The sequence below is a fragment of the Luteimonas sp. TWI662 genome (genome assembly GCF_039673825.1).
In the GTDB taxonomy this organism is placed as follows: domain Bacteria; phylum Pseudomonadota; class Gammaproteobacteria; order Xanthomonadales; family Xanthomonadaceae; genus Luteimonas.
The window spans coordinates 1-57,671 of sequence record NZ_JBDJMI010000018.1; the positions used below are offsets into that span (position 1 = coordinate 1).

At 62.9% G+C, this 57,671-nt stretch carries 40 protein-coding genes and 7 pseudogenes (1 of these 47 running past the window's edge); 28 read left to right on the forward strand and 19 right to left on the reverse strand.

Translation table 11 applies throughout. The annotated features are described in order from the left end of the window. Positions 1-142: pseudogene (locus ABE488_RS12715) on the reverse strand (transposase); the annotation flags it as partial. A gap of 610 nt (positions 143-752) precedes the next feature. Between ABE488_RS12715 and ABE488_RS12720 the strand changes: the two are divergent. Next, on the forward strand, positions 753-1,703 hold the full coding sequence (locus ABE488_RS12720) for an IS481 family transposase (RefSeq protein WP_346448703.1): 951 nt from the start codon (positions 753-755) through the stop codon (positions 1,701-1,703). Between the two features lie 2,340 nt (positions 1,704-4,043). Here the strand turns inward: ABE488_RS12720 and ABE488_RS12725 are convergent. Together ABE488_RS12725 and ABE488_RS12730 are read right to left on the reverse strand one after the other, a co-directional pair. Further along, entirely contained in the window at positions 4,044-4,385 is a 342-nt protein-coding gene (locus ABE488_RS12725; RefSeq protein WP_346448705.1) for a hypothetical protein, read from the reverse strand. Positions 4,386-4,470: 85 nt separating this feature from the next. Beyond that, positions 4,471-4,938: a hypothetical protein gene (locus ABE488_RS12730; protein WP_346448706.1), complete on the reverse strand. Its 468-nt coding sequence runs from the start codon at positions 4,936-4,938 to the stop codon at positions 4,471-4,473. 651 nt (positions 4,939-5,589) lie between these two features. On the opposite strand from ABE488_RS12730, the gene ABE488_RS12735 reads away from it, so the two are divergent. From ABE488_RS12735 to ABE488_RS12765, 7 genes and pseudogenes are all read left to right on the forward strand, one after another. Continuing rightward, on the forward strand, positions 5,590-5,991 hold the full coding sequence (locus ABE488_RS12735) for a DUF2946 family protein (protein ID WP_346448708.1): 402 nt from the start codon (positions 5,590-5,592) through the stop codon (positions 5,989-5,991). A 115-nt stretch (positions 5,992-6,106) separates the two neighbouring features. Next, positions 6,107-6,586: pseudogene (locus tag ABE488_RS12740) on the forward strand (TonB-dependent receptor plug domain-containing protein); the annotation flags it as partial. A gap of 491 nt (positions 6,587-7,077) precedes the next feature. Beyond that, positions 7,078-8,337, forward strand: coding sequence for a TonB-dependent receptor (locus ABE488_RS12745; RefSeq protein WP_346448771.1), 1,260 nt, complete (start codon positions 7,078-7,080; stop codon positions 8,335-8,337). A gap of 8 nt (positions 8,338-8,345) precedes the next feature. Next, positions 8,346-9,749, forward strand: a complete 1,404-nt coding sequence (locus ABE488_RS12750; RefSeq protein WP_346448709.1) for a PepSY domain-containing protein — start codon at positions 8,346-8,348, stop codon at positions 9,747-9,749. A 38-nt stretch (positions 9,750-9,787) separates the two neighbouring features. Further along, positions 9,788-10,324, forward strand: coding sequence for a copper chaperone PCu(A)C (locus ABE488_RS12755; RefSeq protein WP_346448710.1), 537 nt, complete (start codon positions 9,788-9,790; stop codon positions 10,322-10,324). Between the two features lie 36 nt (positions 10,325-10,360). Beyond that, entirely contained in the window at positions 10,361-12,502 is a 2,142-nt protein-coding gene (locus ABE488_RS12760) for a TonB-dependent receptor (RefSeq protein WP_346448712.1), read from the forward strand. A gap of 215 nt (positions 12,503-12,717) precedes the next feature. After that, entirely contained in the window at positions 12,718-14,754 is a 2,037-nt protein-coding gene (locus tag ABE488_RS12765) for a TonB-dependent receptor (RefSeq protein WP_346448713.1), read from the forward strand. 36 nt (positions 14,755-14,790) lie between these two features. Here ABE488_RS12765 and ABE488_RS12770 read toward each other — a convergent pair. Further along, a pseudogene (locus tag ABE488_RS12770) lies at positions 14,791-16,268 on the reverse strand (SulP family inorganic anion transporter). A gap of 506 nt (positions 16,269-16,774) precedes the next feature. Between ABE488_RS12770 and ABE488_RS12775 the strand changes: the two are divergent. Then, complete coding sequence (locus ABE488_RS12775) at positions 16,775-17,185, forward strand: hypothetical protein (RefSeq protein ID WP_346448715.1); 411 nt, start codon at positions 16,775-16,777, stop codon at positions 17,183-17,185. 81 nt (positions 17,186-17,266) lie between these two features. Here ABE488_RS12775 and ABE488_RS12780 read toward each other — a convergent pair whose 3' ends face one another. Further along, entirely contained in the window at positions 17,267-17,431 is a 165-nt protein-coding gene (locus ABE488_RS12780) for a hypothetical protein (protein ID WP_346448717.1), read from the reverse strand. 267 nt (positions 17,432-17,698) lie between these two features. On the opposite strand from ABE488_RS12780, the gene ABE488_RS12785 reads away from it, so the two are divergent. The 4 genes from ABE488_RS12785 (at position 17,699) to ABE488_RS12800 (ending at position 22,432) form a co-directional block, all read left to right on the forward strand. Next, complete coding sequence (locus ABE488_RS12785) at positions 17,699-18,166, forward strand: DUF2946 family protein (RefSeq protein ID WP_346448718.1); 468 nt, start codon at positions 17,699-17,701, stop codon at positions 18,164-18,166. 124 nt (positions 18,167-18,290) lie between these two features. Further along, the gene (locus tag ABE488_RS12790; protein ID WP_346448720.1) at positions 18,291-20,330 is read left to right on the forward strand and encodes a TonB-dependent receptor; all 2,040 of its coding nucleotides are present in this window, start codon (positions 18,291-18,293) and stop codon (positions 20,328-20,330) included. A 1-nt stretch (position 20,331) separates the two neighbouring features. After that, positions 20,332-21,756, forward strand: a complete 1,425-nt coding sequence (locus tag ABE488_RS12795) for a PepSY domain-containing protein (protein WP_346448722.1) — start codon at positions 20,332-20,334, stop codon at positions 21,754-21,756. A 43-nt stretch (positions 21,757-21,799) separates the two neighbouring features. Further along, positions 21,800-22,432 (forward strand): TonB-dependent receptor plug domain-containing protein, encoded by a 633-nt coding sequence (locus ABE488_RS12800; protein ID WP_346448723.1) that lies wholly within the window; start codon positions 21,800-21,802, stop codon positions 22,430-22,432. Here the strand turns inward: ABE488_RS12800 and ABE488_RS12805 are convergent. Beyond that, positions 22,406-23,579: pseudogene (locus ABE488_RS12805) on the reverse strand (IS3 family transposase). The gene ABE488_RS12800 and the pseudogene ABE488_RS12805 overlap by 27 nt on opposite strands. 63 nt (positions 23,580-23,642) lie before the next feature. Then, entirely contained in the window at positions 23,643-23,807 is a 165-nt protein-coding gene (locus tag ABE488_RS12810) for a hypothetical protein (RefSeq protein ID WP_346448725.1), read from the reverse strand. Positions 23,808-24,237: 430 nt separating this feature from the next. Here ABE488_RS12810 and ABE488_RS12815 point away from each other — a divergent pair, with 430 nt between their 5' ends. The 6 genes from ABE488_RS12815 (at position 24,238) to ABE488_RS12840 (ending at position 28,761) form a co-directional block, all read left to right on the forward strand. Then, a complete protein-coding gene (locus ABE488_RS12815) occupies positions 24,238-24,855 on the forward strand; it encodes a GntR family transcriptional regulator (RefSeq protein ID WP_346448727.1) in 618 nt (205 codons plus the stop codon). 110 nt (positions 24,856-24,965) lie between these two features. Beyond that, positions 24,966-25,253 (forward strand): helix-turn-helix transcriptional regulator, encoded by a 288-nt coding sequence (locus ABE488_RS12820; RefSeq protein WP_346448728.1) that lies wholly within the window; start codon positions 24,966-24,968, stop codon positions 25,251-25,253. Positions 25,254-25,841: 588 nt separating this feature from the next. Next, complete coding sequence (locus tag ABE488_RS12825) at positions 25,842-26,027, forward strand: hypothetical protein (RefSeq protein WP_346448730.1); 186 nt, start codon at positions 25,842-25,844, stop codon at positions 26,025-26,027. A gap of 163 nt (positions 26,028-26,190) precedes the next feature. Beyond that, on the forward strand, positions 26,191-26,331 hold the full coding sequence (locus ABE488_RS12830) for a benenodin family lasso peptide (RefSeq protein ID WP_346445497.1): 141 nt from the start codon (positions 26,191-26,193) through the stop codon (positions 26,329-26,331). 46 nt (positions 26,332-26,377) lie between these two features. After that, complete coding sequence (locus ABE488_RS12835; protein WP_346448732.1) at positions 26,378-27,055, forward strand: lasso peptide biosynthesis B2 protein; 678 nt, start codon at positions 26,378-26,380, stop codon at positions 27,053-27,055. Further along, positions 27,055-28,761: an asparagine synthase C-terminal domain-containing protein gene (locus ABE488_RS12840; protein WP_346448733.1), complete on the forward strand. Its 1,707-nt coding sequence runs from the start codon at positions 27,055-27,057 to the stop codon at positions 28,759-28,761. The genes ABE488_RS12835 and ABE488_RS12840 overlap by 1 nt, the downstream gene beginning before the upstream one ends. Here the strand turns inward: ABE488_RS12840 and ABE488_RS12845 are convergent. Further along, positions 28,758-30,776: an Atxe2 family lasso peptide isopeptidase gene (locus ABE488_RS12845; protein ID WP_346448735.1), complete on the reverse strand. Its 2,019-nt coding sequence runs from the start codon at positions 30,774-30,776 to the stop codon at positions 28,758-28,760. The two genes, ABE488_RS12840 and ABE488_RS12845, sit on opposite strands and share 4 nt — an antisense overlap. 108 nt (positions 30,777-30,884) lie before the next feature. Further along, positions 30,885-33,389, reverse strand: coding sequence for a TonB-dependent receptor (locus tag ABE488_RS12850; protein ID WP_346448737.1), 2,505 nt, complete (start codon positions 33,387-33,389; stop codon positions 30,885-30,887). A 165-nt stretch (positions 33,390-33,554) separates the two neighbouring features. Between ABE488_RS12850 and ABE488_RS12855 the strand changes: the two genes are divergently transcribed. The 3 genes from ABE488_RS12855 (at position 33,555) to ABE488_RS12865 (ending at position 36,018) form a co-directional block, all read left to right on the forward strand. Then, positions 33,555-33,815, forward strand: coding sequence for a helix-turn-helix transcriptional regulator (locus ABE488_RS12855; protein ID WP_346448738.1), 261 nt, complete (start codon positions 33,555-33,557; stop codon positions 33,813-33,815). Between the two features lie 598 nt (positions 33,816-34,413). Then, positions 34,414-35,358 (forward strand): HNH endonuclease, encoded by a 945-nt coding sequence (locus ABE488_RS12860; RefSeq protein WP_346448739.1) that lies wholly within the window; start codon positions 34,414-34,416, stop codon positions 35,356-35,358. A gap of 39 nt (positions 35,359-35,397) precedes the next feature. Further along, positions 35,398-36,018, forward strand: coding sequence for a hypothetical protein (locus tag ABE488_RS12865; protein ID WP_346448741.1), 621 nt, complete (start codon positions 35,398-35,400; stop codon positions 36,016-36,018). Between the two features lie 156 nt (positions 36,019-36,174). Here the strand turns inward: ABE488_RS12865 and ABE488_RS12870 are convergent, their stop codons facing one another. Beyond that, positions 36,175-37,125 carry an IS481 family transposase gene (locus ABE488_RS12870; RefSeq protein WP_346448743.1) on the reverse strand — a complete coding sequence of 317 codons (951 nt, stop codon included), beginning with the start codon at positions 37,123-37,125 and terminating at the stop codon, positions 36,175-36,177. Positions 37,126-37,266: 141 nt separating this feature from the next. Here ABE488_RS12870 and ABE488_RS12875 point away from each other — a divergent pair, with 141 nt between their 5' ends. From ABE488_RS12875 to ABE488_RS12890, 4 genes are all read left to right on the forward strand, one after another. After that, positions 37,267-38,034, forward strand: coding sequence for a hypothetical protein (locus ABE488_RS12875; RefSeq protein WP_346448745.1), 768 nt, complete (start codon positions 37,267-37,269; stop codon positions 38,032-38,034). A gap of 87 nt (positions 38,035-38,121) precedes the next feature. Beyond that, positions 38,122-39,027, forward strand: a complete 906-nt coding sequence (locus tag ABE488_RS12880; protein WP_346448747.1) for a toll/interleukin-1 receptor domain-containing protein — start codon at positions 38,122-38,124, stop codon at positions 39,025-39,027. A gap of 65 nt (positions 39,028-39,092) precedes the next feature. Beyond that, a complete protein-coding gene (locus ABE488_RS12885; RefSeq protein WP_346448772.1) occupies positions 39,093-39,443 on the forward strand; it encodes a DUF1153 domain-containing protein in 351 nt (116 codons plus the stop codon). Next, positions 39,443-40,261 (forward strand): IS3 family transposase, encoded by an 819-nt coding sequence (locus ABE488_RS12890; RefSeq protein ID WP_313050985.1) that lies wholly within the window; start codon positions 39,443-39,445, stop codon positions 40,259-40,261. Before ABE488_RS12885 ends, ABE488_RS12890 begins: the two co-directional genes overlap by 1 nt. 29 nt (positions 40,262-40,290) lie before the next feature. Here the strand turns inward: ABE488_RS12890 and ABE488_RS12895 are convergent. From ABE488_RS12895 to ABE488_RS12930, 8 genes and pseudogenes are all read right to left on the reverse strand, one after another. Continuing rightward, positions 40,291-40,407, reverse strand: a pseudogene (locus ABE488_RS12895) (transposase); the annotation flags it as partial. Positions 40,408-40,475: 68 nt separating this feature from the next. Beyond that, positions 40,476-40,694: pseudogene (locus ABE488_RS12900) on the reverse strand (transposase); the annotation flags it as partial. A 100-nt stretch (positions 40,695-40,794) separates the two neighbouring features. Further along, positions 40,795-41,223, reverse strand: a complete 429-nt coding sequence (locus tag ABE488_RS12905) for a hypothetical protein (protein ID WP_346448748.1) — start codon at positions 41,221-41,223, stop codon at positions 40,795-40,797. A 701-nt stretch (positions 41,224-41,924) separates the two neighbouring features. Beyond that, positions 41,925-42,389, reverse strand: a complete 465-nt coding sequence (locus ABE488_RS12910) for a hypothetical protein (RefSeq protein ID WP_346448750.1) — start codon at positions 42,387-42,389, stop codon at positions 41,925-41,927. 405 nt (positions 42,390-42,794) lie between these two features. Then, a pseudogene (locus tag ABE488_RS12915) lies at positions 42,795-43,882 on the reverse strand (IS3 family transposase). Positions 43,883-44,268: 386 nt separating this feature from the next. Further along, positions 44,269-44,826: a hypothetical protein gene (locus ABE488_RS12920; RefSeq protein ID WP_346448752.1), complete on the reverse strand. Its 558-nt coding sequence runs from the start codon at positions 44,824-44,826 to the stop codon at positions 44,269-44,271. Positions 44,827-44,852: 26 nt separating this feature from the next. After that, entirely contained in the window at positions 44,853-45,824 is a 972-nt protein-coding gene (locus tag ABE488_RS12925; RefSeq protein WP_346448754.1) for an RHS repeat-associated core domain-containing protein, read from the reverse strand. 310 nt (positions 45,825-46,134) lie between these two features. After that, complete coding sequence (locus tag ABE488_RS12930) at positions 46,135-50,292, reverse strand: hypothetical protein (protein ID WP_346448756.1); 4,158 nt, start codon at positions 50,290-50,292, stop codon at positions 46,135-46,137. 1,935 nt (positions 50,293-52,227) lie between these two features. Here ABE488_RS12930 and ABE488_RS12935 point away from each other — a divergent pair. Next, entirely contained in the window at positions 52,228-52,746 is a 519-nt protein-coding gene (locus ABE488_RS12935) for a hypothetical protein (RefSeq protein WP_346448757.1), read from the forward strand. 338 nt (positions 52,747-53,084) lie between these two features. Here the strand turns inward: ABE488_RS12935 and aceE are convergent, their stop codons facing one another. After that, positions 53,085-55,844 carry a pyruvate dehydrogenase (acetyl-transferring), homodimeric type gene (aceE, locus tag ABE488_RS12940; RefSeq protein WP_346448759.1) on the reverse strand — a complete coding sequence of 920 codons (2,760 nt, stop codon included), beginning with the start codon at positions 55,842-55,844 and terminating at the stop codon, positions 53,085-53,087. A 260-nt stretch (positions 55,845-56,104) separates the two neighbouring features. Here aceE and ABE488_RS12945 point away from each other — a divergent pair, with 260 nt between their 5' ends. Beyond that, positions 56,105-57,671 carry the 5' portion of an ATP-binding protein gene (locus ABE488_RS12945; RefSeq protein ID WP_346448761.1) on the forward strand. 242 nt of this gene lie beyond the right edge of the window, so only the first 1,567 of its 1,809 coding nucleotides appear in the window; it begins with the start codon at positions 56,105-56,107; its stop codon lies off the right edge, out of view.

Genomic DNA, 57,671 nt, shown 5'->3' on the forward strand with positions numbered 1-57,671 from the left:
CATGCCGCCGAACTTGCTGCGCCACAGGTAGTACGACGCCTCGCTGAAGCCATGCCGGCGGCACAGCTCCTTGACCGGTAGACCGGCCTCGGCCTCACGCAGGAAGCCGATCAATCTGCTCTTCGCTGAAACGCTTCTTCACGTCCAATCTCCTTCTCGTTGGGGATTGGACTCCAAAGTAGCCTGCTACTCAATTGCGGGGGGGGGGCGTCACCTTCCTCGACCCCGACAAGCGCAAGGCGGACTTCAAGCGCGAAGCCGATGCCATGGATGAAGTGAAGGCCTACATGAAGGAGCACCCGACCTATCACCCGGGGCATAACGATTGGGTGTTGGAGCCGTAGGGCTACGTGCGTAGCGGAGGCTCCGCCTGTGGCGGGGCTTCTTCTCTCGTCAGAAGATCAACTCACGCGCCAGCAGTTCGTCTCCTCCCGCGAACGGCCTACGTACATCTCTTGCAAATAGCTTGACGGGCAACTCAACCAGCGTCACGAGGCGCACGCCAATAAGAACTCAGAGCAACAGCGATCACGCGCCTCGATCCCGAGCTTGTGTCGACACGTTCTCTTCGGCCGCACCCTCATTTTCACGGACTTCTGCGCTACGCGCCAAGCCTCGCTCCATAACCGGCCTGAGCATAATCCATCGATGCGTGTAATCCCCTCTAGCTGTGATCTTTCAGTAGGTTGTTCATCCGGGGCGTCTCTGGAAGATGGGGGGTTACGAAGCCAACCCAGCCCCAGGAGCCCCGGATGAACCTGCATAAACATGCCCGATTGACGCCCCATGGTCGAGCGCTTCTGGTGCGTCGGGTTCTGCAAGAAGGATTGCGGGTAGCAGAGGCCGCGCAGGCGTGCGGTGTCAGTCCGCGCACCGCCTACAAGTGGCTCGATCGCTTCCGCTGCGAAGGGGTGGCTGGGCTGGTGGATCGCAACTCCCAGCCCGCGCGGTGCCCCCATGCGACGCCCGCATCGGTGACGGTGCAAGTGCTGGCGCGGCGGCGCGAGCGCCAGACCTATCGTCAGATCGGCGATGCGCTCGGGTTGAGTCAGAGCACCGTCGCCCGGATCGTTCGACGGGCCGGTCTCAACCGGCTCTCGGCCCTGGAGCCACCGCGTCCCCAGAACCGCTACGAGCATCCCAACCCCGGCGACATGCTGCACCTGGACATCAAGAAGCTTGGACGTTTCCGGCGTCCCGGACACCGGGTCACGGGGGATCGCACCCAGTCCAGTGACGGCGCCGGCTGGGAGTACGTCCATGTCGCGATCGATGACAACTCTCGGGTCGCTTTCTCCTGCATACAGAGAGATGAGCGGGCCATCAGCGCGGTTCACGCACTGATGGCGGCCCTGCGCTACTACCGGACTCTGGGCGTGTCCTTCGACCGGATCCTTACCGACAACGGTGCCTGCTATCGCTCTGCGCTGTTTGTCCGGGCCGTCCGGCGACTTGGCTTGAAACACCACCGAACGCGCCCCTACACACCGCGAACCAATGGCAAAGCCGAGCGCTTCATCCAGACCAGCCTACGCGAATGGGCCTACGCCCGCAGCTACGACACTTCCGACCAGCGGGCCGCTGAGCTCATTAACTGGTTGCACACCTACAACTGGCATCGACCCCATGCCAGCCTCGGCTACAACCCGCCTATCTCCAGAATCTCCATACCCGTGAACAACGTACTGGCTTTACACATCTAGCGCCACCCGCACGCAGACTGGGGTGTTGGGGCGGCGGCGGCTCAATGAAAAACTGGTACAGAAGTGGCCCAAGGATGGGGACCACAAGCAACAAGCCGCCTATCAACTTCTCGACAGCACTGCGACCGCTCCGCAAGAGCCTGACAACAAGGACCAGGCTTATAAGCCACGCAAGAACAGCAAGCGCGCGCATCATGCAATCCATAAGTACTCCAATCACGACGCGAGATGGCTATGACCAAATCTCCTTCGCACGATGCCGCCCGCCCCCAAAAAAAAGTTAGATGCCCGCATGAGGCGTTCTCCGCGCAAAGTGCCGCAACACTGTTCGAGTCTTCCTTGAACGCTTGGCGGCGCAGAAATTCCGACTTGGACTTAACACACGCTTCCGCCGCAACAGCCGCGCCAACCTCCCGGAACGCGGCTTCGACATCATCTATGTCAACGGAAAACTCGTACAGATATGAGAGCCCACCGTTGTCTATCACGCCCTTAGCCCACCAAGCAATGACAACTGCGCGCTCACATGCTGACAAGCTCGACATGCCGCCATCTGCCCGCGCTGCCATCTGCCCAAGGTACAGCCCCTCGACGAGATCGAAGTCGTCCGACTGATTTTCCATTGCGCTCCACCAACTCATCTGCTCCAGGCAGCCTGATGCCGGAAGGGACGATCACAGCCCCCAAAAGAAGTCCCGGACCGCTTTGCCTAACGACTCATTCCTGCACCCAGAACGAGAAATTATCCCGACCACGAAGCACAGAGCGAAGAGAGCCAGGACAAGCAAGAACATGAAGATCGACACCCAGCTCGGCAAGAACAGATGCAGAACCACAGCCACCGCTATTCCGAATGCGCCGAAGCACCACTTCGCCTGCCTGCCCAAATCACGCCCTCCAATTTCAAGTCCAGCGCTAGTACCACCCTTTCGAATTGAGCCATGCAACTACTTCAGGCTATCTAGCTTATCAACCTGCCGCCTGATCACTCCTTGAACATTGGAGGAATTGGTCGCGGTGCATATCGAGAACGACATACCCATCACACAGCTCCCTTAAAAACCTTGGCCTGCGCTCACCTCTTCCGAGATAATCTGAATCATATTTGAGAATGTAACGCCCACCCGAGGGTGTGCGAAGCGCGGCGACCCATACCTCCGAATCCACACCAGCACGTTCGATCGCAATCCAATAGGGCGCACCCCTCGCCTCCGCGTCCTGAGCACACGCCCAGGATACGTCTGTCGCACCGCCCAGAGGGACGAGGCCACATGCTCGAGCGTTAGGGCCGACCAGCATCTCCATCTCCTCTAGCAGGGGATTGCCAGCAGCACGCGCCCACCCCCATACCACAGGCCCAACGGATGCGACGATCAACAGAATGCGGAGTACGTGCATCATCAGTCACCAGATGAGAGCCACCGTTGAGGACCTATGACGCACCATAATCTCGAGGTTTCGTGAGTCCGCCCCATACACCGCTCTACTTCATCATCATTCCGAGCATCTCTCATGCAAATATAGCCATCGCGATCATAGGTGCGCCCAGCCACGCAATGAGATATTCCTCTACGTCTTGATGACTCGATATATTCGTCGTTCGCCTCCAATCCGAAACGCGACGCCCTGAACTCGGCCTCCCTCTCGATGATTGCTACACATTGTTCATAGCTCGGGCTTTGACCGCACACGGCCATGGCCAACGCCGGAATGGTAGAGGCAGTTCGAAAAGCACATGAAGATGCCGAAAGCGAACTTCGACGCGCCGAATCCGATCGAAGCGCTCGACGCCTGCAGGTTTGCCACAAAGCGCCAGCTATGCAAACAACGTGCTTGATCATTCCGATACACCCCGCATTCCACTGAGTGCGCGAACGCCCCCCCTTGAGCCCAGAGGATCATCAGCGCCTAGGGCGAATGCCAATGGGCCTTGTGGACCACCCTCCCATCCTCACCAAGCTCGACCGACCAAGCTTCAATTCCAAGACTGAGCCTGTTCTCGAACCATAGACGCTCTTTGCAACTGCCGCTGCAAGGCCTTGACGCATAGCGAGTGAACAGCTTTCTCGGCGGCTCGGCCACATCAGGGGCGCCTAGCGCTTGGACAACCGCATGACGATCATCCCCCAAGCTTACTAATCCAAATGCACGCGATTTGTGCTTGGACACCGAAGAACACGAGAACAGATAGGCAGCCATGAGCCCGACCAGGAACAAGATGACGACTCTCTCCATAACGCTACCCGCAAGATTGAGGTCTGGTACACACATCGGCAGGGCTCTCGGGATAGCGCCACCGCACGGGTAACGCCAGCGCACTATCCCTACTCCTAGCTAGGTTCACTTGTAGCCAATTGACCTGACTACAGACAGATCACTCTTTCTGACCCAATACTCCCCGCCGCCGCCAGTGACATTCTCGAAGGGCGGGACACGCCTCGACAAGAAGACGACGACATACAGCTCATCCGTCTGACTGACGCCCAGGTCATAGTTGCCTGGATTGCGGGAGAACGCCAGAAGCTTGATCGTGTCTTCGGAGATCGGATGCTCTGAATACTCCCTTTCGAAATCAGCCTCAAATCGCGCATAAGCAACAGCAGCTGCCTTAGCGACGGAAACACCATCAGCACTACGAGCGGTACTGGCGCACGACATCACTGCCCATAGCAGCACGATCAATACTAGGCCTCGATGTCCAGAAACCACTCGCCCTCCTTGACTCGCTATCACATGCCAACTTCGGTATCGAAGAAATCAACGAGACCTAGATCTGACGCAGCAGAGCCACTGCCCTGCTTTCGAGAAGCTCGGATAGGTCGCCGCGCTTTAGCGCGATCCCCAGCGCCGCCTCAAGCTCCGATCTCTGAATAGACTCTACCTTCAGAAATTGGAAGAGCTCCAGCAAGTAGACCATAGCGTCCGGCTCACCAGCGCAATACGACCTGGTCATCAGCTCGGCTGCCTCGGTCTTATCTCCGGAATCGAGCCTGTTCAGCCCGAGATTGAACAGCGCATACGCATTGTTCTGCTCAGCTGCCATTGTGTAGAACTCATCGGCCTTGGATTCCTCCAACCAAGAAAAATCTCCAGACTCAATGAGATATCCAATCGCCAAGTTCGCGTCAGAATCCCCGGCATGAGCCGCTTGCAAGAAGTGCTCATACGCCCGCTCGACATGGCCTTCCTCCATCAACTGCCAAGCCCGCGCAAAGGCATCGCTGTCCTTCGACATCCGCCCCCCCCTGTTCCCCTTGAACTCCGCGATCCTGCCCCGGATCAATGATCCATCTTCCTACCGCGGAGCGATAGCCGCTGCATGACAGCAACGAAACCGAACATCAATCCAAATCCCTCACCATGATGTCGGAGCCCATGAATTCGGATTGATCCAGCACCTTTTTGATGAATTACAGAGCAACCCGAATGAAGAGAAACGAGAACAACAAGAGGCTTACGAAGCCAAAGACCCTTTGCATCATGCGCTACTTGTCACCCCATAGATGCCCGAGGTGCGTCCAATGAACTTTAGATCGAGCCCCTCAATTCCCCGATCAACCAACCTGCCCGACCAGGATTCTCCTGCCCCTCACGTACAACACCCGATCACACCGCGAAGCCCCCGGGACGCGATAATGCATTATGAGACAGCATCGCCTCGTCGCCCGGCGCCGTCGTGAACCGACATACCGCAGTGCGTTTCGTCGACGATACGACAACCAGACGCGCGACACCATATGGTGGGGCAGCCGATACCTCTAAGGATCATTGGTCATGTGCACCGCGCGTTGATGCGCTCACACGCGCCCAGCACTGCGACAAACAGTCGCACCTGCTTCTCGCACACCCCCCTCTCAACCCCAAACGCACCCGGTAGACTTCCACCATGTCCGGGGGCCGCCGCTTCAAACGCGCATTCGCATGGCTGTCGCTGACGGCCACGCTGCTGCTCGCGTTGCTGCCGTCGGTCGGTCGACTCGCCGCCGCGCACCATGAGGCGCCGCGCACGGTCCTGATGGAGCTGTGCACGACGGGCAGCGACAAGCTCGTCAGCATGGTCGACCCATTCGCGCTGCTCGAGACGCCACCGCCCGCGCCGATGGACCACGGCGACATGCCGGACTGCGCCTATTGCCCGCTGCTTGCGACCACGCTGATCGCGGTGCTGTGGCTGGCGTGGTCGCTGGCACCGCCTATCGCCTCGCCCCTGCCCATTCTGCGCACGCGACGCGTTCTGGCACGGCATCCCTGCGGCCTGGGCTCGCGCGGACCACCGCTGGCGGCCTGATCCAAGCCGCCGCGACCTGACGGGTCGCCTCCTTCGTTGCGACGACCGCGCATTGCGCGGCGTCGTGCGTGCGCGCGTGGTCATGCCGCGCCGCACGCAACACCGGATCCTGCCCATGCTTCGTTCCACCCCGTTCGGGCCACTGTCGGCCCCCGACGCGCCGTGCGCCTTTCGATCGTATGCGCCGCTCGCCGTACTGACGGCGCTGGCGCTGTCGCCGCCCGCGCTCGCTCAAGCCCGTGCCCAGTCCGATCGCTCGCCCACCACACTCGACACCTTGCAGGTACGCGGCGAACGCCTGCGCACGCTCGATGCGCCGCAAGACACCGGTAGCCGCCTGGGCCTGACCCAGCGCGAGACGCCGGCCTCGCTGCAGGTGATCGACCGCGAAGAGATCGCCCGCAGGGGCGCGCGCACCACCCGCGAGGCCTTCGCGCTGGCGCAGGGCGCGATGGTCGGCAATGTGCCCGGCAATCCCGCGGTCGTGACTCTCCGCGGCTTCAGCGGCAACACCGTCTCGGTGCTGCACGATGGCGTGCGCCTGGGCGCGTCGACCTTCGTCACCCGCGACGTCGACACCTGGTCGCTGGACCGCGTGGAGATCCTGCGCGGCCCGGCCTCGGTGCTGTACGGCGAAGGCGCGATGGGCGGCGCAATCAACCTGGTCACGCGCCGGCCCAGCACCGATGGCACCGCGATCGACGGCATGCTCGGCCTCGGCAGCTTCGGCACGCGCCGTGCCGGCCTGGGCCTCAACCAGCCGGTCTCCGACACGCTCGCGGTTCGGCTCGACGCCAGTGGCCTGCGCGCCGACAGTCTCTACGACATCGAGCGCAACGCGATCGAGACGTCGACGCTGTCGGCGAGCGCGGCCTGGGCGCCACGCGAGACGCTGTCGATGCTGCTGTCCTGGCAACACGCGCAGGACAAGAGCACCGGTACGTATCAGGGCGCGCCGATGATTGCCATCGAGGACGCGATCGCGCCATCGCGCGTCGTGCGCAGCGCCGATGGCCTGGTGATCGACCGCGCACCCGCCACACCAACTACAACCCGATCGGCGCCTACAGCGGCGCCCGCAGCGACCTGCTGCGCTGGAACACCACACTCGCGCTGTCGCCGACCTGGCAATTGCGCAACGACCTGGCGCATTACCGCGCCGATCGCGACTTCGTCTACTCCGACGACTGGCGTTACGACCGCAGCACCGGCCTCTACGCCCGCGGCGTGCAGCGTGTCTTCCACGATCACCGCTTCTGGAATGAGCGGCTGGCCATGGCCTACGACGGCCCGCTTGCGGGGCGGCGCAACCGCTTCACCATCGGCTTGGAGATCAACGACACCGACTTCGTCAATCCACGCCAGAGTGGCGCCACCACACCGGTCACGCCGAACGCCCCCGCACTGGGCACATTTCCCAGTGCCGACTCGGGCGCCTATACCAGCGACCAGGTCTTCCGGACCGGGCTGCGCACGCGTGCACTGTTCGTGGAAGACGCCGTCAACCTCACGCCGCGCTGGCTGCTGATCGGCGGGGTGCGCTACGAGCGGATCGACCTCGACCGCAGCATCGACGACCGCATCAAAGGCACCCGGACGACGTTCGCGCCGCGCTACACACCGCTGTCGTGGCGCCTGGGCAGCGTGTTCGACCTGGGCGACCACCTGCAGTTGTACGGCCAGGTCTCCACTGCGGCCAGCCCGGTCTCGAGCATGCTCACGTTGCAGACCGCGTCGGGCCGCTTCGACCTGACCGACGCACGCGCAGCCGAAGTCGGGCTGAAGGCCGAGGCCTGGGAGAGCCGCCTGTCGCTGACTGCGGCCGCGTACCGCATCGAGCGCGACGGCATCCTGACCCGCGATCCGGCCAACCCGATGATCAGCGTGCAGGGCGGTCGCCAATCCTCGCAGGGCCTGGAGCTGGCAGCCGACCTGCAGGCCACGCGCGGCCTGCGGCTGGAGGCCTCGGCCACGTGGGGCCGCGCGCGCTTCGACGAACTGATCGAGGCCGGCGGCGCCGATCGCCGTGGCAAGCGCCCCAGCAACGTGCCCAATGGCACCGCCTCGCTCGCAGCCACGTATCGCTTCCCAGCCGTGCCAGTTTCGCTCGGCGCCAGCGGCCACCACGTCGGCGGCTTCTACACCGACAACGCGAACACCTACTACGTGCGAGGCCGCACGACCTTCGATGCCTGGGCCGGCTACGACTGGCCCCGCGTGTCGCTTGCGCTGCGGATGCGCAACGTCGGCGACGCCCTGTACGGCGAGTACTCCGGCTACCCGGCCACCCATGTCTACCTCGGCGCACCGCGCAGCGTCGAGATGACCCTGCGCACGCGGTTCTGAGCACGTCCATGGACAACTCCACCCTCACCCCGCACGCCGCTAACGACCGCTATCGCCTGTTTTGGCGCTGGCACCTCTATGCCGGCCTGTTCGTGGCGCCGTTCCTGCTGGTGCTCGCGGTCACCGGCGCGATCTACCTGTTCAACGACGAACTCAACGACGCGTTCTACCCGCAACTACGCTTCACCTCTGCGCCCTGGACCGCGCGCGTGCCGCTGGGCGAGATGATCGACGCCGCCCAGGCCAACACGCCCGACGCCACACCCACACGCATCGATCTGCCGGCCGACCACCTCCGCGCTGCGCAGGTGCATCTGCAGCTGGCCGACGGCGCAAGCCGCATCGCCTATGTCGACCCCGGCGATGGCACCGTGCTCGGCGTCCTCGCACCCGCGCGCACGCTGGTCGGCATCGCCGAGCGGCTGCACGGGTCGCTGATGCTCGGCACCTTTGGCCGCTACGTAATGGAGCTCGCCGCCTGCTGGACGGTGTTGCTGATCGTCAGTGGCCTGTACCTGGGCTGGCCGCGTGCGCAGGACGAGCGCTGGTGGCGTGCCGTGCTGCCGAAGCTTGGCAGCCGCGGCCGCATGCTCTGGAAATCCATCCATCGCGCGACGGGGCTCTGGGTCGCGCTGCTGGTGCTGTTCCTGGTCGCGACCGGCCTGCCCTGGGCGGTGTTCTGGGGCGGCTGGATTCGCGGCGGCGCCGAGCTCGTTGGGGAAGGCTACCCGGCGGTCTACCGACGCTATGCCGCGCCGCAGGCGCCGCAGGTCAGCGACGCCTTCAACGACGTGCCGTGGACACTGCAGCACGCACCGATGCCGGCCGCCGACACGACATCGGCCCACCACGGCCATGCCCCTCCTGCACCGCAACCCGGCGCGAGGCACTGGACGACAGTCGGCCTGGAACGCGCGATCGCCCACATCCGCGCCGCCCGCACCGACGACGAGTTGCGCGTGTTCCTGCCCAGCGAGGCGCGCGGCGCGTTGACGGCCTACACCTATCCCGCACGGCCGCAAGGGCAGGTCACTTACCACTTCGACCGCGAAGGCACGCTCCTGGTCAGTACCGGCTTCGACGACTACGGCGTCGTCGCCCAGGCCATCGAACTGGGCGTGCAGCTGCACATGGGCAACTACTTTGGGCGCCTCAACCAACTGGTGATGCTCGCAACCTGCATCGGCGTCGTCGTGCTGGTCGTGACCGGCACCACGATGTGGTGGCGCCGGCGCCCGCCCGGCCGCATCGGCGCACCGGGCGCAAGCGCACGCATCCCGACCCGCGTCCTGCTCGCACTGCTGCTGATCTCGGCCATCGCGCTGCCGCTGCTCGCCGCCTCACTGCTCGTGGTGCTCGCCTTCGACCGCTGGCTGCGCCCACGCGTCACGGCCTTGCGCTGGCTGCGATGAACCGCCCCTCACCTACCCCGCCACCCAGGAGACCCGTTATGACGTCCTTTCGCGCCACCGCACTGGCCACCGCCTTGGGATCGCTCGTCCTCGCCGCATGCGCGGATCGCACGCCTGTCCCGCCGCCGGGCGCCAATCACCTGACGATCCACGACGCATGGGTCAGGCAACCTCCGCCCGGCGCGCCCGTCGCCGCGGGTTACATGACCATCCACAACGACAGTGACGCGGCCGACCATCTGGTCTCGGCGCACACGCGCTTTGCCGAAGACATCGAGATCCACACCATGCGGATGGCGAACGGGATGATGCAGATGCGCCATCTTCCCGACGGCATCGCGCTACCGCCAAACTCGGACGTCGCGCTTGCGCCCGGCGGCCTGCATCTCATGCTCATGTCGCCCAAGCCGGAGCTTGCGCAGGCGAGCGAGATCCCGATCACGCTCGTCTTCGAACATGGCGGCGCCAAGACCATTCCCTACGTCGTGCGCAATCTGCGTGGTGATTCGACAAGCGGCCACCCTCATGACGACGTCTCGACGCCCCACACACCCGACGCGCACGCCAGCCACTGACGCCGATCAACGCCTGCGTCCCACCTTGGAGCCGACATGTTCAACCCGACACACCGACCGCGGCAGATCCCGCTCACCCTCGCAATCGCGGCATCGCTGCTCGGCATCTGCGATGCCACTGCACAATCCGCCACTGCGACATCCGGCGATCCCCCGCAGCCGGCCACGACACTGGACGCGCTCGAGGTCCGTGGCGTTCGTAACAGCCTGGAGACCGAACGGTCGCTTACGCCCGGAGGCGTCACCGTACTCGACGGCGACGAATTCCACGACCGAACCGTCAATCACATGGCCGATGCGTTGCGCTTCGTCCCTGGCATCTGGACCGAAAGCACCACAGGCGGCGATGCCGTCTACTTCTCCAGCCGGGGATCGAACCTGGACGCGACCCACTACGACGGCAACGGCATCAAGTTGTTCCAGGACGGCTTGCCTGTGACCACCGCCGACGGTAACAACCACAACCGGGCGCTCGACCCGATGTCGGCGCGACAGGTGGTGGTCGCACGTGGCGCCAACGCCCTGACCTACGGCGCAAGCAATCTGGGCGGCGCCATCGACTTCACCTCGCCCACTGCCCGCAACAGCCCCGGTCACCAACTGATGCTGACCACGGGCAGCCATGGGCTGCGCTACGGCAGGCTGACCCTGGGGGGCGTCTCCGGCGACTTCGATGCACAGCTGACCCTCGACGACAAGACCCGCCGCGGCTATCGCGCGCACAGCCGCCAGGACCGCACGGGCGTCTATGCCAACGCCGGGTGGCAACCGCGCGACGACTTCGAACTGCGCGCGTTCGCAACCTACATCGACAGCGATGAAGAACTCGCCGGCCCACTGACCCGAGCGCAGTTCGCCGACGATCCCTACCAGGCAGAAGCTGCCGCCATCACCGGACACTATCAACTCAACGTGCGCACCGCCCGGCTGGCCGTGAAAGGCGATTGGCGAATCGACGACCGGCAGCATCTGACATTCGGCCTCTCCTACGACGACCAGCACCTCTACCACCCGATCGTGGACAAGGTCATGGTCGACTTCGACGGCCCTGGCCCACTGCCGCCAGTCGAGGTCTTCAGCCTGCTCAAGAACAACGACCAGCGCACCGTCGCCGGCATGGCACGCTACAACATCCACTTGGGCAATCACGACCTGCTCGCCGGCATGAACCTGGCGACGACCAATGAAACCGGCGGCCTCTACCGCAACGACGGCGGACGCCGCAATGGCATGTCGACAGCCGTGGACAACCGCTCCGACAGCGTCGAGGTCTTTCTGGTCGACCGCTGGAGGCTTGCCGACGACTGGACGCTGGTCTACGGCGGCCAGGGCGTGTTCACCCGGCGGGACGTGCGCAACACCGACCTGGCAAACGGGATCGTGCGCAACCCACGCGCCGACTACACCGCCTTCAATCCCAGGCTCGGCCTCATTCGCCACCTCGATGGGCTCGGCGAGGCCTATGCCAGCCTGGGCCGCCTCTACGAAGCACCCACCACCTTCGAACTGGAGGACGATGTCCGCGGCGATGGCAGCACGCTCGACGCCATGCACGGCACCGTCGCCGAGTTGGGCCTGCGTGGCCAAACGACGTCGTCGAGCGGCGCAGCGCAGTGGCGCTGGGACGTCTCGATGTACTACGCGCGCATCCGCGATGCGATCCTCTCGATCGACGACCCCCACGCCCCCGGCACCAGCCTGTCGTCCAACATCGATCGCACCGCGCACGCCGGCCTCGAGGCGCTGATCGCCGCGCGCTTTGCCGCTGGCGACCACCACCACATCGAGCCACGCATCAGCGCCGCCTACAACGCGTTCTCGTTCGATGACGACCCACGCTACGGCGACAACACGCTGCCGGCCGCGCCCCGCTATGTCGTCCGCGGCGAACTGATGTACCGCCATGACAGTGGCTTCCACGCCGGCCCGACGTTCGACCTCATCGGCGCGCGCTACGCCGACTTCAGCAACCACTATCGGGTGGGCGCCTACCACTTGCTCGGCCTGCGTGCGGGCATCGAACGCGAGCGCTGGTCGGCATTCGCCGAACTGCGCAACCTCACCGACGAAGCCTACGTCGGGCAATTGACCGTTCGCGATCGCGCAGATCCGGGCGACGCCTTGTTACAGGCGGGCGAGCCGCGATCGGCCTACATGGGGGTTCGCTGGCGGTTCTGAATCGGCCCGCTCGCAAGGGCTCGCAACACGGATCGGGCGCTGTGGCCCCGATCCGTTCGTTGCCGCCATCGGCAGATCAACGCCTCGGCCCAGCGCAACGCCGGGGCGGTCACCGCACACCGCGGCGCGTCTATTTTGTAATGTTATTACATGATAAATTGGCGACCCCGCTCCGGCCCCGCACCGGCGCTGCCTCCCCGCCTGCAACGAGTCCCATGCCCGTCACCCTCCCACGCCTCACCCTGATCGCCGCCCTGTCGAGCGGCGCCGCCCACGCCCAATCGGTCGACACCACGATGGGCACCCTGCACGTCCACCAGACCCGCGGGCAGCTGACCGCACACGAAGTGCTGACGTCGGTCGACGTGCTCGGTGCCGAACGCATCGAAGAGCAGACCGTGGCGCAGAGCTGGGAACTGCTCGGCCAGATGCCGGGCATCCAGCTCACCGAGACCCGCCAGGGCGCCGAGTCGGGCAAGGTCAGCTTCCGCGCCTTCAACGGCGAGGGCTATCTCAATGCCATCAAGACCCTGATCGACGGCATCCCGAGCAACGTCAACAGCGGCAACCAGCGCTTCATCGACATGCTGTTCCCGCTGGAGATCGACTACATCGAAGTCGTGCGCGGCAGCAACGACCCGCGCTACGGCCTGCACAACATCGGCGGCAACATCAACTTCGGCACGCGCCAGGGCGGCACCTACACCGATGCCCGGCTGACCTACGGCAGCTTCGCCACTCGCCAGGCACAACTGGCCGTGGGCCGCGAACACGGCGACGTCTCGCAGAACTACTTCGTCGGCGCCCAGGCCTCGGACGGCTATCGCGACCACGACCGCTCGGACAAGTACACGCTGGGCGGCAAATGGTTCTACGGCAGCCTCGAGGACGGCATGCGCATCGGCCTGACCGCACGCGCCTACCGCCACCAGGCCGACGAACCCGGCTTCATGACCGCCGAAGAACTGCAGGCCGGCCGCCGGCGCTCGGCACGACGCAATGCCCACGACGGCGACGACCGCACCATGCGTCAGTTCGGCCTGCACATGGACCTGGCCCTGACCGACCAGCTGGTGCTGGGCACCAAGCTTTACCACAACCGTTACCACGACGACCGCCGCGTCACCTTCAGCGACCTGGCCACCGGCAACGCCCCGCGCCAGCGCCGCGTCTGGGACGAGGCGCAATCTGGCCTGCTCGCCACGCTTACCTGGGCCGCCCACCCGGCGCTCACCCTCGAAGCCGGCGCGAACTACGAGCAGCAGCACAACGGCTACGTGCGCGAACGCTTCGCCTACAGCCTGCCGACCGACTTCGACGCCACGCCCGCACGCGTCCAGAACGACGACCGCCACAGCTTCGACAACGCAGGCGCGTACGTGCAGGTGATCTGGCAGCCGGCTACGTCGCTGAAGATCGTGCCGGCTTATCGCGTCGACCGCTTCGACGGCGCCACCCAACTGCCCGGCGGCGTACGGGCGCCGTTGCAGGACTACGGCACGATCGGCCAGCCCAAGCTCAGCGTGGTCTACGGGTCCGATGCCGACACCAACCTCTACGCCAACTGGGGGCGCACCTTCCAGGTGCTCACCGGCAGCACGCCACCGGCCTACCTCACGCCCGGACAGGCGGCGATACGCCCCTCCACCAACACCGGCATGGAGGCCGGGCTGCGCTTCAGCCCGTTCGCCGGCACCCGCGGGCGCGTGGCGGTGTGGCAGCAGGATGCCGAGAACGAGGTCTCCAACATGCCCGCCACCGGCACGACCGTGGTGCTGGGCAAGACCCGCCGGCGCGGCGTGGACCTGCAGCTCGATGCGCAGATCGGCGAGCGCTGGACACTATGGGCCTCGCACGCCTACCAGGAGGCGAAGATCGAGCGCGACGGCCGCGCGCCCGGCGTGTCGATCGAAGGCAACGAAGTCGCCGCGACGCCCCGCACCATCAGCAACCTCGGCCTCGACTATCGTGCCACCGATGCCCTGCAGTTCGGACTGCAAGGCCGGGCGCAGGGTGACTACTACCTCGAGGAGCGGAACCTCACCGACAAGTTCGGCGGCTTCGCAGTGCTCGACCTGAGCGCCAAGCTCCGGCTCACCCCACGCACCAGCGTGGACATGCAGCTCCGCAACGTCACCGGTCGCGAGTACGTCTACGCCTGGTACGACAGCTTCTTCTGGGAAGAGGCCCGGCCCATGTTCTCGCCATCGGCGGGGCGGAGCGCGTTCGTGTCGGTGACGGTGAAGTTGTAGGGAAAACTGCGCGCCTCGCGACGCGCGCTCCCTGCGCTAGTGGCCGGCATCCAGCGTGGGTGCCGGCTTGCGATGATTGCCCAGCCTGTCGACCAGAAATGCGCTGGCTTCGTTGAGACCGACCACCTCGACGACGGCGCCATGCCTTCTGAGCTTGACGATGACCCTGTCGAGGGCGGCCACCGCACTTGGATCCCAGAAATGGCTGTGCGTCAGGTCGATCGTCACCGGGCCCTCGGCATGGAGGTAGTCGAAGCTGTTGACGAACTGGACGGCCGAGGCGAAGAACACCTGGCCATGAACGCGGTAGATACGATCACCTGCTGCGCCTGCCTCATCTTCGACGCGCAGCATCGCGCTGACACGGCGCGAGAAATTGAGCGCGGTCAAGAGCACACCGGTCAGGACGCCCTTTGCCAGATCGTGCGTCGCAACGGTGACGACGACCGTTCCGATCATCACAAGATTGGCGCCCCTGGGGTGCGTCCTGAGCTCGGCAAAGCTCTTCCAATGGAACGTGCCGATGCTGACCATGATCATGACGGCGACCAAAGCCGCCATCGGGATCAATGACACCCAGGGCGCCGCGTAGACGACCAGCAGAAGCAGGACCACGCCAGCCACGAGGCAAGACAGGCGGCCACGGCCGCCCGAGCTGACGTTGATGACCGACTGACCGATCATCGCGCATCCCGCCATGCCACCGAAGAAACCCGTCGCAACGTTTGCCATCCCCTGACCGGCACACTCACGACGCCGATCGGTCGGGGTATCCGTCATGTCCTCGACAATCTGCGCCGTCATCAGCGACTCCAGCAAGCCAACGACTGCCAACGTTGCGGAGACCGGCAGCAAGATCCTCAGTGTCTCCAGCGACCACGGGATGTCCGGAATGAAAAACGTGGGCAGACTGTCGGGCAACTGCCCCATGTCGCCGACAGTGCGGATATCGACACCCAGCCAGACGCACACAAGCGTCAGCACCACGATAGCGACCAACGGCGGTGGCACAGCGCGCGTGACCCTCGGGAGTAGATAGTGATGCACAGGCCCGCAGCGCAGACCGCAAACACGGCCCATGGCATGCCGATGAGCTCCGGCAACTGCGCCAGAAAAATCAGGATCGCCAGTGCATTCACGAAGCCGATCACCACCGATCGCGAGACGAAGCGCATCAGCGTGTTGAGCCGAAGGGCCGCTGCAATCAGTTGCAGCAAGCCCGCCAGGATCGTGGCCGCAAACAGATACTGCAGGCCGTGGTCCTTGACCAGGTCCACCATGACCAAGGCCATGGCCCCGGTGGCGGCCGAGATCATGCCGGGCCGTCCCCCGGCGATCGCCGTGACGACGGCGATGCAGAACGAGGCATACAGGCCGACCTTCGGATCGACGCCGGCAATGATGGAGAACGCGATCGCCTCAGGGATCAACGCAAGGGCAACCAGAAGACCCGACAGCACGTCCCCGCGGACATTGCCGAACCACTGCGCGCGCAGCGGATAGGAAACAGACATGAATGACTCCGCGCGCACCCGCTCGATGGCGGCACGCAAACAATAGAGAGATTGGCGCAAGACCCATCAGCCGACTGGCGGCTGCAATGCAAAGCTCGTCGAAGGGTCAGGGCGGCGTCATTCGGTGCATGAAAGCGCAAGGGCGCGCGCATTCTATGGCCGGGACGTTCACAAGCACAACCTGGCGGTTGTGCGCAGCAAGCGTCAGCACTGAATTCGGCGCTGCCACCCCTCCCCAGCCCCGCGCCGCCAACCGCGTGCTCGACATCTCGTTACACTGAGGCCCTAGCGAAAATAAGATGCGGCGCGCAGCCGCACGTTTCACCCCTCAACCCAAGGCCGAATTTTCTACTTCTGGCTGGTCCAAATTACAAGGAGGAGGTCAGTGGGAGACAGGTCGGCAATGAGTACCAAGTGATCTACATGGCCGCCGACCGGGTGTACCCGGCAACCGGGCATTACATTCTGGTCACACCATGAGCCGCAAAACGCCCTGCAGCGGATCCATGACGATCGCGCTATGCGCGGTCGTCATGATGTCCGGCTGTCACGTCGAGTCTTCGATTGCCCCAGCAGACGTGCGGCTCGCGCGTACGCCCGCTCCGATAGAAACCCATTACTTCGCGCCCCTTCGCGGCACGGTCACCGTGGAGCGAGAATGCCTGAGCCTGGAATCCACAGATCGGGGCACTGTCGTGCTCGTCTATCCGCACGACCACCGTATGGGTACGGTTGACGGACGACTGAGCGTGCTCAATGCGAACGGCGAATCGGTTCTGACCGACGGACGCCCGGTCGAGATCGGGGGCGCACTGCTTGATGCTGAGCCGGCAGCACGAACCGTGTCCGCCGAGGACAGGGCGCTGTGCGAAGGCCCATTCTTTCTCGTGCTGCCGCAGCCGGCCCGATACCTGTGATCTAAGCCGAACGCATCAGGCCAATCGCCATCTCAGATGCGGCCGCGATCGCCGCCGCGCCCAAGCGGCGCACAGCAACCCCTACCCCTCACCCGCCTCCCGCCGCCGCTGCCGCTCCAGCGCGTCCTGCTTCTCTTGCTCGTCCTTCTTCGCCTGGTCGTGGTGCCACTTGATGGCGTAGAACATGCCGACGCCGAGCACGCCGACCTTGAAGATGATGAAGACGATGGGGAACCAGTCGTACATGGGAGGATGTCCAGCCTCGATGCCACCTGAGGTGAGGTACGGATTCGCACCTTGTCATGCCGCGTCAGCGGCGCAAGGGCATCGCAAGGTCGTATTTTAGGCGGCCCGTCTCGCGCCTCTGCGCGACAGTTTGCCGCACCTCTCGTGCGATGAGGCGCGCGTTCATGAGTAGCCAGTGCGACACAAGGTCGCACTGGGGCCGCCAGGCCGCCTTGCCCTACAATGCCGCCCGTGCGCCCTGTGCCCTTTCACCGCAGCTTCACCATAATGGCGATCATCGCCATGCTGCTCATTGTCGTCGCTCCATTTGTAAGTCGATGGATCGCGCACTGCGGGGGCGCGACGCATGGCCAACAGGCGCACCTCGTCGAGCACAACGCTGTAATGCAGGCCGGCCGAAGCAGCAGTCATCATCTTCACGACAGTGACAACGCGCTTGCGTTGAGGACAACGGGCGACCGCCCTCATCATGCGACGGTCGAAACTCCCGCCGCTCATGGCCCACACGACGACATCAGTCCGACCGGCAAGGACGGCCATGCCGACCATGACATGGGCGTGGACTGCTGCGAGTACTGTCTGATCGCAGCGCGGTTGGTCGTTCTGCTGGTGGCGGTGCTGATCGCATTGATCGGCTGGCGCCCACCACGCTACGCGCGCGTCTGGTCGTTGCATGGGGTCGCCGGCCCCACAGTCGGGCACCTTGGAGCCCGGGGGCCGCCACTGCGCGCCTGATGCTCCGCGCCACAGCGCGGATTGCCTCCTGATATCGCCCCATGCCCACGCGTGACTGCGCGGGCGTGCCGACGTTCTTCAAATTCCCCCCCCGACGTATGCCGGGGGGCTGCTTGCCGTGACCATGACCCAGAAACCGACCCACACCTCGCTGTTCCTCAGCCTGGCCACTGCGCTTGGCTTCCTTTCCTGCCTGCCAACCGGCGCGTACGCGCAAGAAGGCACCGCACTCACCCTCGGCACCATCCAAGTGACGACCGAGGGCTCTCGAGAGCGCACTGCCCACTCGATATTCAGTTCGGTCGACGTCATCGGCGGAGACCTGCTGCAGTCCCAGCGTGTTGAGCACAGCTGGGAACTGTTGATGAACGCGCCCGGCGTGCAGGTGACCCAGTTCAAGATGGGTACCGATGCTGGACGGTTCTCGTTCCGCGGGTTCAACGGCGAGGGCCGCATCAATGCCGTCAAACTTCTGATCGATGGCATCCCCAGCAACGACAACGCTGGCGGCATGCCATACCTGGATGCGGTGTGGCCCCTGGACATCACCGCCGTGGAGATCGTGCGGGGCACCAACGATGCGCGTTATGGCTTGCATGCCATTGCCGGCGACGTCAACGTCTTCACCCGCGAAGGTGGGAATGACGGCCAGCTCAGCCTGACCGCGGGCAGCTTCGGCACGCAGGATGTGCAACTGGCCAAGGGCTTCGAGCATGGCCCCTGGGCGCAGAACTACTTCGTTGGTTGGCGCCAGTCGGACGGAGAGCGCGATCATGCCGATTCGACCCAGCGCAGCTTCGCGGGCAAATGGTTGTATACGGCCACCGACGATGCCTGGCGCGGCGGTTTGACGACTCGCTATTACAAGAACGCGGCGCTGGAGGCTGGTTACCTGAGCTATCCGGAAATCAGGTCAGATCCGAAACAGTCCCCCGACTACGCCAAGGATGACCGCAGCGAACGCGAAACCCTGCAGACCGCCCTGCACTTCGACGGTCGCATCGGTGCGGAGTGGACCTGGGCCGCCAAGGCCTACCAGAACGATTACCGCAACCAGCGCTGGGTCACCTTCACCGAGGGAGGCGCGCAGCAAGAACGACTCAACGACGAAACCCATCGCGGCCTGATCTTCAATGCCATCTGGCGCCCAAACACCCGCCTTGCCGAGTTGGTGATGGACGTCGGCGTAGACGGGCAGTGGCAGCACAACATCGCCCAGCGCTTTCGCACCGTGCGGCGGCAACGGCAAGCCTCGCTGCGCGACTGGAACTTCGACCTCGAAACCCGCGGGGCATACGTGCAGGCCGTGATCCGTCCGATCGACCGTCTGAAACTGGTGCCGGCCTACCGCGTGGACCGCATCTACGGTGATTTCACCAATGTGGTGGCTGACACCACGGCGCCGGTCTACGACTACGGGCTGATCAAGCAACCCAAGTTCAGTGCCTCGTATGCCATCAGCGCGGCGGTGGTGGGCTATGCCAACTGGGGGCGCACGTTCCAGATCGGCAGCGGCAATGCCGCCTATCGCACACAGACAGGCAACCTGGCGCCTTCCATCAATGAAGGCTGGGAGGCCGGACTGAAGTGGGCCCCGGCTGCGCATCTGCAGACTCGCATCGCGATCTGGGAACAGACCGCATCGGACGAAGTGGCGACCATCCTGGGTGTGAACGGGTCGGTCGGCAGCGATGAAGTCAGCAACGTCGGCCAGACGCGGCGCCGTGGCTGGGATCTACAGGCCAACTGGCAACCTACCGTGCACTGGCGCACCTGGGCTTCGTACTCACGGCAAAAGGCCACCATCGAAGTGCCCGATCCGAGCGCGCCAGCCACGGCGGGGCGGCAGATCGAGAATGTGCCGAACTGGCTGGTCAGCGCAGGCATGGAGTTCAGTCCAACCGACGACTGGACCTTCAGCGCCTGGGGCAACGGCCAAAGTGACTACTACGTGGAACGTACCAACACGTTGGGGCGCTATGGCGGTTATGCACTGCTCAACCTGAGCGCCGCTTACCGCTTCGACACGCGCAGCCAACTGACGTTGCAACTGAAGAACGCCACCGATCGCGCCTATCTCTACGCCTGGTACGACAGCGGCTCATCGGGCTACTCGCCCGGCGATGGCCGCGCGCTCTACCTGACCTGGACACGGGAGCTCTGAGATGACGGCCACTGCCACACCGGCCAATGCGGATCGCCTGCGCTTCTATCGCGCGGTGTGGCGGTGGCATTTCTACGCTGGGCTGCTCGTCTTGCCCTTCATCGCATGGCTGGCACTGACCGGCGCGGTCTACCTCTATCAGAAGCCGATCGACCGCTGGATTCACCATGGATTGAAAGTAGTGGAGGTGGACAGCGTGAGCAGGGCGCTGCCCAGTGCCCACATCACCGCCGTGCGCGCGGTGACCCAAGGCGAGGTCTTTCGCTACAGCACACCGGAGCGTGCCGACAGCAGTGTGGAAGTCGGCGTCATCGAAGCAGATGGACACCGACACGTGTACTACGTGGATCCAGCGAGATCGCATGTGCTGGGCCATCTACCTGAGAAGGGGACGTTCTCCGGTGTGGTCCGGCGGCTGCACAGCTTGGATCTGCTGGGCAGCTACGCCAGCGCACTGATCGAAATCGCGGCCGGCTGGGCCATCCTGCTCGTGCTGACCGGCGTCTACCTGTGGTGGCCGCGCGGGCAGAAGGGAGGCGTGACCACCGTCCGCGGGCAACCCGGCCAACGCCTCTTTTGGCGGGATCTGCACGCGGTGACGGGCGTATGGGTGGGCCTGGTGCTGCTGTTCCTTGCGCTGACCGGCATGCCGTGGTCACTGGTATGGGGCAAGCAGGTCAACGCCTGGGCAAACGGCCACAACGATGGCTACCCCGCTGGCGTGCGCGTGGAAGTGCCGATGTCGCGCCAGCGACTGACCGACACCACCGTCCCCACGTGGTCGCTGCAGCAGGCCCACCTTCCGGCCTCGGGTGCGTCGCATGCCCGGCATACGGCGCAGCCCGAGCATGATGGCCACGAGGGACACGGCGGAAGCGGGCCGGGGGAGTTGGCGCTGCAGCCGGGCGCCATCGGCATCGATGCCGCCATCCGGACATTTGAACGTCTGGGCCTGGCGCCCGGCTACAGCGTCAGCCTGCCGCGCGGCGCCCTGGGGGTCTACAGCGCTTCGGTCTATCCCGAAGTACTCGACCAGCAGCGCGTCGTGCATCTGGATCAGTACAGCGGAGAGGTTCTCCTTGACATGCGCTACGCCGACTACGGGCCGCTGGGGCGGGCGCTGGAATGGGGCATCAACGTGCACCTCGGGCAGGAGTACGGCACGGCCAACCGTCTGCTCCTCTTGATTGCCTGCATGGCGATCGTATTGCTGTGCGTCAGCGGTGCAGCCATGTGGTGGAAGCGTCGTCCATTGGGCGGCCTGGGTGTACCTCCACTGCCACGACAGGGCCACAGCGTTGCCGGCGTGTTCGCATTGCTGTGCGTCGGCGGCCTGCTCTTTCCACTGGTGGGGGCATCCCTGCTGCTGGTGGGACTTCTCGATGCCCTCGCCACTCGGGGCTGGCGTTCACCGCCAGCCGCCTGATGCGCACGGCCCTCCTCACTCTCATCGAATCTGGAAACTTGCCATGACCCACAAGACCCTGAGCAGCAGCACCATCGCACTGGCGCTGGCCTGCATGACACCCGCGGCCTACGCCCAAAGCGACGCCGCGCATCAGGCACCGCGTACGCCGGATGAGGTGCCCAGTTGGACGCTGGCTCCCGTGAAGGTCACCGCCAAGCGCGGCGGCTACGCCGCATCTGCCACCTCTGCGGCCACCCGCACCGAAACGCCACTCACCGAAGTACCGCAATCGGTGCAGATCATCACCAGCACCCTGCTGCGCGAACAGGACCGGCGGACGCTCGGCGATGCGCTGGTCAACGTCTCCGGTGTCACACCCACTCGCTCGGACGAAACCCTGTTCATTCCGCCGATCGTTCGCGGCTTTCCGGCCGAGGTCTACCTCGATGGCCTACCGCTGTTTGCAGGCAACCAGCAAGCCTATGACCCGCCCGGCCTAGTGGGGATTTCCACGATCAGTGTGCTCAAGGGGCCAAGCGCAACGCTCTACGGCGGCGGCCTGGGCACGCCGCTGGGCGGCGTCATCAACATCGAGAGCAAGCGCCCCGATCCAACAGCGTCAAGCGGCACCATCGCCGTGCGGGGGGCAGCTTCTCCACCTGGGGTTTTACCCCGAAACCACGGACAGTTGTGAAAGGGTGGAAAACTTCGAATCCTGCCTGACAGTCCTCCGCCGCATCCTTGGGTTGTGGCGCCGCTCGATGTATTCGAACACATCGGCCCTTGCTGCATCGAGTGTCGGGTACGTTGTGCGGTAGATCCGTTCGCGCTTGAGCACGCCGAAGAAGCCTTCGCAGGCGGCGTTGTCGCCGCAGTGGCCGACGGCGCTCATCGAGCAGATCAACCGGTTGTCCCTCAGATAGTTCTGGTAGTCGCGGCTTCGAAATTGACTGCCCCTGTCCGAATGCAGGATCGCCGGGGCGCTACCCTGGCGCTGCCAAACCGCCATCTGCACCGCCCGAATGACCATCTGCCGACCCTGCCGGTGGTGCATCGACCAGCCCACGACCCGCTGGTCGAACAGGTCCAGCACGATGCACAGGTAGAGCTTGCCTTCGCCGGTCCTGAGCTCGGTGATGTTCGTTACCCACTTGGTCTCCGGCTCCAGTGCGGTGAAGTCGCGTTCCAGCAGGTTGCGTACGCCTGGCGGCGTCAGTGTCTGCTGAGCGCGTTGACCGCGACGCTTCGGCCGTGGCCAAAACCCTGCAGACCATCGACCCATCGACCGCCATCAACCGGGCCACCCGGTTCAGGCTGGCCGACTCGCCTTCATCGGCCAAGTCTTCATGCATGCGACCGGCCCCTAGGGTGCCCCGGCTGTCCTCGTGCAGTTCACGGATCCGCCCGAGCAGGCGCTGGTTGTCGAGCTCACGGCTGCTGGGCAAGCGCTTGCTCCAATCGTAGTAGCCGCTGGCCGATACCTTCAGGCAGCGGCACATCAGCCGAATCGGAAATTCGTCGCGGCAACGTTCGATCACCTGATACCTCAGGATGATCCCTTGGCAAAGAACGTCGCCGCTTCTCGCAAAAAATCCCGTTCCTTCTTCACCCGGGTCAGTTCGCGCTTGAGCTGCGCCAGTTCCTCGTCACGCGGCGTTCCGGTGCCGCCAAAGGCCACCTTGCCCTGGCTCTGGGCTTCCCGCTTCCCGCTTCCAGCGGGTCAGCAGGTTGTCACCGATCCCCAGTTCCCGCGCCACCTGCGCGCAACTGACGCCCGGCTGGCTGGCTTGCTCAACCGCACCACGCTTGAACTCCGCACTGAACTTCCTTCGCTTCGACATGAACACTCCTCACGGCCTCGATCGGCCTTCTCGTAAGTGTCCGGGATAACGGGGGTGAACCCCCTACCCCTCACCCAACTCCCGAAGACGCTGCCGCTCCAGCGCGTCCTTCTTCTCTTGCTCGTCCTTCTTCGCCTGGTCGTGGTGCCACTTGATGGCGTAGAACATGCCGACGCCGAGCACGCCGACCTTGAAGATGATGAAGACGATGGGGAACCAGTCGTACATGGGAGGATGTCCAGGTCTCGATGCCACCTGAGGTGAGGTACGGATTCGCACCTCGTCATGCCGCGTGGGCGGGGGAATGGCATCGCAAGGTCGTATTTTAGGCCACCCGTCTCGCGCCTCTGCGCGACAGTTTGTCGCACCTGCCAAGCGGTGAAGCGCGCGTTCATGGCGCGGCGCGCATGCCTGCACTGCGTGCGCGGCAGCTGCATGCACTTCGGAAGGCGCTTCTCCGTGACGAGCCCGTGCCCCGCCCGGCGCACTGGGTGCGCCGACCGTCCCGCACCTGCGGGAGCGGTGATCGCCCAGCGATCAGCCGCTCCAAATGAGACCGCGTCGTCAATGCGTGCGTGCCCGCCTTTTCCCAAAAACAGCCTCGCCCGCCAGATCGTTGTAGGATCCCTAAACGCCTCACGCCGAAGGGATTTCTGCGATGAACGCGGATTCGAAGAGAATCTACACGTATCGGACGCTCAAGCGCGCACTGCGCGCTGGCCGATTCGCACCGGGCGAACACCTGGACGTGGCGGCACTCGCGGCCAAGTACGGCGTCAGCGGCGTTCCGATCCGTGCGGCGCTACAGCGGTTGCTGGGCGAAGGCCTGATCGAGGACCACCAACGGGAAGGCATGCACGTACCGCTGCTCGATGAGTCGGAGCTACGGCAGCGCTATGAGTGGATGCAACGGCTGACGATGATGGCCTGCGACATGCACATTCGCCCCACCGCGCCGGCCCCATCGGCGCCCGCGCCGGACAGCACGAACATCGCCACCCAGACCTGGGCGCTGTTCGACAGCATCGCCGAGGCCATCGACCTGAAGGACATGCGCGCGGCGATCCGGCTGACGAACGATCGGCTGGCGCCCATCCGGCATGCCAAGATCGACCTGCTGCCCAACGCCGAGGCCGACCTCGCCGAACTGTGTCGCCTCTGGCAGCAGCGCGACCTGGCAAGCCTCAAGGCCGAGATGCACATCTACTTCGAACGCCGCAAGTTACTGGCCTCACGGATCGTGAAGACCCTGCGGGCGCGGCGTGCACTGCGGTAGCAGCGCCGTCGGCGTCATCCAAGCATGACCAGGACGAGCCGCCGTCATACCGTGTCGCGATCAACCTGTTTTTCAGATACCGTGTGCATCTGTACCACCGGAACATCGAAATGTCAGGCACGTCGATCCACAAGCCCGAGTACCAGCGCCTGCTGGCGCTGCTGATCGAGATGCGCAACACCGCCGGCCTCACGCAGACCCAACTGGCCGGCCTGCTGGCACGGCCGCAGTCCTACGTCAGCGACGTCGAGCGCGGCACGCGCCGGCTCGACCTGCTGCAACTGCATGCCTACTGCCAGGCCTGCGACCAGACGCTGACGCACGTCGTCCGGCGCTTTGAGAACGCGATGACCGCGCCGCCGCCATCCGGCCCAGGGCAGAGCCGCAGGCTGTCGTAAGGCGAGGCCGGGCGGCCGCGCATGCGGCCGTAGCGCGGCGCACCGAACGCAACGGAATGGGTGTTGCGCGACCGCGGTCACAGATCGCCCCGGCGCGTCGCGGTAGTTGTTCCACGCAGGAGGCAGTTTTCAAGTCGAAACGGAGGTTTGCGATGAACACACCGCCCAAGTACGTGCTTGTTTGCGACGGCATCCAAGGCAGCCTGCGGGAAGGCCGCTTCCTGCCTGGCGAGCACCTCAACATGCTCGCGCTGGCGCGCGCATTCCAGACCAGCACCATGCCTGTTCAATACGCGTTACACGGGCTGTCGGGGGCTGGCCTGGTCGATTGGACTCCCGGCCGCGGCTTCCATGTGCCGATGCTTGACCAGCCCCTGCTGGGCGCACGCTACGGCTGGATGGGCAGCCTTCTGCGCGATGCCATCGACCGAGGCAACGCGACGCATGCCGTCACGGCACTGCCCGCCGTGCCAGACCCCCCAGGACACACCGAACGCGACCTGACGGCTGTTCGATGCGATCACCAACCTCACCGGCAACGACGAGCGGCGCGCACCGCTCAAGCAGGCAAACGACCAGCTCGCGCCGGTGCGGCACGCCAAGCAAGCGCTGCTGAACGACGCACACGACGAACTGGCCGCGCTGTACGCCTGCTGGGCGGCGCGCGATCTCACGTCGCTCAAGGCCGGCCTGCGCGATTACCACCGTCGCCGCGTGGTAATGGCGCCGAAGATCGTCTCGCATCTGCGCCAGAAGCTGGCGGCCTTGCACTGACTGACTGCGGCATCGCACCGGTCCAACACGCCGGCATTCGCGACCGCGGTCACAGACCCGAAATGATCACCACGTGATCAACAGAAATCATTTGAGAATCAACGCATTCGGCTCCTAGCTTGGTGCTGCCATGGATGTCCATGGCATGGCAAAGGAGCAAATCATGAACAGCAACGACAACACCCGCACCCAGGTGCAGGACGACGTGATCGAGCTCGGCGTTGCGAGCGTCGAGACGCAGGGCATGGCAGGCATCACCGAGAACTTCGGTGTCCTGCCGCAGGAAGGCATCTCCGACGCGTGACCGGACGGAGGCGCGCCGAAAGGCGCGCCTCTTCTGGTGCAGAGCCATGACCCGCCTCGTTCTCCATCGCGATGTTTCCTATTGCAGTGTCGATGGGCAATTGATCTTTCTCGACACCTGCACCGATCGCTACTTCCGTCTCTCGGACGAGCTGGAAGCTGCATTCCGCCGACACATCGACGGGCGTCCCGCTACGCACGATCACCTGGCCCGGTTGGTCGAACGCGGCGTGCTGACGCCGGAATCGCCAGCACAAAGTCAGCCGCGATCTCTCTCTATCCCCGTCCCAACCTGCAGTGCGCTCGAACGCATCGCGGAGCACCGGCACAGGCTGCCCCTGCCACTCGCGAAGACTGCAGCGCTCGTCGGCCTGACCCAACTCCAGCTCAAGACCATGTCGCTCCAACGAGTCCTCACGCGGCTCGCCGCTGCGCGAGCGCGTCTGGGGCAAAGTGCGCCGGTCGATGCGGACGAGCGCAGCCGCACGCTTGAAGCCGTCTCGGGGTTCGCGAGCGCACGTCGCTTCGTGCCCATTGCCACATGTTGCCTGCTCGATTCGGTCGCCCTGCTGAAGTTCCTGACCATGCGGCGCATTCACGCCCATCTGGTGTTCGGCGTGATGGCCGAACCATTTGCGGCGCATTGCTGGATCCAGCGCGGCGAAGAAGTCCTCAACGACACGCTCGGGCACGCCACCGCCCACACGCCGATCCGGGTGATCTGATGCAGGGCGCCTACCTCGCCGTTTACGGAGACGCCGCTACGCAGGCCGTCGCGCTGCCCCATCTGCGGGAGTACTTCGCCGCCCCCGGCTTCGCTCTCTACGGCACGCCCGACCTCAAGCTCTGCCGCATCGGCGGCGACGCCTGCCTCATCGGCGAGGTGTTCGATCGCGACGGAAAGCCCGTGGACCCCACCTCGCTGGCGATTCACCACAAGCCCGAGCAACTCCGGAACTACCTGCTGCAACAGCTTTGGGGGTGTTATCTGCTCTTGCAGGTGGACGGCGCGCAGATGATCGCCACCCTCTCGCCCGCCGCCGCTGGAAACGTGCCATGTGTCTACAGTGGCAACAACCGCCGGGGCTTCCTCACCTCGGATATCAGCTTGGCGATCGAGGCCGGGTGCTACGAACGTCGCGTCGATTGGGAGGCGCTCGGCCATCGCCTGCTCTACCCGGGCATCAAGCCGCAGAACACCGCATTGGCAGGCTTGAAGGAGCTGCTTCCTGGGACATCCCTACACGTCGAGCCCTCAGGTATCTCAGTACGCCAAGCCTGGTCGCCGTGGAACTTCGTGGGGCCGAGTGCGCGGCACGCCACGGCGGATGAGGCAGCGCAATCGGTGCGCCAAGCGGTCGAGTACGCGGTCCGGGCATTGGCCACGACCGATGGATCGACACTTCTGGAGCTGTCCGGCGGGCTGGACTCATCGATCGTCGGCGCCTGCCTCGTGGGCGCGCCATGCGAGGTCGTGTGCGTCAACCTGCTCACACCGGTGCCGGGCGTGGACGAGCGGCATTACGCCGAACAAGTCGCGCGGGCCCTGGGTACGCCGCTTCATGTCGAACCCCTACCCTTCGAGCGTGCGCGCCTGGCGTTCCAGCCGTCGCCTGCGTCCGTTTTGCCTGGGATGGGACCGCTCCAGCATGCCATCGACGGCATCATGAGCGAAGCGGCCGACCGGCACGGCGTGCGGAGCTATGTCTCCGGCGGTGGCGGCGACTCGGTGTTCTGCTATCTGCGTACGGCTGCGCCGGCTGTCGATGCCTTCAAGGTTTCGGGGCTCGGGGCGGCGCTCGCGACGGTTGGTGATCTCTCTCGCATGCACCAATGTACGTTCTGGAAGGCAGCCCGGCTGACGCTGTCCAAGTTGCGGCGCACGCCTGGCCCGCCGCACCGGGCGAACACGACCTTTCTCGATTCCAGGCTCGGCGACATCCCGCCGTTCGCGCATCCATGGTTCTCGGCACCCGACGGCGCCCTACCCGGCGACCGGGAACGCATCATCGACCTGGCAGGCAACCAGCTGTTTCAGGGGCAGGCCGCCCGTGCCCAGACGCGCCCTTTCCGATTTCCGCTGCTGTCCCAACCTGTCATGGAGGCGTGCCTGCGTGCACCAACATGGATGTGGATCGCCGGCGGACAGAACCGCGCTGTCGCCAGAGCGGCGTTCTCCCACAAGCTGCCGGCGGAGGTGCTGCATCGCCAGAGCAAGGCGACCTACATCGGCTACCTCGGCGCGGTATACCAGCAGCGCAAGCACGAGATCGGCACCTTCCTGCTCGAAGGGCAGCTTGCGGAACGCGGCTTGCTCGACGCAGCGTCGATCCGGACCTTCCTTCGCAGCCCCCTGCCCGCGCGCGACCAGACCTTCCTCCGCCTGTTCGAGCTGTGCATGATCGAAAACTGGGCACGGCACCAACCCTAGCGGGACGCGGTCGGCGTGGGCAGGCGCTCGCGCATGCGGCGCCAATGCGCGTACTGGGCCGCCTTGTCCGGCGCCGTGTCCTCGCGGCCCAGCAGCCAGAAGCGGAACCAATCCAGATTGCGCGTGTACACGGCCAGCTTGTGCCGGGGCTGGACCTTGTTGTGCGCCGCGTGGGGAAAGACATACACGTCCGCCCGGTCGGCCCGCATCAGCGGAATCGCATAGTCCAGGCCATGCATGTATTCCTGTTCCGGCAGTTGCATGAGGATGGGCGCAGCGATCTTGTCCAGGTTCGAGGCCGGGGAAATGCGTTGCCACTGCTCCGGCGTCGCATCGGGCGCACCCAACTGCCAGTTGCTCTGCAGCAGCGACAGGAAGTCCTCCCCCAGATTGCTGCCCAGCAGGTAGTACATCTGCGAGGTGGTCGGCGAGGCCAACGAGGCGGCCGAAATCAACGACGAGTGCATCAGCGTCCACATCGTGACCTCGCTGCCGAAGCTCAGCCCGCCCATCCCGACGCGAGCCGGGTCGATGCGACCATCGGCCGCTAGCAGCGCGATGGCGCTTTCCACTGCCGACAGCCCCACCCCGTAGCGCTCCGCGGCATCGCTGGAGAACGACGGGGCGTTGATGCACAGCGTCGAGATGCCATGCGCCGCCAAGCTTGCCAGCGGCCACTCGTCGCCGGACCCGCCCCGCACGAAGCCCATGCACCGGTAGTAGGTGATGAACAGCGGTGGCGGGACGCCATCCACCCGCGGCGCCGCGTACAGCTGTCCGGTGAACGTGCGCCCGTCGGCGTCGGTCCAACGCAGCAGTTGTGTATCGAGCGTGGCCAAAGCCTGCGCCAGCGCGGCATTCGGATCGAACAGGACCACTCGCGCGCCCGTCCGCAGATCGACCCGTTCCAGCCGCGGCGGCCGGTTGGCCTCCGCCGTCACGCAGGCCAGCGCATCGCGCGCCACGCCACATGCCCCAGGCGCCCACCGCCCCTCACCCGCCAACATGCCGGTGCTGGCGATGACCGGCTGCACCTCGCCCGTCGCGATGTTCCAACGATAGATCGATTGCGCAAAGCCAGCTTCGTACCGAGTCACGGTGAACAGCAGCTCGTCGCTGTCCGGCCGCCATTGCACACCGCTGATCTCTTGCCCCATGCATGCAGGCGCGGTGCACCGCTCCAGATGGCCGGCACCCCCGCCATGGGCGACATACAGTGCGATCTCCCGATGCGCGCTGCGCTCGCCGGTCCGCGTCAGCACGGCGACGCGGTGCCCGCCGGGCTCGCGCTCGACCTGCCACACATGCGGCAACGACGCGACCACATCGGGCAGCGCCGGCGATGGTGCGCGCTCGGGCCCGGCAACCTCCCTGCTCGCTCCCGTTTCCAGATCCAACGACCGCCACCGCACCGCCGTACCGGCCAGCGGCACGCGGTTGAAGATCTGCCCCAGGCGCTGCGTGGCGAGCCGTCCTTCTGTCAGGCCGGAGCGGAACAACGGCTGTCCCAGCGGTGCACTGCGGTCGAGCCGAATGCCTTGTTCGTATTCCCGTTGCTCGGCAAGCAGCACGGCCTCGCGCGAGGGGCCGACGCTGTAACGCAACGAGCGGCCATCCGGATGCAGCACGAACGCCTGCACGTCTGCCAGACCGTCCGTCATCGCGCGGGCGCCGGTGCCGTCGGCAGCGGCCCGCCAGACATCCACCCGACTCTCGAGGTGGGCCCGGTAGTAGAGCCACCTGCTGTCCGGCGACCACGCGGCCTGCGCAGGCACCGGAATGCCGGCCGAATCGAGCAAGGGCACGCCGCCATCGGCGACCCGACACGGCGGCGAAGCGCCATCCATGGCCTGGACGTACCAGACCGTGTCGTAGGTGTTGCGCTCGATGGAGGCACGCGACACCCGGAACGCGACCGACCGCCCATCCGGCGACACCACCGGACTGCTGAAGTCCGCGATCTCCACCAACTGCCGCGGCGACGTGGCCCATGCCGTCAGCGGCAGCACCAGCACGCCGAGTGCCAGACCCAGCCCCCAAGTATCCAACCTCCACCCAAGGCCTTGCTTTGCGGCCATGCATTGCGCTCCTTTGGTTCGCGACACCGCTGCGTGCTTGCGGCACTACCAGCGCTTGGAGACCGAGAAGGCGGCGAATCGACCGATCGCCGAATAGTTCGTCGAGTCGTACGGCGCGAACGACGGCGAGCCCGCTGCGTACAGCGGCGGCGCGCGATCCAGCGCATTCTGCAGCGACAGCTCCAGCGCAACATCCGAGAACAGCCCGCGCCCGGGGCCGGTGTCGTAGCGCACCGTGGCATCGAACGTGGTGAACGAAGCGCCGTGCTCACCATCCGCCGGGTTGCGCACGCCGCTGCGGTAGTTGCCGAACAGCGAGGCGGAGAGGCCGCCGTCATGCCACACCGCGCCCGCCCGCACATTGCGCTTGGCCGGGTAGAACAACTGCCCGGCCAGATCCGTCGCCGGCTGCCCCGCCGCCACCTGCCGCGTACTGTCCAACCACGTCGCAGCGCCGCGGACCGTGAGCTGGCCACGCTCCAAGTCGAAGCGGTAACTGCCCGAGAGATCCGCCCCGCGCACGCGTTCGCGGGCACTGTTGATGTAGAGATTGGGCACCACCACCGCCAACCGCCCTGCATCGAGCGGTGCACCGGTCGCATTGGTGAAACGGAACGTGCGCAACAGCTCTTCCAGCGCGGCAGACGTGGGCGGCGCCTGCAGAAAGGCCGCGTACGCCGGGTTGGAGAGTGCTTGTGCAGGCACGAGCGGCTGCACCACGCGGTCGGTGTAGTCGATGTCGAACCAAGTGACCTCGGCTTCCAAGCTTGGTAGCGCCACCGGATGGAACGCGACTGAGGTGCTCCACGTCCGTGCCCGCTCCGGGCTGAGGTCCGGGTTCCCGCCGACGAGATACAGCGCAGTGGCGCCCGGCGCGAACTGCGTGCCGCCCATCGCGATGGCGGGGAACAGAATCGCATCGCGACCCATGAACTGCTGCGACAACGTCGGCACCTTGAACGACTTGCCCCACGACGCCTTGAACGTGATGTCAGGCGTGGGCCCGTAGACCAGCCCCAGCTTCGGCGTGGTCACGCTGCCGTAGCGGTCGTAATCCTCGCCGCGCACGGCGCCGGTCAGCGAGAGACGGTGCACACCGCGCACGGCCTGCTCAGGCCCCACCAACGGCACGTCGGCTTCTGCATAGGCGTAGCGGCTGCGCACTTCGCCATCCACCTGGACGTACCCGCTCACCAGGTTGCGGCTCTCGAACCCGTTGCGCCGCTCGCCCACACCCACCGCAAGCCGGGCCTCGCCTCCGGGCAACGGCAGTACGGGCCCTTCCGCGCCCACCTCGTAGCTGCGGCTGGTGTTTCGGTAGGCCGTGCGGGTTGCCGAGACTACCCCGGCGCCGGGCATGACGACGGAATTCGCCGCATCGGTCCGTTCCCGCCCGTGGGTGGCGCCAAGCGTTAGCGTCCAGCCACCGGGCAGGAACACATCGGCACTGGGCGAGACCAACGATGCCCGGGTCTCCGGCGTGCTGCGCTCGTAGTTGCTCGCATAGCCGGACTCAGTGGTGATGGCCCGCTCCGAGGCCAAGGCGTCCAGGCGCAATTCGCCGATGGCGCCCAGCGCCTGATGCGCACTGAGGACCCCACTGCGCAGTTCGCCCGCCTGGTACAGCGTGGACGGCGCATACATAGCGCGCGCATACGGCCGCTGGCTCGCATGGATGGGATCGTTGTCGCTGCGCTTCCAGGTGGCGACCAGGCCGCCGGTCTCCCAGGTGGTTCCGGCGGTGGCCGTGTACTCGCGGGTCGCAAGGCCACCCCGCGTAGCGGCCCCGTAGCGCGCACCAACGGCCGCACCATCGAAATCGCGGCGCAACACCACGTTCGCCACCCCGCCCACGGCATCGGAGCCGTAGATCGCGGAAGCACCATCGGCCACGATGTCGAGCCGCTCCACGGCCTCCACCGGGATCGCGCCGATATCGACCATTTGCACGAAGCCGCCGTAGGACAGCCGCCGGCCATTGAGCAGTGTGAGCGACGCATCCTGCCCCAGGCCACGCAGGTTCAGCCCGGAGCCGCCGGTGATGTTCTGGTTGCCCTGCCCGCCCCCGGTGGCGCCGGGCGCCACAGCAGGCCCCTGCCCGCCCCCAAAGTTCTGCGGCACGCTGCGGATCACCTCGCCCAGGTCGCGGAAGCCCTCTTCCTGGATCCGTTCCGCACCGAAGGCGATCACCGGCGACGGCGTGGTGCCGCCGCGGATGCGAGTGCCGGTAACTTGGATGGTGTCGAGCTGAGTGGCGGCGGCGTCGGTCTCACGGGCGTCCCCGGGGGGATCGGGTTCGCGCACCGGATCGGTCTCCTGGGCCGCGGCGACCAGTGAGAGCAACGCGATGACGGCGGCCGCGAGTGTGTTCGCGGCCAGCCGGCGCGAGGTCGGCCGTGCGGATGGCCATGCCAGGGCCCCAGGTGCCTGCACCGCCGCCTGGCCGATTGCTGGACTGACGAAGCGGACTACGCGCGTCGCAGCCGCCGAGACGGCGGAGCGACACCTTTCCAGCGGCAAACCACGCACAACAGCCGACGCGTTCGACATGCGATCTCTCCATTGGGTGAGGCGGCCGGCCGGGGCGAGAAGAGACGCAACAGCGTCGTCGCGCGGGCGGCACAGGGCTCATGGCCTGGCCCAAGCATATCTAGTTTTCGGATATATGGAAAGCAGATTTAGGGTAGGCCTTGCCTTCAACCCAAGGAGCCTGCAATGACAAGCAAGTCGATCTACAAGCCCGAGTACCAGATCCTGGTGGGCCTGCTGAAGGAGAGCCGGAAGAAGATCAGCGGCATGACCCAAGCCAGGCTGGCCGAGGAACTGAACCGGCCGCAGTCGTACGTCAGCAACGTCGAGCGTGGCCGCCGACGGCTGGATGTGCTTGAGCTACGCGCGCACTGCAAGGCCTGCGGCCAGAGCCTGTCCACCTTCATCAAGAAGTTCGAAGCCGCAGTGGCCAAGACCCTCCACTGATCCGAGCCATCGAGGCCGGCGCCGCACACGGTGCCGGCCTTCTTTTCTGCCGGCCCATCGCTTCGGGGCCGGCAGGTCGCGCAAGTGGATGCGTTGGCGGCGGCGATCGGGAGCACACCCATACGTCAGCGACCCGCGCGTGGTGCATGACGGCGCGGCTTCATCAGACCGCGCTATGCGGAAGCGGCAACCACTTGGGTGATTGGACGGTATGCTGGCATGCGATCAACAGCGCTAGATCTTCATGGGTCGATTCCGCGGCCGGCGCCAAGCGCGAGACCGTTGGGGCGGCAAGGGCCTGCAGTCGCAGAAATCCCTGGCGCCATAACCAGAAAAATCTGACAAGCCCCTGCGGCGCCCACCGACGCCCATCCTGAGCCGGAACTTGCATCCTAACCTCCGTCAGCAACGCGCGATCCTTGCCTACGGGCCAGTCGCCAGACGCGCGGGCCGGGGCAAGGAGCACCCCGGCTGCTGGCGCCTTTAGCGGAGGTGGCCGTGCCATGGACGACAACCACAATGCCTGGGCGGTCCTCTGTTTCGTACGACACTGCCGCGGCCGAAGGAACGCGCTATCCTCGTTTGAGGGGAGGCGCTGATGGCGTTCTGGTGGGTCAATCACAAGCAGACACGTGATCTTGAGGTTCGCGGGGGCTACCTATGGTCGCCCTTCCGAAACGCGAACGGCGCGTTCAACCAAACGTACGAGAACATGACACTCGTTCGACCGGGTGACCTCGTGTTCTCGTTCGCAAACGGAAAGATCGGCGCCATTGGTCAAGTGACCGAAGCCGCGTCCGCCAGCCCGAAGCCGACCGAGTTCGGCAAGGCGGGCGACGCTTGGGCCAACGAAGGTTGGCTCGTCAGCGCGTACTTCACGCCAGTTCCCAAGCCGCTCCGCCCGACAGAGCATGCGGCGACCATCGCGCCGCTGCTGCCGGATCGATATTCGCCGATTCGTCCCAACGGCCAGGGCAACCAGTCCTGCTACCTGGCCAGCGTCTCAGATGCCTTGGGCCACTTGCGGCTGGAACTTCTGGGGATCGAAACGACGCCCGTCTTCGCGTCACGCTACAGAGTCCAGGACCCAGAGCACGATGCCTCTTTGCTCGATGACCTTGACCAGATCGAACACGATCGCAGCATCTCAGACACCCAGCGCCTGCAACTCGCCAAGGCCCGCATTGGCCAAGGCCTGTTCCGCAAGCGCGTTCTGCTGGAAGACCCCCGGTGCAAAGTGACCGGCATCGAGGACGAGCGTCTACTGGTTGCCAGCCACATTAAGCCCTGGCGCGACTCCACCAATCCGGAGCGCCTCAATGGCGCAAACGGGATCATGCTTTCCCCGCATGTTGATGCCCTCTTCGACAAGCACCTCCTGACTTTCGAGGACGATGGGCAGATTCGGGTGCATACAGCGCTCCCAAGGGACGTGCTAGATCGCTGGTGTATCCAGCCTGATCGCAGCGTCGAGCGCTTTAGGCCTGAGCAACGCCGCTTCCTGGCGCACCATCGCAAGTGCTTCGCCCAACGACTAGGCTAGACGTTCGGGCTATCCCCTCTCAAAAAGCGAAATGTCGAAGTGATCAAGGACCTGATTGCCGCCGGCGGGCCTGGCCTGCTTATCCCGGTCGTGCTATTCGCCCTCTTGTTTTACGCCGTGCGAGGACTCTTTGGACTCCACGGACGCCGCAGTCAGCATCGTCGCGAATTCCTGGAACACTGGGATCCAAAACGCGTGGACGATGACCTTTGGCTGGAAGTGACGATCCGGCATCTCTACGGCACGCCCCTGCCTGCTCATGTCATCCGGACCGCGCTCTCGCATCCACATGCGAGCCAGGCGCTGCTTGATCTATCAGAACTCTGGGCATTTCTGGACTACAACCCGGAGACCCGCAATGTCAGCTGGCAGCACAAATGGCACCGGAGTCGCACCGCACGCGGTGCGCTGCGTCATTGGCCGGTCATCCGCTACTTCTTGTTCGCCCTCTCGAGCATGGCAGCTGCGTACTACGCCACGCGCATCGAGGGTCTAAGCCAATGGGTCTTCGCTGCCCTGGCTCTTATCCTCGGCGCCGTTGCCTTCCTGAGCCTATGGCACAGCGATGCTGAGAAGGTCGCTGCAAGAGTTGGCGAGGCATGGATCGAGCGGATCAATGCAACTTCGACCATCGGCCCGCCGCCCGACAAGGCATTATAAATGGACCTCACACGATCGTTCCCATAACTGTAACTTGGGATCGTCTGCCTTACTTCGAGTCCCAAGGGGAGTGGCCGCTTCCACGTAGTAGCTGGACAGCACCTGCCGCGGCTCCGGAGCAGGTCCTGCCACTTCGTACGGCACTGGGCAATGTTTCTAGATGTGTAAAGCCAGCACGTTGTTCACAGTTATCGGAATTCTGGAGATAGGCGGGTTGTAGCCGAGGCTGGCATGGGGTCGATGCCAGTTGTAGGTGTGCAGCCAGTGGGGCAGTTCAGCAGCTCGCTGGTCGGAAGTGTCGTAGCTGCGGGCGTAGGCCCACTCTCGAAGGCTGGTCTGGATGAACCGTTCGGCCTTGCCGTTGGTTCGCGGCGTGTAGGGGCGCGTGCGGCGATGCTTCAAGCCCAGTCGCCGGACTGCGCGGGCAAACAGTGCAGAGCAATAGCAGGCGCCGTTGTCGGTGAGGACCTGGCGGAAGGACACACCCAGCGTCCGGTAGTAGCGCAGGGCCGCGATCAGCGCATGCACCGCGCTGATGGCCCGCTCATCTTTCTGGATGCAGGAGAACGCGACCCGAGAGTTGTCATCGATCGCGACATGGACGTACTCCCAGCCGGCGCCGTCACTGGACTGGGTGCGATCGCCCGTGACCCGGTGTCCGGGACGCCGGAAGCGTCCAAGCTTCTTGATGTCCAGGTGCAGCATGTCGCCGGGGTTGGGATGCTCGTAGCGGTTCTGGGGACGCGGTGGCTCCAGGGCCGAGAGCCGGTTGAGACCGGCCCGTCGAACGATCCGGGCGACGGTGCTCTGACTCAACCCCAGCGCATCGCCGATCTGTCGATAGGTCTGGCGCTCGCGCCGCCGCGCCAGCACTTGCGCCGTCACCGATGCTGGCGTCGCATGGGGGCACCGCGCGGGCTGGGAGTTGCGATCCACCAGCCCAGCCACCCCTTCGCAGCGGAAGCGATCGAGCCACTTGTAGGCGGTACGCGGACTGACACCGCACGCCTGCGCAGCTTCTACCACCCGCAATCCTTCTTGCAGGACCCGGCGCACCAGCAGCGCTCGACCATGGGGCGTCAATCGGGCATGTTTATGCAGGTTCATCCGGGGCTCCTGGGGCTGGGTTGGCTTCGTAACCCCCCATCTTCCAGAGACGCCCCGGATGAACAACCTACTGAAAGATCACAGCTAGAGTGCCCGACCTGCGGGCAGCTTCACGAGAACTCGTTTGGTGAAAGGTTCTCGTTGGCGCAGGATGAGAGTCGCACAGACGATGTCTTAGTAGAGGTGATGAATGCTCAGGCGATTGTCTCTGGTGAGATCGCCATCAGTCGTCAGCGCCTCAAAGACGCCACCGAGGACGAGCAACGGTTCAATAAGCTTCTCACTCGCAGACGGGGGCAGGTCACGTTCGCGCGTCTACTTGAGCGAGCAGGGCAAAAGCGATTCTCCTCACAGCTGGACGATCAGGTTGCTGATCTTGTTCAGGAGATCGCCACTTTGGACTATCGGATCAAGCAGGCGGCTGAGCGGCTAAGAAATGCGCGCTCAACCGAGCGAAGAAAGGGGATTCTTGAGACCTATGCTGGATTGTTGACCGGCTTCTCCAGGAAGCTCAGCGTCATGTTCCAAGACGAATTCTTTAAGTCGCTAATGCTGAAAATTCAAGAGACGGGAAGTGACCGGCCACGTGCCATCCTCGCTTACGTCTATGCAATCCTTCATCTCATCTGGGATGCAGAGGATGCAGTGAGATGCCCGATTGTGCTCGATTCGCCCAAGCAGCAAGATCAGGATGACATCAATCACCTAAGTCTTCTTCACTTCATTAGGGACGAAAGGCCGTCTGGATCTCAACTTATCCTGCTGCTGGTCGACGACGCAGAGGTTGATTTCGGCTGCGACCCATTGGTGTTGAACACGAAGTATTCGCTGCTCTCCACCGACGAATATGAGCAGACATCTGAGGTAATTCGTGGTTTCCAAGCCATTCGAGAGATGTCGGCACATTGATCCTCATTGCGGCAACTCGTTGTAGGGCTTCTCCAGTCGGAAAGTCCTGGTCATCTGTCGCGGCTAACTCAGTCAGTATGGGGGCGTATGTACAACTTGTTGATGGTGTATCGGGAGGGGACTTGGGATGAGGACGAGTTCATCCTTGAGCTGCCACGTTACCTTGAGCACACTGTTCCGCCGCTAGCAGAGCGTTTTGGTACCTTGAATGCGGATACTATCACTGCCCTTAAGGGGCTTCCCACGCTGTTTGCCTATGAAGATCGAGGACGCAACGTTGGACTGTCTTCGCAGGTCGGTCGGATCGAGGACATCCAAGTTCGTTACGGGGGTGTGCGGATCACTTGGTCCATTGACGCGAGAATAGGCCCTATCCCCGCTACACGCCTAAAGGAGATGTTTGGCCAGTTGGATATCTCGGAGCGAAACTGGGAACATACGCGCACCCACTGGGCGGTGAAGGACGTTGATCTGCTAGATGTCCTGGTTCGAAACGGCATCTTGCAGGATGACCCATCTCCGCCCCCCAAGGTCTTCGTTTCCTATTCTTGGGATTCCCCTGAGCATCTGGAGTGGGTCCGTAGGCTAGTGATTGATTTGCGGGCGAACGGTGTCGACGCAATCTCGGACCGAACACACCTTCGGTTCGGACAGGACCTGCCCCATTTCATGGAACAGGCTGCTGCCTGTGATCGGGTGATCGTGGTCTGCACCGAAAACTACATGAACCGCGCAAACCAGCGCTTGGGCGGGGTTGGGTATGAGCATCTGGTGACCGCCGCACAGCTTGCCGATGACCCCTTGTCTATGAGATTCATTCCCGTCATCAAGGATCAGAGAGATGCCGGAAACACCCCTGTAAATCTTAGGGGAAGGATGTTCGTAGATCTCAGTGATGGGCCGGGATACAACACCAACTTCCAAGCGCTGGTCCGGGATATTTATAATGCCGTCCCTCCCGTCCCGCCCCTCGGTCGACGACCGCAGTTTTAGGTGGTTGGATTTTACCAAAGATAGAACTTGCGAGGGTCGGACGACGCCCCCGTAATGACCCAGTGATTTCCTGCTCAGGTGCTACCTTTGAGGAGAGCACGATGAGCCAAGTGATGGACGAAGAGATCAAACGTTGGACGGCGCGGCGCAAGTCGGCGCTGGTGCTGGAGATCATCCAGGGCAAAACGACGGTGGCGCAGGCCAGCCGGCAGTTTGACCTGACGCCCTCGGAGATCGAGAGCTGGGTGGAGGACGCCAAGCGCGGCATGGAGAACGCGCTTCGTGCCAAGCCCGAGGACGTGCGCGAGCAGTACGAACGGCAGCTCAAGGACCTGCAGGAAGCCTATGGCGAGGCGATGCTGGAGCTGCGCGCACGAAAAAAATTGGCGTCCCTGTTGGGCAAGGACGAGACCTGATGGTCACGATCCAGCAGGGACTGCGGGCGGACGGGTTCGAAGTTTCGATGGTGAGACTGTGCCGCTGGTTCGGGGTGGCTCGACGCAGCGTGTACTACCGGCCCACCAAGGCGCCGCCATCGGTGAGGCCGGAGTTGGCCGGACCGATCAAGGCCTTGATCGAGGAGGAGCCATCGTTCGGTTACCGGACGGTGGCCGGGTTGCTGGGGATGAACAAGAACACGGTGCAGCGGGTGTTCCAGCTGATGGGCTGGCAGGTCCGCAAGCGGGCCGTGGGTATGCGACCGCGGATCCAAGCGCTGCCGTCGGTGGCACAGGCGCCTGACGAGCGCTGGGCGACCGACCTGTGCCGGATCTGGGGTGGCCGCGATGGCTGGCTGACCTTGGCTGTGGTGATCGACTGCTACACCCGGCAACTGCTCGGCTGGCAGCTCTCACGCAGCGGCAAGGCCAGTACCGCAGCCGCCGCGCTGGAGCAGGCACTGATCACCCGCTTCGGGACCTTGGGACGGGTGCAAAGCCCCTTCCTGCTGCGCTCGGACAACGGTTTGGTCTTCACCAGTCGCGACTACACGCGGCTGGTCCGCAGCTATGGCCTGCGCCAGGAGTTCATCACCCCGCACTGCCCACAGCAGAACGGAATGGTGGAGCGGGTCATCCGCACGCTCAAAGAGCAGTGCGCACATCGCCACCGGTTCGAAAGCCAGCAGCATGCCAGCCGTGTGCTCGGCGACTGGATCCAGTTCTACAACCACCGGCGTCCGCACCAGGCGCTGGGCATGAAGACACCCGCCGAGGCATACGCTTTAGCGGCCTGACCTGTGCAGGAACCGCTGGGTCATTACAACAGGTAGTACGACGCCTCGCTGAAGCCATGCCGGCGGCACAGCTCCTTGACCGGTAGACCGGCCTCGGCCTCACGCAGGAAGCCGATGATCTGCTCTTCGCTGAAACGCTTCTTCACGTCCAATCTCCTTCTCGTTGGGGATTGGACTCCAAAGCAGCCTGCTACTCAATTGCGGGGGGACGTCGCAACTCGGCATACATCCGCTTGAGCTTGGCGTTCTCGGACTCGAGCTCCTTGACCCGTCGCAACTCGGACGCCTCCAGGCCTCCGTACTTGCTCTTCCACTGGTGGCACGTCGCTGTGCTAATGCCGACCTGACGGCAAAGATCTTTGACGGGCACGCCTGCATCGCCCTGTTTGAGTGTCGCGGTGATCTGCGTCTCGATGAACTTCGATGTGCGCATGGAACCTCCTGGCTGGGAAACGATGCCAGAAAGATCTACTTATGCGGCGCCTGCCGATCGGGAGAGCTTACGGTCTCTGCGGTTCCATTTCGCTTAGCTACTAGGATGCGAGAACTAAGATTCGGTCTGGCTCGCTTACATCGTTAGCGAAAACCTTAACTCTCACTGTAGTATGGAGGAGTGGTAATGTTAGCAGCCGCTGGTTCAAGACGTTGCAGACTGCCAATTCTTTATTCGGCGTACAAAGCTCGCCATTGAAGACCAGCTCTCCAACCACAGTGCAATTCGGATCGTCGGTCAGCGTGATCGTGGTTTCTCCGTCAGGAGCAGCCAATGTACCGATTGCAATGCATGAATCGGTAGCGGTGACAAGATCTGACGTGATTTGGTCAGGAACCACACCGATCTCGTAATCCATAACAAGAATCAGAGAATTTGGCGGCGGAAGAGTAATGACTTGCTTCATGGATCCTTCTTTCTCAATCCCCTGATAACTTGAAGCCCCTGCTGCCTGCTGCAATTCAAACATTATGGATGAAGCTGTTGCGGAGCGCCTGTGCTGTTGAGCCTCGACACAGGCTGGTGATCGGGGACAAAATTGCCACTTTTGGTTCCTGGATTAGTGGTACCGCAAGAATGACAATGCGTCGCCTGTCCAATAATTTCTACAGCACAGCTTTTCTCTGGTTAAAAGGCATGCGCAGCGGACCCCTCCGGCACTGAAGCTCCAGCAAACGGACCCAGCTCAAGCAACCTTCAAGCTAATTTTTCAATGTCGTTATCGAATCAACTCAACTTCGCTGAGCGATCCTAATCTCTTGGGCTGAGATGCATCATGAGGCCGCATGTGAAAAACACCTCCAAGCATGACTCTCGCCGCCCCATGCGCCTTCGAATCCAAGTAACTCTCTAACTTATCAAATCCATCGCCCCCACTCAACTGCATGGAGGCGTGGGTTTCCACCACCAACATTGAGTCCTCATTCGGAAAAATTACAATCACACCTTCACTAGAAACACCCCAAGCAGTTATCATTATCCTACGACCGTCATAGAATTCTGGGTTCGAGAGAACCTGGATGTAAGTTGTCGCACAGTATGTTCGTGTTGGATCGTTTCCAACCAATGAGCATCTAACTCCATCCAGATCATCAGCCCCCTTCGATTTGCCAGAAACACCTGAACATGAAGATAAGAAAAATAGAACCATAGCGGAGACGGTTATCCTAATCATGGCAACCTTGTTATGTAATCTTTCGCGTTCAGCACATTGTCATCAGTGCGATCCGATGACATACCGATGAAGTCGAACTTTAAAATCCCCCTATCAGGGAGCGAAACGTAGGCATTAGCTTCGGCTGAGAGTGCCCGCTCCATATCACCACTAGTAGCGAAGCTACCGCGCCAGCCACGATTCCAGACTGCATTTCCTGATCCAGAGAAATTTCTGTTGGCGGGGTGTGTATGCACAATTGCAGTTCTAACGCCCGGCCCACGATATACCTGACCAGCCTCAACGCTATTGCTATCTCCAAGCCGGAAGCTAAAGACAGCGAACGGCTTATTGCCAGAGCCTAAATTCACAATGTCAGCACCCACCTCTCGCCCAGTAACCGCTGTCACCGGACGAGCGACTCCTGCAAAGGAGCGCGCGGAACCGGCTTCGCTTGATTGGTTGTTTGGCATATTGTTCAAGCGTCTAATGTACGCCTCCGGGCTCCGCTGCACGTCCTTCAACCGAGTTGAGCTTAGCCCAATAACGGTACTACCATTCACACAGGTACCGATTCTCGTTCCAATACAGGGCGCTCGGCCGTCAGGATCAGTGAACCTATAAGGATTACTATATGCGTATCGGTAGCGACTGAACATCATGACCGGACTGCCCAACGAATTCACAGGATCGATACTAAGAAAAAGCTCCTAGCTGTGGATCATAGTACCGCTGCTGCATGTAAGTCAGTCCAGTGGCTGCATCCTGCACATGCGCACTATATCCAGGCCCATCCGCTAATGCAGGGGTCAATTGCGCACAGCAGGTCTCCTACTCCTGTAAGCTCCCGGTAATCCCCCCGTTTTTAGCGAACAGCAGAAGTGGAGCTAAGCGGCGAGTGCCAGTTTCTGCATCGGTGTGATCCCTCCGAGCGCCATGTTCGGGCGCTCGTGGTTGTAGGTCCAGAGCCAGCGCGTGGCTTTGTCCTGCACTTGCTCGAGTGTCTCGAACAGGGTTCGGGCAAGCCAGGCGTAGCGGACGGTCCGGTTGTAGCGCTCAATGTAGGCTTTCTGCTGCGGCTTGCCCGGCCGGATGTGTTGGATCTGGATGCCCTGTCGCTCTGCCCAGGCGAGCAACGCGCCGCTGATGTACTCGGGACCGTTATCGCAGCGAATGATGCTCGGTTTTCCGCGCCACTCGATGATCTGCTCCAGGGAGCGGATCACGCGTGCCGACGGAGCGACAGGTCGACTTCGATCCCCAGCCCTTCGCGGTTGAAATCGTCCAGAACATTGAACAGCGGGAAGCTCCGACCGTCGCTGAGCTGGTCGTGCATGAAGTCCATCGACCAGACTTCGTTGATCACATCGGGCACCGCCAGCGGCTCGGGTTTCTCGCGCAACAGCCGCTTCTTCGGCTTGATCCACAGGTTCAACTCCAGCTCCCGATAGATCCGGTAGACCCGCTTGTGGTTCCAGCCGAAGCCCTTGACGTTCCGCAGATGCGGGAAGCACAGGCCGAAGCCCCAATCGCGATACGCCGTCGTCAGCCGCACCAGCCAGTCAGCGATGCGAGCGTTCTCCTCGCTCGCCTTCGCCTGATAGCGAAAGCACGTCTCACTGACCTCGAACGTCCGGCACGCATGCCGGATGCTCGTGCGGCCACCCTCGAGTGCCGATCGGGCCATCTCACGTGGAAGAGATGGCCTCACCACTTTTTTTTAAAGTGCTTCCTTGAGCAGATCAGCGCTGAGCTGAGCGTCGGCGTACATCTCCTTCAGCCGCCGGCTCTCCTCCTGGAGCTCCTTGAGCTGGAACATCATCGACGCGTCCATGCCGCCGAGCTTGCTGCGCCATTTGTAGAACGTGGCCGAGCTGATGCTGTGCTCGCGTCACAGCTCGGGTACCGGCGTGCCGGCCTCGGCCTGCTTGAGCACGGCGATGATCTGACTGTCGGTGAAGCGAGCCTTCTTCATGGAACCTCCTCAGGAAAGCGCACGAGAAAATTCCACTTCTGATGTCAGCTAATCTGCGGGGGATTACCGTCGCAGCGCGCCTTTGGTCAGATACCGACAGTGTCGCCGATCGGAGGAGGCTTATTCTGAGATTTCCTAAGGCCGCATAGGCCAAGGCTTGCTCCTTCATAACGTTACACCTGAGCGGGAAATCACTGGCTCATTACATATCATCATAATCCGCAGGCATGATCACTTTTCGTCACCCCTTCATGAGAGGCGTCACTCTTGTGCCTGCATGCCGCTGAAATCTCTGCTTCTGCCGCCGGGCGGGGAGGGAGGACACACCCTGCTAATGAGTCACACACCCACGAGTTGGTTCTCTGGCGTCCCGGACACATCATTGACTACCGCTGCTGATCTCGCACATCGACTCTGATGTCTTGAATTCCTTCCATACCACTGCGAGGTGAGACGACCCTCCCCGTCACCGGCGACAATAGGTCACCCAACCTGTCATTCTTTATACTGTCAAACGAATTCGCACGAAACCTTCCCCTCAGCCTGACTTTCTTATATCCAAACTCAGATAAAATCCCCTCCAACTGCTCGCGCGTACCCAATACCCGGATTGATCTTCCGTACTGCATATCAAGGTAGTCTTCTTCACTTGCAAACAGCGCCACCTGCCCACCATCCACCGCCAAGTATCCAATAATCCAAATCTCCTTACCGTCTGCCGCCAAAGGATAGGATGCCAAGCGGATGAAATCGGTAGGACAGAATTCCGCCCGCTCACGAGATAAACCACACACATGGCCACCCCAATCTCGTTGATTTCGCTCCTTAGCGGAGATTCCAGGGTCTAATTTTACTGAAGAACCCTCCTTAGATTCCTGACTGCAAGCAGCAATCCCTAATAAAATCATAGAAACAAAAATTGATTTTATCACCTTACTTTTCATTAGATAATATCTAATTGATGAGAATATCATTCTTCCAGCCTCGGCACGCTACTAATAATAACACCGCGCCCATTAAATCGGTATAATCCACCAGGATCAGACACGTAGCGCATTGGAGCAGAGCTAGAACCAAACCAATGAAGATCATTGCTACTAAATGGCGAATAACCTTTCGCCCCATTACTTAGTATCGGGTGAGTGTGAATTGTTGGCATTTCACTACCGAAGCCTCCTCGCACAGTATAGCCAAGCCCATCCCCTCCGAACTCGTGCCCAACGGCTATATCGACAAGATAGAACCCACTGCCGACCCTTCCACCATCGATCCCAGCTTCAATCTCGACGCCAAAACGAGAAGCTATGGGTTGGAAAACGTGCTCAAAAGTCCTGGAAGCAGCATCCTCGGAACTATGCTTTATCTCCCCAACGGTTCCTCTGACCGACCTTACCGCTCTATCAGCTGCATTAAAACGACTCTGCGCATTATTGGCATTGAAATTTCCGTTAGGCCAACCACTACCACCATCAGCCGGATTGACTTGAATGATGGAAGTATTGTTTCCTGCGCCTCCGCCACATATACGCGAACCCGTAGTCCTTTCACACATCCCGTCAGGATCAGAAAACTTGTAAGGATTGTTAGCCGCATATCGATATCGACTGAACCCAGCAAGCGGCCGCTCATACGCCGTAACAGGATCAACGCTGAGAAAGACGCTAATGCTGGGGTCGTAGTAACGCTGCTGCATATAAATCAGTCCTGTAGCGGCATCCTGCACGTGACCTGTGTATCCAGGCCCATCTGCCAATGCAGGGGTCAATTGCGCACCGTAGGGCTCGTACTCCCGTCGTTCCACCACGTTACCCGCCTCATCCGTTAGCGCGACGACACTGCCGAGTGAATCGGTATGCACATATCTGACAACGGTCTGTGCTGCCACTGGCGATGCGCAGATAGTGGCCAGAAGCAACATCGTGAAGATACGCATCTGGGACATGGTCACGTCTCATCATCCTTTGAGCTTCGTTTAAGACCCGACCCGGGAGTGTCGTCAACGGCAAGCGAACCTCCGTTGGAACCTCGGCGAGCCGCACAGTCATCGTTTACATTGCTCTGAGGCCGAGATGCCGGAACGTACGCTGTTGGCACCCAAAGGTGTAAGGCGCCCGAGCCTTGCATTGCCGGCCTCCGATTCACTCGGCGAATTACCAAGAACTGTGCATGGTCATCCCGGCCGAGCAACTGCATTAGGTGCGCTTGGCCTTGTAGCTTTCCCGCACCGGCGCTCACGGCCCTTGATCCGCACATCAGTAACCCCACTCGGAACAGCCCTGGGCGTGACACGCGGCCACTTGAAGCACCCCGGGACACAAGGCGTCCCAATTGAATCTCGTCCCTCCCGCCGTCTCGATAGTCCCGTCCAGATAGATCCTGTAGTAACTGGCGCCCGAGACCGGTCTCCACGTGATTCTGCACCAGTCTGGCCCTACCTGTTCCATTGAGATGCCCGTCGGGACACTTGGAACCGGAACAGGCCGTTTCACGACTATTGTTCTCTGCGTGGAGTAGGGACCACAGCCAGCGAAGTTGCACCCGCGAACACGATGTTCGTAAGTCCCGTCGGCACGGCCCGCAAAGGGCCAACTCAAGTCAGAGGGATTGCCCACACCAGTCCAGTTGCCGCCATTTACTCTCTGCTGGAGTTCGTACTTGGTTGCAGTGGCTACAGTCGTCCAACTCGCGGTGTAGTTACCGTCCTGACTGAGTGCCGGGAGCGACAGCGAAGGTGCACCTGTCGGAGCGAACGCGACCTGCGTGCTACCCACTGGCGAGTATCCGGTACAGCCGCCTGCGTTGCAGGCACGCACGCGATACTGGTAGGTACCAGCAGCCTTGTCGGCGAAGGCCTTGCTTGTCCCGGCGGCATTGTGCGCAAGCGTCCAGCTCCCTCCGTTAAGACGCTCTTGAAGTTCGTAGCGCGCCGCCGAAGCCACACTCCCCCAACTAACAGCAAAGCTTCCCGTGCTGTTGGTCGCCGGTGTAGAAATCGTCGGCGGGGTCGTCGGCGGGAGCGTAACCACAACGGTCTTCTCAGCAGAGAACGCGCTACAGCCGGCTTCGTTGCACGCTCTGACGCGATACCCCCAACTTCCACTACTCCTACCAGTGACCGCAGCGCCCAAACCAGACGCCGGGAGTGCACTCCACGCGCCACTTCCCAAGCGTTCATGCAGCTCATACGTCGCAGCAGTGGAGACGCTCACCCAGCTCACCGAATAAGTCCCGGTACTGTTGGCCGCAGGCGCCGTCAAAGTGGTAGACACGGGAGGGTAGAGCACAAGGACTGTGACACCTTGCGACCAGGCGCCGCAGCCGGCGTCATTGCACGCCCTGACTCGATAGTTCCAGTTGCCCGCCGCTCTCCCCGCTGCAGAATATGTACGCTCCGATGCAGTGGACAACGTACTCCATTCAGCCGCGCCACCTTTCTGCTCCTGCAACTCATATCGCGTCGCCGCTGCTTGCGCAGTCCAACTGACGATGAAAGCACCATTCAAGCCTGTTGCAGGCGCGGTGAGTACCGGCGAGCCATTCGGCGGCAGGAGTACCGTCACAGACCGCTCAACACTCCAGCTACCGCACGCCGTGGCGCTGCACGCGCGCACCTGATAGCTCCAGATGCCGGCGCTCTTGCCGGATAGCGACTTGCTTACGCCACCTGCATTGTGAATGACGCTCCAGCCGCCACTGTTCACCCGCTCTCGAAGCTGGTAGCTGGTCGCGACGGCCGCCACCGTCCAACTGACCACGTACGCACCTGTCGCGCTGGATCCAGGCGCCGTCAGTACCGGAGTAGAGAGCGCGATGGCGTTTTCCACTTGTGCAAGAAGACTTCCATTGAGATAGACGTAATCGATTGTCTTACCGCTTCTCTCGTCGCGCTGAAAGCGTAGGGCACCATCAAGGCCATAAATCGAATAGATCTTCTGCCCATCCCTTGAAGAGAGCACCCGGCGATTATGGGCATCGTAACGATACTGCTCCGCACCAGAGACCTCTCGCAATCTATTCCCGTGATCGAAATCGTAGATCACACCATTCCGATTAGCGAGATTCCCTCGCGGGTCGTACCCCATGCCGATGACGGTCCCACCACTCGTGGCGTTAGTGACGTTGGTCAGGCGATTCCTGCCGTCGTAGACATAAGCATGGTTCCTCAGCTTAGTCCCGCTAGTCACGCGCCCACTCTTGATGTTGTCCAGGACATCGTATGAGTACATCGCGACGCCGAACATCGGCGAATCCACTCTTGTCAGGCGATCCAATGCGTCATACGCCATGGAGCGATCTCCACGACTTCCTGCACGACCGTCGCTGATCGCCACGACGTTCCCATGGCCATCGTAGTCGTATCCATCATTCAGAGCGGAATTCGCGGAGCACGCGCCTCCAGAGAAATCGCAACTGGTGTCAGGCAAACCCCGCGCATTCTGGCTCAGGCTATGCGTAATGCCATTTCCGTAGACGAACTGCCTCATCCCTCCGTTTGGAAAGTAACTGACACCCGTGGCGTATATGCCAGATCGAGTGGCCTGCCCCAATGCATTCGGGGCGTAGTCGGTCGCAACCCCACCCGGCGTCACATGCCCCGCAAGATGACCTTGTGCATCGTACTGGTAGGTTACGACCCACAGATGAGCATCAATACCGAAGGCCTCCGATTCCAGAAGCCGTCGCTTGTTGTAGGTGTAAGCGTTGGTCACGACTGCGCCGACGCCGCCGTTATCGGTGGACACCGTGGCCGGAAGACCATCCTTCGTATAAGTCCACGCCTGGTTGCCTCTTCCGTCCGGGAAGCTCAGAGTGCGAAGCCGATTTCGGCTGTCGTATGTCCGCGTGATTCTTTGCGCTGCCGGAATGCTCTCGAGACCGCAACTCGAAGGATCTACATCCTCGACCCCTGACTTACTCCACAGCACGTTACCCACCCCGTCGTAATCAGTGACAGTGACTCCAGACTCCGGATCAATTGACTTGCACAATAGCTGACCGGAATTGTAAACATAACGTCTCGTCAGCGCCGTCGCACCCGTTCCATTTCGCCGCGTAATCGAAATGGGCTTTCCAAACACATCACGTGAAATATCGGTAAAGGCGCCGGCAGGATGAGAGATAGCAATCGGGAAATCAGTTGACGGCCTGTCCCACGCGAGATAGTTTGTCGTCACTCTGGCTGTCGTGCCTTTCGGAGGAGTAACCCGAGTCTTGAAGCCCGCGACGTATTCTGTCGCTGTGTTGAGCGGACCCAGCTCGGAATCTGCGGTCTCCTGAACAACGCGCCCCAACCCGTCGTAGAACGTCCAGGCTCCCGAGCTCAGTGTATCAACCGCCCCGGGATATGATGCAAAGGTGACTCGACCCTCATGGTCGTAGGTAAAACGACTGAATCGCTGCGTGCCAGCAGGATCACGGCTATCATACTCGCGAACAACCACTGGCCGAAGCAGTCCGTCCAGGTAGCTGACCCTCTGTCCGTAACCATTGGTGACGGTGTGCCGCCAATGCCCCGCCTGTACACCGTACTCAGCAGTCATGACGTAGTCATAGGCGTGCGAGGTGCTTGACCATTCAACTGTGTCCGCAGCAGGGTAATCGATCCGCTTCAGACGCCCTATCGCATCGTAACTGTAGCTGTGGACGAAGCCATTCTCGTCCGTGACCGAGGTGACCCATCCCGAGTCATTTACCCTCGCCGACCAAGCTGTGCCGCTCGGGGCTTCAGGAGTCGCAGGATACGCGACCGACTGAGGATAACCGCGCTTCCAACCCGTCACTGTTGTGGTCTTGTTATTCCCATCCGTTATCGTCCTGATGGTCCCTCGCTGTCCACTTGCCACGGACGATGCAGTATCGTAGCCGAGCGACTGCACAGTTCGCCCGAAGCGCTTCATCACAAGAGGAACAGCCCAGTTAGCGTCGTAACTCGTTTCCGAAGCGACTGAACTTGCGCCGCCGTTGCATCCCGAAGCTTCAGGCGTTGAACTGACACAGGTGACCTTGGCCACCTGCCCCATTACCCATCTTTTCGTATTATCCGAGTAATAAGTCTCTTCCTTGCGCGCCGGACTCCCCGGGAGGGAGCTCGACAACTTCGCTCGCAACGCCCGAGCAAAATAGTCGAAACTCTCGACATCTCGAGAGAAGGTAACTCCCTGCTGGACAATGGCGGTGCGTTTGATTGGTCGAATATAGAGCGTCGATTCATCGTCGACTGCAGCCGACGATCCATACATGCTGGGGAACGGCGCGCTCGTCGCCTCGACATTCGTCATGTATGTATTGATCTCAGAGCGCAACACTTCGTCAGCTGCTGTCTTGACCCGCATGCCTAGCAATCTGCCGCTATTGTCGCCGTACCGAATCCCGAAGATATGCTCCTGCTTGGCACCATCAGGCTGCGTCACGACGACCAGCTTCTCGCCTGGGCACGTCATACAGGGGATCCTGCCCTCCGTACGACCGCCCTCGCGTGAGTACGCGTACTGCCACTGCATTGGCGGCAGGCCCGGACCGAAGATTCTCTTCTTGTCTAATGCATACAGATCATAGTGATCCGGAACACCCAGCGTATAGCTACCATCACCGCGAAGCCAACACGCGTTGGCTGGTGTACCACTGCGGTACTGCCTCATGTAGGAGAAGTCGAACACCCCTGTCGCACCCCCGGGATGTTTGATAGTCAAGCTGAAGTCATTCGGGTAGAACGCGGGCGGCTCGCACATATGCGAGGCACCATCCCATTGCTGGTACCTTGGATTCAACCCACCACTTCCGGAGTTTCCCAAGCCATATTGATAGCTCCACCTCGAACTGTCAGGCAGTATCACCTGCGATAACAGAGGAAAGCGGCGCATTCCAGCGGGGACGAGGTCCCTACTGTATGTGTACTTCCACTCCCGGCCATCAGCTACAACGCTGGAGATCTGATTTCCATCATACGCGATGGAGATAGATCTCCCATCGCTTGCATGGATACCCGTCAGTCTATCCCCCGAGTAGAGATAATCAACCCAGTTCCCATATCGGTCCTCGACGCGACTGGCCATCAGGTAGACTTTTACTCTCGCAAGCCTGCCTCCTGACGCATCTTGCATAACACCGGCGCCTCTCTCTAGGCCGATGTCAAAGAAGTATCGGTTCCCTTGGGTGTCTACGGCAACAAAGCCCTCTCCCGGGTAACCATTCTTCGTGCTCTGCGTGCAGCTGAAGCGGTGAAGATTTCTCGTACCCCAGAGGTAGGTCTTGCCGTCAGTAGGCACTGAGGCGCTTCCCGGCGGTAAGTACAGGACTTCGCCACCGTCCCCGTTGGGAAGATGCATGTGCACGCCTGACCAGATGTCAGAGACCTCGAAGGCAGAGCTGATCCTGGGGGACCAGAGACTTGAACATCGCGCCGTCGAGCCATTATCCGAAACATTCCATTTTGAACTGCCATCGAATGTACCTGACAGGTATGGAACATCGATCTCCCAGTTACCAAAGCCTCCAAGAGGCTCGACCTCCTTGAACGACTCCACATTGAACCTGCGACGGAGCTGCACAGGCAAGCCATTGCTCCCCGGAATCGCAACGTCAGTGACAGCGAACTCGCTCGAACCGTTGTAGAGATTGACAGAATCGCCGAAGAGGTCGGATCCAAGCGGCGCTACCTGGTCCGAGACGGAGAGGCGCTTGACGTACTCCAAGTGCGGCGTCAAAGGGGAGTCGCTCTGCGCATGCGCTTGGCCCCAGCCAAGTGCGACCAATAAGAATAGTGTCAGCCCGGTCTTTGACCTCATGCCCGCCCCCTAGCGTGCTTCTTCAACAAAATAATCGCCGACGCTGAATCGGATATCCGTCAACCCAATCTACTTTCCGACCAGCGAGTTCCCCGCAGATCGCTTTCGGTTCGCCATTCGGCATCCAACCGATCGAGCCCGACCCATACAAGAAGGGGCAGACATTGCGGGCAATGCCCACCCTCATTGGTTGATTAAACTCCCCAAGGCATGCTGCAAGTTGCGGTGATCCGAAACGCCCCCAAGAAAATCACCCATTCGTGCACGATGCATTGTCGCAAGCTAGCATGAGCCCGCCGTCTCGTCTGTAGGAATAGTCCTACACAGAGACACGAATGGCGGCGCGACGTCCAACCTACAATCCCCAGGAGCCTCGTGAACTCCGTGAGTCATCGAAGTAACCAGCTCAACCCGGCTCTCATCGCAGCTGCGCTTACTGTTGCGATTCATGTACTGATTGGATGGAGCCTTCTCAATCGCAGCACAACAGGCCAGTCCCATTCCGCGAGCGAGGAGCACGCCATCTACGTCGAGTTCATGACGTCCGTATCGAGAACGAACATGAGCCACTCCTACGACGCTGATTCAGACGACGACGGCTCTCGAGATGTGTCATTTCAGTCAGAGGCAGCGGTTTCTGAAGCGCTTGACGTGGAGCAAGGTTCCGAATCAGACAGATTGCTCTCAAGTAGCGGAGGTGCGGAGGCTTCTACACCGGAGGGCATCCACAACGGGACAACCGGACCCAGCATTGAGACCGGCATGCGCAGCACCGACGACTTTCAGCAGGAAACCGTGGCGTCTTACCATGCCGCTATTCGACAAAGGATCACCGAAGTCTTTGCTGCCCTTTACGGCGTCGATCTGCCACACGGCTGCGCGCTCGACCTCACGCTCGGCGCGGAGGGTTCTGTACTGGAGGCGACCACTTCTGGTGGATGCAAAGCCCCCCCCGAAATTGAAGACCAATTGGCCGCTGCAGCACTCATGGCCCAGCCGCTCCCATACCAAGGCTATGAAGCGGTGTTCAAACCGGCTATGACCTTGCGGCTGGATGAAGAGAGTGATGACGATTACTAATCGAGCTGATGGGTACTGACGTAACGACCGTCTTGCCTTCGTCGTCTAAAGGCACCCGATACTTATCGCGTACAACTGCCGATATCTGCGGAGACATGCTCTAGGAAGTCAGTCAGCGGGTGCTGGTCACTGCGGCGGAAATGCAGCAGCAGTCGGCATTGCGTCTACAAAGCCCAAGGGACACCTTCGATGGCCCTGCAGCGGTCAAAGTTTCCGCAAAACAAGGAAGCCGAGCCGCCAGCCGTTACGGCGCCCGGCGTCTTTCACCAACTACTGCTAATGCGCGTCCATGCGCTTTCCAGAGACCAACCTCGATCCGATTCCAACGGATTGATCGGTCAAACCCCAACCGGATTCGCCTTCTCCGGATCGATCTTATACAGCTTGATCGCCCGGGCCACATCCTTGCCGGTCATCTTGCCGTCCTTCGCCAGCGCGTCGATCGCCGCCTGGGCGATGTAGTAGCGGTCCACCTCGAAGTGGCGGCGGAGGTTGGCGCGGGTGTCGGAGCGGCCGAAGCCGTCAGTGCCGAGCACGGTGTAGGTGTGCGGCACGAAGGCGCGGATCTGGTCGGCGAAGGCGCGTACGTAGTCCGTCGCGGCGATCACCGGGCCCTGGCGGGCTTCCAGTTGTTCGGTCACGTAGGGCTTGCGGCGGGTCTTGGCTTCGGGGTTGAAGCGGTTCCAGCGTTCGGCGTCGAAGCCGTCGCGGCGCAGCTCGGTGAAGCTGGGGCAGGACCAGATGTCGGCGGTCACGCCGAAGTCCTTGTCCAGCAGTTCGGCGGCGGCGATGACTTCGCGCAGGATGGTGCCCGAGCCCAGGAGCTGGACGTGGGGGAGGTTGGAGGCCTTCTTTTTGCCCCCACCCGAAGCGGCGGGGCCGCTTCGACCTCCCCCGCTGGCGGGGGAGGTGGCCGACGTGTCAGCCGTGCTGGAGAGCAGGTACATGCCCTTGATGATGCCCTCGGCGGCCTCGGGGGTGACGGCCGGGTGCGGGTAGTTCTCGTTCATCAGGGTGATGTAGAAGTACTCGTCGCGCTGTTCGTCGAGCATGCGCTGCATGCCGTACTGCAGGATCACCGCCACCTCACCGGCGAAGGTGGGGTCGTAGCTGCGGCAGTTGGGAATGGCGCCCGAGAGCAGGTGGCTGTGGCCGTCTTCGTGCTGCAGGCCTTCGCCGTTGAGCGTGGTGCGCCCCGCGGTGGCGCCCAGCAGGAAGCCGCGGGCGCGCATGTCGGCCGCCTGCCAGGCGGCGTCGCCGATGCGCTGGAAGCCGAACATCGAGTAGTAGATGTAGAACGGCAGCATCGGCAGGTCGTTGGTGCTGTAGCTGGTGGCCGCGGCCATCCAGCTGGCGAACGCGCCGGCTTCGGTGATGCCCTCTTCCAGCACCTGGCCGGCCGCGTCTTCGCGGTAGTACATCAGCTGGTCGCGGTCCACGGGCTTGTACTTCTGGCCCTGCGGGGCGTAGATGCCCAGCTGGCGGAACAGGCCTTCCATGCCGAAGGTGCGGGCTTCGTCGGCGACGATCGGCACTACGCGCGGGCCCACCTGCTTGTCGCGCAGGATCACCGAGAGCGACTGCACGAAGGCCATCGTGGTGCTGATCTCGCGCTCGCCGGTGTCCTGCATCAGGCGGTCGAACACCTTGAGCTCGGGCGCCTTGAGGCTTTCGGTGCTCTTGCGGCGGCGCTGCGGCAGGAAGCCGCCCAGCTTTTCGCGGCGCTCGAGCAGGTACTGCACTTCCTCCGAATCCTTGCCAGGGTGGAAGAACGGGATGTCGCCGTCCTTGAGCGCGGCGTCGGAGACCGGGATCTTGAAGCGGTCGCGGAACGTGCGCACCGCGTCGTCATCGAGCTTCTTGGTGTTGTGGGTCGGGTTGAGCGCCTCGCCTGCGCTGCCGAGGCCGTAGCCCTTGACGGTCTTGGCCAGGATCACCGTGGGCTGGCCCTTGGTGTCCATCGCGTTCTGGTAGGCGGCGAAGACCTTGTGCGGGTCGTGGCCGCCGCGGTTGAGGCGCCAGATGTCGTCGTCGCTGAGGTTGGCGACGAGGTTGGCGGTCTCGGGGTACTTGCCGAAGAAGTGCTCGCGCGTATACGCGCCACCGAAGGCCTTGCAGTTCTGGTACTCGCCGTCGACGGTCTCCATCATCAGCTTCTTGAGCATGCCGTCCTTATCCTTGGCCAGCAGCGGGTCCCAGTAGCTACCCCAGATCGTTTTGACGACATTCCAACCGGCGCCGCGGAACTGGCCTTCCAGCTCCTGGATGATCTTGCCGTTACCGCGCACCGGGCCGTCGAGGCGCTGCAGGTTGCAGTTGATCACGAACACCAGGTTGTCCAGGCCTTCGCGGCCGGCCACCGAGATCGCGCCCAGGCTCTCGGGCTCGTCGGTCTCGCCGTCGCCCAGGAAGCACCAGACCTTGCGGTCGGTGCGCGGCATCAGGCCGCGGGCTTCGAGGTACTTCCAGTTGCGGGCCTGGTAGATGGCCGCGATCGGGCCCAGACCCATCGAGACGGTCGGCAGCTGCCAGTAGTCGGGCATCAGCCAGGGGTGCGGGTAGGACGAGACGCCCTTGCCGTCGACTTCCATGCGGAAGTGGTCGATCTGCTCTTCGCTGATGCGGCCTTCCAGGAACGAGCGGGCGTAGATGCCCGGCGAGCTGTGGCCCTGGGTGCAGATCAGATCCCCGGGGTGATCGGCTGAAGGCGCGCGGAAGAAGTGGTTGAAGCCCACGTCGTAGAGCGTGGCGCTGGAGGCGAAGCTGGCCAGGTGGCCGCCCAGGTCGCCGGGCTTGCGGTTGGCGCGCACGACCATCGCCATCGCGTTCCAGCGGATGATCGAGCGGATGCGCCATTCCAGGTCGCTGTTGCCCGGCATCTTCGGCTCGAGGTGGGCCGGGATGGTGTTGACGTATTCGGTGGTCGGCGCGAACGGCAGGTGGGCACCGGCGCGGCGGGTCAGCTCGACCATGTTCTCGAGCAGTTGGTGCGCGCGCTCGGGGCCGCCGACGTCGATGACCGCCTTGAGCGACTCGATCCACTCGCGGGTCTCGGTCGGATCGGGGTCGTTCTGCAGGACGTCGTTCAACCAGTTCATCAGATGTGCTCCAGCGCGGCGCGCGCGGCCGCGTGCAAGGGGTCGTTGTCGAACGGTCGATTCTAACAGGCGCGTTCCGCCCGGCGGGCCGGTCCGCAGGCGGCGGACAGCGCGTTCCAGCGGTGCACCTGGCCCGGTCCGGGCGGCCGGGCCGCGCAGCCATTGCCCGATTGCGGGCGGCCCGGCCGTCCGCCATGATCCCGTGTTCAGGGGAGGATGCGGCATGATGGCGCCCCCCGCCCGCGCCCGAGCCCATCCCGATGCCCCATACCGCCTCGCGTTCCAGCCGTTGGCAGTTGCCTGCGCTCGGGGTGGCGATCGTGCTGATCGTGGTCGGCCCATTCCTGATCATGCGCGCGGCGATCGGCGAGGCCGAGGACGCCACGGTCGAGGTGGTGCACACGCGCGAGGTGCAGACCCTGGTGCAGGCGATCTCGGCCGACGCGCGCAGCCTGGAGGCGGCGGCGATCGCGCTGACCCGCGGCATCGATTCGCCGCTGCTGCGCGAGCGCATCCGCGATGCGCGCGAGCGGATCATGCCCAATGTGGCCGCGGTGCTGGAACTGACCCGGGACAACCCGGCGCAGCAGGCGCGGCTGGGCGCGCTGCGCAACATGCTCGAGCAGCGTCTGGCGCGGATCGACAAGGTGATCGATGCCGAGCAGGCGGCGACCAATCGGCAGATCGACGAGATGATCGTGCTTTACCCGATCCAGCGGCTGGTGACCGAGGCGGTGGCCGAGGAAGAGGTACTGCTGCTGGACCGCAAGGCCGCGGCCGCGCGCGCCAACCGCGATGCCGAGCTGTCGAGCTGGGTGGCGATGGTGGTGCAGTTGCTGCTGCTGGCCGCCGCCATTTACTTCGCGCTGCGCCAGCAGACCGGCCGCGTGGCCGCCGAGCGGCAGGCGCTGAGCGCGAGCGGCCGGGCGCTGGCGGTGCTCGACAGCGTGCGCGAGCCGATCGTGCTGGTCGACAAGCAGCAGCGGGTGGTGATGCACAACGCCGCGTTCGCCGAGCTCTACGGCGTGGACGACGACGCCCGCGGCCATGCGCTGGCCGAGATCGGCGACGGCGCCTGGCAGGACGCCGAGACCATACGCCGGCTGCACGACGTGCTGGCCCGCAACCGCGAGCTGTGGGATTACCGGCTGAGCCAGGCGACGGTCGACGGGGTGGAGCGCACGATGCTGCTCAATGCCCGGCGCATGCCGCTGCCCGACCGCGACGATGCGGTGGCGTTGATCACTGCGTCCGACGTGACCGCGCAGAGCATCAGCGAGCGGCAGATCCGCGAGCTCAACCAGCAGTTGGAAGGCAAGATCGAGCAGGTCTCCGACGTCAACCGCGAGCTGGAGGCCTTCAGCTATTCGGTCTCCCACGATCTGCGTGCGCCGCTGCGGCACATCGCCGGCTTCGCCGACAAGCTCGGCCGCCATCTGGGCGAGAACATCGACGAGAAGAGCAGCCACTACCTCAATGTCATCGGCGGTTCGGCGCGGCGCATGTCCACGCTGATCGACGATCTGCTGGTGTACTCGCGCCTGGGTCGCAGTGCATTGCGGCTGCAGAGCGTGGACCTACAGACGATGGTGGCCGATGCGCGCGCGATGCTCGACAGCAACGCGAAGGCCGAGAAGCCCGACCACCGGATCGAGTGGACGATCGCGCCGCTGCCGATCGTGGTCGGCGACGAGAACATGCTGCGGCAGGTGTGGTTGAACCTGCTGGGCAATGCGGTCAAGTACAGCAGCGGCAGCGAACCTGCGACGGTCGAGGTCACCTGCCGGCGGCTGGACGACGGCGGCTACGAGTTCTCGGTCCGCGATA

What these genes read in the sequence shown, in the direction of transcription:
- ABE488_RS12860 (WP_346448739.1), top strand. Translation starts at nt 34,414, where the DNA reads ATGGCGTTCTGGTGGGTCAATCACAAGCAGACACGTGATCTTGAGGTT.
- ABE488_RS12830 (WP_346445497.1), top strand. Translation starts at nt 26,191, where the DNA reads ATGAACAGCAACGACAACACCCGCACCCAGGTGCAGGACGACGTGATC.
- ABE488_RS12840 (WP_346448733.1), top strand. Translation starts at nt 27,055, where the DNA reads ATGCAGGGCGCCTACCTCGCCGTTTACGGAGACGCCGCTACGCAGGCC.
- ABE488_RS12775 (WP_346448715.1), top strand. Translation starts at nt 16,775, where the DNA reads ATGACGATCGCGCTATGCGCGGTCGTCATGATGTCCGGCTGTCACGTC.
- ABE488_RS12820 (WP_346448728.1), top strand. Translation starts at nt 24,966, where the DNA reads ATGTCAGGCACGTCGATCCACAAGCCCGAGTACCAGCGCCTGCTGGCG.
- ABE488_RS12905 (WP_346448748.1), bottom strand. Translation starts at nt 41,223, where the DNA reads ATGTTTGAATTGCAGCAGGCAGCAGGGGCTTCAAGTTATCAGGGGATT.
- ABE488_RS12800 (WP_346448723.1), top strand. Translation starts at nt 21,800, where the DNA reads ATGACCCACAAGACCCTGAGCAGCAGCACCATCGCACTGGCGCTGGCC.
- ABE488_RS12785 (WP_346448718.1), top strand. Translation starts at nt 17,699, where the DNA reads ATGGCGATCATCGCCATGCTGCTCATTGTCGTCGCTCCATTTGTAAGT.
- ABE488_RS12750 (WP_346448709.1), top strand. Translation starts at nt 8,346, where the DNA reads ATGGACAACTCCACCCTCACCCCGCACGCCGCTAACGACCGCTATCGC.
- ABE488_RS12765 (WP_346448713.1), top strand. Translation starts at nt 12,718, where the DNA reads ATGCCCGTCACCCTCCCACGCCTCACCCTGATCGCCGCCCTGTCGAGC.
- ABE488_RS12880 (WP_346448747.1), top strand. Translation starts at nt 38,122, where the DNA reads ATGTACAACTTGTTGATGGTGTATCGGGAGGGGACTTGGGATGAGGAC.
- ABE488_RS12925 (WP_346448754.1), bottom strand. Translation starts at nt 45,824, where the DNA reads ATGTCCCAGATGCGTATCTTCACGATGTTGCTTCTGGCCACTATCTGC.
- ABE488_RS12870 (WP_346448743.1), bottom strand. Translation starts at nt 37,125, where the DNA reads ATGAACCTGCATAAACATGCCCGATTGACGCCCCATGGTCGAGCGCTG.
- ABE488_RS12735 (WP_346448708.1), top strand. Translation starts at nt 5,590, where the DNA reads ATGTCCGGGGGCCGCCGCTTCAAACGCGCATTCGCATGGCTGTCGCTG.
- ABE488_RS12760 (WP_346448712.1), top strand. Translation starts at nt 10,361, where the DNA reads ATGTTCAACCCGACACACCGACCGCGGCAGATCCCGCTCACCCTCGCA.
- ABE488_RS12720 (WP_346448703.1), top strand. Translation starts at nt 753, where the DNA reads ATGAACCTGCATAAACATGCCCGATTGACGCCCCATGGTCGAGCGCTT.
- ABE488_RS12835 (WP_346448732.1), top strand. Translation starts at nt 26,378, where the DNA reads ATGACCCGCCTCGTTCTCCATCGCGATGTTTCCTATTGCAGTGTCGAT.
- ABE488_RS12935 (WP_346448757.1), top strand. Translation starts at nt 52,228, where the DNA reads ATGAGCCACTCCTACGACGCTGATTCAGACGACGACGGCTCTCGAGAT.
- ABE488_RS12850 (WP_346448737.1), bottom strand. Translation starts at nt 33,389, where the DNA reads ATGTCGAACGCGTCGGCTGTTGTGCGTGGTTTGCCGCTGGAAAGGTGT.
- ABE488_RS12855 (WP_346448738.1), top strand. Translation starts at nt 33,555, where the DNA reads ATGACAAGCAAGTCGATCTACAAGCCCGAGTACCAGATCCTGGTGGGC.
- aceE (WP_346448759.1), bottom strand. Translation starts at nt 55,844, where the DNA reads ATGAACTGGTTGAACGACGTCCTGCAGAACGACCCCGATCCGACCGAG.
- ABE488_RS12920 (WP_346448752.1), bottom strand. Translation starts at nt 44,826, where the DNA reads ATGAAAAGTAAGGTGATAAAATCAATTTTTGTTTCTATGATTTTATTA.
- ABE488_RS12795 (WP_346448722.1), top strand. Translation starts at nt 20,332, where the DNA reads ATGACGGCCACTGCCACACCGGCCAATGCGGATCGCCTGCGCTTCTAT.
- ABE488_RS12890 (WP_313050985.1), top strand. Translation starts at nt 39,443, where the DNA reads ATGGTCACGATCCAGCAGGGACTGCGGGCGGACGGGTTCGAAGTTTCG.
- ABE488_RS12810 (WP_346448725.1), bottom strand. Translation starts at nt 23,807, where the DNA reads ATGTACGACTGGTTCCCCATCGTCTTCATCATCTTCAAGGTCGGCGTG.
- ABE488_RS12780 (WP_346448717.1), bottom strand. Translation starts at nt 17,431, where the DNA reads ATGTACGACTGGTTCCCCATCGTCTTCATCATCTTCAAGGTCGGCGTG.
- ABE488_RS12730 (WP_346448706.1), bottom strand. Translation starts at nt 4,938, where the DNA reads ATGTCGAAGGACAGCGATGCCTTTGCGCGGGCTTGGCAGTTGATGGAG.
- ABE488_RS12790 (WP_346448720.1), top strand. Translation starts at nt 18,291, where the DNA reads ATGACCCAGAAACCGACCCACACCTCGCTGTTCCTCAGCCTGGCCACT.
- ABE488_RS12755 (WP_346448710.1), top strand. Translation starts at nt 9,788, where the DNA reads ATGACGTCCTTTCGCGCCACCGCACTGGCCACCGCCTTGGGATCGCTC.
- ABE488_RS12815 (WP_346448727.1), top strand. Translation starts at nt 24,238, where the DNA reads ATGAACGCGGATTCGAAGAGAATCTACACGTATCGGACGCTCAAGCGC.